Consider the following 55,358-nt stretch of genomic DNA (forward strand, 5'->3'; position numbering starts at 1 on the left):
TTGGACCACTTAAGGCCGTCGTATCGTGGCGACCCCCGGGAAGGTGTGTCATCCCGGTGAGCGCCAGACGACCTTGGGGTCGGGGCGTTCGGTGGAAGCGTTCGGGGGGAGTGCCCCCGTGCGCTTCTTCGCATTAGTCCGAATGCCGGGGATACATAAAAGGCCGTCGAACCGATGGCGCTACGTCATGCGGTTTCATGCCGAGATTACTCATAAGATAATGACAGACTGTCGGCGGTGAACGATGACTCTCGGAGGAACAGGTATCGCGCGACTGGAGGCCGGTCGGTCATCCCACGCGTCGTACGTTCGGTCTGACCGGGTGTCGGTCGCGCAAGCAGACGCTGGTGGCGCTGTTTGAAAGGCGTATCGACTGCTCTACGACCCGTAGTGCTACGCGTGCGTACGCACGCTGAGAATAATGGCGCATGGCGCCGGTCGCGCTATACTCGTCGAGGTGCTCGATAATGGCGCATGGCGCCGGTCGCGCTACTCGTCGAGGTGCTCGATACCCCTCTTTGAGACGTTCCCCTTGGTGATTTTCCCCTCCATCCAGCCGGGCTTGTCCTCGGGGGCACTGCTGTTCCACGCCCACGCGTCGAAGATGTGGACCTTGTCAGTCCCCTTCTCGCGGAGTCGAATCTCGACTGCGTCCGACTTCGCCTCGTCCTCGGACCCGGCGGGGTCGAGTCGTCGGGCCGCCTTGAGCGCCGCTTGCCTCGGCATACTGCCCGAAAACACACTCGTCTCTGTACCGTCCTCCTCTCGGAGCACGAAGTTTCGCTTACCGTCCTCGCGTACCATGATTTTCCACCTCTATGCCAATGAACCACATGGCACATGATAAATATATCGACGAATTTCGACCGACGACGCCGTGTTGCTTATAAACTCGACCGATTTGTCGGGGCGCCAACCCTCACCGGAGTAGCGACGGGTTTCCCTGCGAGACGGTCCGGTTGCGGCGAAAATCACCACTCCACGGGAAGACGGAGACAACACTTATGTATCCCCTGCGGCGAACCAACGGATAGACCCCCAGATGGTCCGGAAAAAGAAGCTCAGTCCGAGTGGCGCCAAAGACGAGAACGGCGAGTACCACAACGTCCACGTCAACCTCCACGAAGACGAACTCGCGGTCGCCGGGATGGAGATCGGTGACGAGGTGTTCGTCCGCGTGCGGGACGGCAAAATCATCATCCAGAAAGCGGACCCAGACCAGGTCGAACACGACTTCTAAGCGCGTGACCCGCATCGTCTCGAACCGACTCACTCCCAGCGGAAGGCCCGACAGACAGCAATGAATCCCTACCGACTCGCCAAGCCGCTCCTGTTTTCGCTCCCACCCGAGACCGCTCACCGGACCATCCACGGACTGCTCGCGGCCGCTCGCGGCACGCCCGTCGAACCGCTCTTGGAGCGGCGCTACCGCGTCGAGGACCCCCGGCTCGCCACGCGCGCGTTCGGCCTCAACTTCCCGAATCCGGTCGGCGTCGCGGCGGGCTTCGACAAGAACGCCGAGATACCGACCGTCCTCTCGGCGCTCGGCTTCGGTCACGTCGAGGTCGGCGGCGTCACCGCGGAGCCCCAGCCCGGAAACCCGAGGCCGCGCATGTTCCGCCTCCCGGAAGACGAGGCGCTCATCAACCGCATGGGCCTCAACAACGAGGGCGCGGACGCGGTCGGAGAGCGCCTCGCCGCCGGACCGCACCCGGACATCCCGGTCGGCGTCAACCTCGCGCTCTCGGAGGTGACGCCCACCGAGGAGGCCCCAGCGGACTACCGCTACACCTACGAGCGCGTCGCCGACGGCGCGGACTACTTCGTCGTCAACGTCTCGTGTCCCAACAGCGAGGGCTTCCGCGACCTGCAGAATCGCGACTCCCTCGAAGCGATTCTCGGGACGCTCGTCGACGCCGGTGCCGACCCGCTTCTCGTGAAACTCTCGCCGGACCTCCCGGACCCCGCCGTGGAGGACGCGCTCGAAGTCGTCGACGACCTCGGGCTCGACGGCGTCATCGCCAGCAACACGACCACCTCGCGGCCCGACACCCTGCGGAACCCGAACCGGGCCGAGCGCGGCGGCCTCTCCGGCAAGCCCATCGAGGCCGAGGCAACGAACATGATTCGCTTCATCGCAGAGCGGACCGACGTGCCCGTCGTGGGCGTCGGCGGCGTCTCGGACGCCGAAAGCGCCTACCGGAAGATTCGCGCCGGGGCCGAGATGGTCCAACTCTACACGGGCATGGTGTACGAGGGGCCGTCCATCGCCCGCGACATCAACCGCGGCCTCCTCGACCTGCTCGACCGCGACGGCTTCGACGACGTGACCGACGCCGTCGGGTCGGGGCTGTAGCGTCGTCCGCGACGACCGCTCACCGCGAGGTGAGAACCGACCGCCCGCGCATCGGTGTCGAACCGAAGACTAATTTTCGAGCCAGTCGCTTGACAAGACGTGCGCCCGCCCTCCACTCGTGACTCCGGCGTGCTCGCGGTCCTCGCCTCGAACGCCGTCGCGCCGGTCGGCGTCCTGTTCCTCGGTTGGGCACCGGCCGCGCTCTTCGGCGTGTTCGTCGCCGAAATCGCCGCCGTGCTGTGCTGGACGCTCGTGAAGATACCCTTCGCGGCCAAGCGCCCCAACAACACCATCGGCGACGGAGACCGGCTGTTCGGCCCGTTGCAGGCCAAGCGAGGGTCGGTTTCGCTCCCCGGTCCCCTCCCGGAGTGCTACCCGCGGAACGTCCCGACGCTCCTCATCGCGGCGTTCCTGCTCGTCCCGCTCGAACTCGCCGTCGCCTTCGTCGCGTTCGGCCTGACCGACCCGGTCGTCACCGACGAAGTCGCCGGGCAAATCCTGCTGGGCGGCGTGGGCGTGTTCGTCGGACGGGGCGTCGAAACGCTCACCGGCTACTTCGCGGCGGGCGGCTACCGCGACCACTCCGCGCGGTCGGTGTTGCTTCCCCCGTTCAAGCTCCTGTTCGCCGTCGGACTGCTGATGTTCGTCTTCGGCCCGTTCGCCGTCGAACTCGAAAACGACGTGTTCCTCGTGGTCCTCGTCGGCCTGAAACTCCTCTACGACCTCCGCGCGCTCCAACTCGAACGGAGCGAAAAGCGGGGCGTCTTCTACCGCCTCTACGGGAGCGAGGAGACCGAGATAGAACCGGTTCCGGTCGAGGAGCCGAAAAGAGCGCCGACCTATCGAACCACGCCCGCCCGCGCGGTCGCCATCACCGATGCGGCCTACCAAAGCCTCCGGTACACGGTCACCAGCGGCGTGCTGTGGTGCTACGGCGTCGCCGCCGCGCTCGTCTTCTTCGGCGCGTGGGCGTTCGCGCTCGCACCGCTCGCCCTCGCCGCCGCGTTCGGGACCCTCCGGGGAGCCTCGCGCTATCTGGCCTCCGGTCCCGTCGAGTTCCGGAGCTACGGTGACGTACTCGTCGTCCACGACGCGCTGTTGGACGAACCCCAAGCCCGCCTCGAACGCGACGCGGTCACCGACGTCAGCGTGTCCGCAGACGCCGTCGACCGTCTGTTCGGCACGGAGACGGTGCGGTTCGAGACCGGCGTGGACACGAGTCCCGACGTGGGACTCACCGTCCCCGACCCCGAGGAGGCTCGCACCGACGATGCGAACGCGAACCACCCGATGACGGTTCCCCACGTCGAAGACGCGGCGGCGGTGCTGGACGCCTTCAAGCGCGAGACAGGGGCCGAAACGGAGACTGCGACCGAAGCCGCGCCCGAACCAGCGGCGTCCGGCAACGGCGACTGACGAGCGGTCAGCTGAGCGACCGACTGCCGAAAGAAAAACGAAACCGAAACCGACCGAACCGCCTCAGTCGGCGTGCTGGACGATGACGATAGCGTCGCCGGCTTCGAGCATGTCGCCGTCGCCGACGTACTCGCGGGACTCCTCGATGGTGAACATCTCGGGGGCGAGTTCGACGCCCGCGACGTGCATCACGCCGTCTTCGACCTCGTAGTCGTCGTCTTCGAGGGCGGCCTCGATGTCCGGGACCTGCGCGCCGTACTCGGGGCCGACGAGCGAGTACTCGAGGTCGACGCCGGTGACGACCGACTCGATTTCGGGCTCCTCGTCGAGCAGTTCGAGCTCCTCGATGTGCATGACGCCGCTCACGTCTTCTTCGAAGCCGTGGATGTCGCCGTACACTTCGACGAGGTCGACGGAGGCGTTCATCGAGAGCTGGTTGTCGCTTTTGTACTTGCGGAGCGCGCCGACGACGGCCATCGCCGTCTCGCCGGCCGCGACGTCGGCGTCGAGGCCGAGCGGTTCGGGCCACGGCTGGTCGTGGACGCTCGCCTCGTCGTACATGTCGCGCCACAGCTCCTCCGTGACGTGCGCGAGGATGGGCGCGAAGCAGGTCAGGAACCGCTTGTGGGCGGTCTGGAGCGTGTAGGCCGCCGAGGGGTCGTCGCCCTCGCGGACGCGCTGTTTGGCGATTTCGAGGTAGTCGTCGCAGAACGTGTGCCAGAAGAAACTCCGCAGGCGGTCGCGCGCCTTCGAGAACTCGCGGTTCTCCAGTTTCTCCGTGACGAACCCGAGCTCGCGGTCGAGCGAGGCCAGAAGCCAGCGGTCGATGGCCTTCAGGTCGTCGTGGTCGAACTCGGCGGGCGCGTCCTCGGTGAGGCTCTCGACGAGCTTCGAGGCGTTCCAGAGCTTCCGCATGAGCTTCTCGCCCGCGACGAGGCCCTTTTCCTGATACGGCAGGTCGTCGCCGACGGCGCTCCCGGCGGCCCAGTAGCGGGCGGCGTCGACCGGGAACTTCTCTAAGACCTCGTCGGGCGAGACGACGTTACCGACGGACTTCGACATCTTCTCGCGGTTCTCGTCGAGGACCATCCCGTTTATCATCACGCTGTCGAACGGGACCTCGCCGGTGTGCTCGTAGCACTTGACGACCGTGTGGAACAGCCAAAAGGAGATGATGTCGTGGCCCTGCGGGCGCATGTCGAACGGGTAGAGTTCGGGCCGGTCGAGTTCCATCGCCTCCGTCTCGGGGTTCCAGTCCCAGCCGCCGTTGATGAGCGGCGTGAGCGACGAGGTCGCCCACGTGTCGAACACGTCGTCCTCGGCGGCGAACTCGTCGTGGCCGCACTCGGGACAGGCGTCGACCGGCGGGTCGTCCGAGAGCGGGTCGACCGGCAGGTCCTCGCGGTCGGCGACGACGACGTGCTCGCAGTCCTCGCAGTACCAGACGGGGAACGGAATCCCCGAGGAGCGCTGTCGGGAGATGGCCCAGTCCCACTGGAGGCCTTCTATCCAGTTTTTGTACCGCGTGAACATCTTCTCGGGGTACCAGTCCATCTGCTCGCCGGCTTCGAGGTACTCCTCGCGCTTGTCGAGCAGTTTGATGTACCACTGGTCTTTGACGAGGAACTCGACGCTCGTGCCGCACCGCTCGTGGACGTTGACCGTGTGCGTGATGGCGCGCTTGTCGAGGAGCGCCCCGGCGTCGTCGAGGTCGGAGACGATGGCCTCCCGCGCCTCGTCGGCGGAGAGCCCGGCGTAGTCGTCGGCCTCCTCGGTCATCGTGCCGGACTCGTCGATGGCGACGCGGAGCGGCAGGTCGTGGGCCTGATACCACTCGATGTCCGTCTGGTCGCCGAAGGTACAGCACATGACGAGACCCGTGCCGGTCTCCAGGTCGACGCGCTCGTCTTCGAGGATGGGAACCCGCTGTCCGAACAGCGGAACCTCCGCTTCCTGCCCGACGAGGTGCTCGTTGTCGTCGTCGTCCGGGTGGACGAAGACGGCGACGCAGGCGGGGAGCAGTTCGGGTCGCGTCGTGGAGATGACGAACGACTCCTCGGACTCGGCCACGCCGAACTCGATGTCGTGGAAGTGCGAGCCCTGCTCGTCGTCTTCGGTCTCGACCTGCGAGATTGCGGTCTCGCACTCGGGACACCAGATGGCGGGGGCGCGCTGGCGGTACTGCCGACCCTTGTCGTAGAGGTCGACGAAAGAGAGCTGGGAGACGCGCTGGACCTCGGGCGAAATCGTCTGGTACGTCTGGTCCCAGTCGATGGAGATGCCGAGGTTCTGCATCTTCTCCGTGAACTCCCCTTCGTACTCCGCGGTGACCTCGCGGCAGAGCTTCTGGAACTCGCGTCGCTCGTAGTCCTGGTGTTTGATTCCGAGTTCGTCCTCGGTCAGGAGCTCCGACGCGATGCCGTTGTCGTCGTAGCCGAACGGGAAGTACACCTCGTCGCCGCGCATCCGGTTGAACCGAGCGACGAAGTCCTGGAGGGTGAAGCCGTAGACGTGGCCCCAGTGGAGGCTCCCGGACACCGTCGGCGGCGGTGAGTCGATAGAGAAGACGGTGTCGGGGTCTACCGCACGCTCCGGGTACGCGTACAGGTCTTCGTCGACCCACCTCTCTTGCCACTTCGCCTCGACGGTTTCCGGATCGTATTCTCCGCTCGGCATTGCGTTGGCGTACCTACAGCCGGGCGGACTGTTAAACGCCTCGGTTAAGTGCCCGAGGGGACGGAATTCGGCCGCGCGAGCCGTGACTACCTACAGCACAGAAAGCGCCGACGCGAGGTCAGAGCGCAGGTCGTCGACGTGCTCGACGCCCACCGACAGCCGCAACAGCGAGTCCGAGATGCCGAGCGCGTCGCGTTCGGTCTGCGAGAGCGGCGAGTGAGTCATCGTCGCCGGGTGCTCGATGAGGCTCTCGACGCCGCCGAGGCTGACCGCCAGCGGGAACTCCCGGAGTTCGCCGAGGAACTCGGCGGTTCCGTCGAGGTCGGTGTCGAGTTCGAACGACAGCACGCCGCCGAAACCCGACTGCTGACGGGCCGCGAGGTCGTGTTGCGGATGGGACTCCAACCCCGGATACAGTACCCGCGTCACGGCCTCGTGGGAGTCGAGGAACTCGGCGATTTCCATCGCGTTGGCCTCGTGCTGGCGCATCCGTAGCGGGAGCGTCTTGATGCCCCGAAGCGTCAGATAGGAGTCGAACGGCGAGAGCATCGACCCCATCCCGACGCGCTGGAGGAAGGTAATCTCCTCCAGTACGTCCTCGCGGTCGGTGACGACCGCGCCGCCGATGGAGTCGGAGTGGCCGTTGAGATACTTCGTGGTGCTGTGGACGACCACGTCGGCCCCGAGCGAAAGCGGGTTCTGGAACTGCGGGCTGAGGAAGGTGTTGTCCACGCCGAAGACCGCGTCGCCCTCGTCGGCGATGGCCGCGATGGCCTCGATGTCGCAGAGGTGCATGAGCGGGTTCGTCGGCGTCTCCATCCAGACGAGCGCGGTCTCCTCGCGCATCGCGGCCGCGGCGTTTTCGGGGTCGGTGGCGTCCACGAACGACACGTCCACGTTCAGCCGGTCGGCGAACAGCCGGTTGAGCATCGTCTTCGTCCCGCCGTAGAGGTCCTCGAACGCGACGATGTGGTCGCCCGGCCGGACCACCGCGGTCATCGTCGCGGCGATGGCCGCCGTGCCGGAGACGAACGCCAGCGCGTGCTCAGCGCCTTCGAGCGCCGCGAGCCGGTGTTCCAGCGCGTTCCGCGTCGGGTTCGACAGCCGCGAGTAGAGGTACTCGCCCGCGTCGGGGTCGAGCGTCTCCAAGTCCGCGTCGGGGTCGATGCTCGGCACCGCGTAGGTCGACGAGAGATGGACCGGAACGACGACGTCCTCGACGCCCGGAGCCGGGGCCTGCCCGCGCTCGCCGTGGGTCACCGCCAGCGTCTCGCGGCGTACATCATAATCATTCATACGATAAATCCGGCGACTCGCGTCCTAAAGGTTTCTATCGCGTTCTGACCAAATGCACGAAAAGAATTACTTGCGTCGTTAAATTACCTCAAGTTATCCGATTTCGGTTCGTAGACCATCAAAAATATCCCCGAGCACCTGTACCAAAGCCGACAGGTCTGGGGCCCACCGTTTTCCGCGACTCGCTCCGCTCGTCACGCAAAAATCTGGACCAAAAACGACCGCCGAAACTCCTACGCCAGCGCCGACAGGTCGAACTCGAACGCCGCGACCGGCAGTTCGAGGTCGTGGTCGACGATGACCTTCGGGTGGAGTTCGCCGACGACGCCGACTTCCTCGCCGTCGATGACGACCGCGGCGGTGCGGCCGTCGATGAACGACGGGTGGTCGGTCGCGGGCGTCTCCAGTTCCGCGTCGAAGTCGCGGCAGAGCGCCGCGAGTCGGGCCTTCGCGTCCTCGTAGGTCGCGTCGTGGCGCGCGAGGACGGCCGCGACGTGGCGGGCCTCGGCGACGCGGGTGTTCTCGTCGTCGTCGCGGTGGGCCACGTGGCCGATTTCCGCGAGGTCCTGCGGGTACGCCCGGTGGGTGTTGTTCTCCAGCACCATCGTCAGCGAGGGAAGCACCCACGTCCGGAGCATGGTGTAGTCCTCGCTGTACGGTTCGGTGATGGAGGCGGGCTCGCCGCCGCCGAGATACTCGGAGCCGACCTCGACACCCATGCGCTCGTAGTTCTCCCCCTCCGAAATCATGTGGAAGTTAAGCAGGTCCTCGAAGCCGAGGCCGACCAGCGAGGTGCGGACGGCGTCTTCGAGTCGGGAGCGCTCGTGGCGCTGGCCGACCGTCCCCACGTCGGGGTAGCGCGGTTCGAGTTCGTTGAAGCCGTAGGCGCGGCCCACGTCGTCGACGAGGTCGAGCGGGTGGAGCACGTCCACGCGGTACGGCGGAATCGAGACCTCGTAGACGGTCTCCTCGCCGAGTTCGGCGTTCGCGTCGAGGCCGGAGCGCTCGAACAGGTCGATGACCTCGTCCAGCTCCAACTCGACGCCGAGGACCGTCTCGATGCGGTCGTGAGAGACGTGTTTCGTCTCGACTTCGAAGTCGGGCTTCGTGACGGTGCCCGTCTCGTACTGGACCTCGACCTCCTCGATGGTCGCCCCGCGGGCGGCCAGCGCGTAGCAGATGATGTTGCACATCCGGTCGATGGTCCACTGGTCGGTGCCGGTGAGTTCGACGAGCAGGTCGCGGGAGTCCGTCGAGACCTCGGTCCGGCGGCCGTTGATGACCGGCGGGAACGAGAACAGGCCGATTTCGTCGTAGATGGCCGGGTAGCGGTCGTACTCGCTCACGAGGTCGGCGTACTTCCGGCCCGTCGCGTGCTGTTCGAGCACCTCGGCGGGCGTGAGTTCGTCGTTGGAGTCGAGCGCGACGAAGGTGTCGCCGTCGGGCTCGATACCCGTGTACGTGATGGAGTTGCCGGAGGCGTTCTCCGAGAGCACGTCGCCTTTCAGCATCGTCAGGTCGTGGATACCGATGGCCCCCTTGGCGCGCTTTCGGCCCATCGTCGCGTGGAGCTTCTCCTGCAACTGGATGAGCGAGTCGAGCGCGGCGTCGTCCAAGTCGACCCCGCGGACGACCGCACCCGTGACGTAGGGGCGCTCGTCTGGCACGTCGTCGTCGACGACGAAGGTCCAGTCGGGGTCGTTCGTGTTCGGCACAGCGACGCCGCGGGCGTCGCCGTACTGGTAGCGAAGCGAGCGGGCGACGCCCTCGACCGACAGGCGGTCGAGGCGGTCGGGACCGAATTCGAGTTGGAACGCCCCGTCGTCGGTGACGCCCTCGAACTCCAGTCCGAGCGCGAACAGGTCGTCTTTGAACTCCTCGTCGGACTTGTCTTCGTGGCCGGTCAGGCGGCGCAGTTCGTCGGGTTGAACGTCGACTACGGGCATTACTTGAGCACCTCCGTCTCGCGGAGCAGGTCGAGGTCACACAGCGTTCCGTGCACGTCGCGGATGTCGTCGAAGCCGTACATGAGCATCAGCAGGCGCTCTAAGGCGAGGCCCCACGCCATCACGTCGCACTCGACGCCGAGGGGGCGGAGCACCTCCTCGCGGAACATCCCCGAATTCCCTATCTCGATGAGTTCGCCCGTCTCGGGGTGTCGGCCGAACAGCTCGAACGACGGCTCAGTGTAGGGGTTGTAGTGCGGCTTGAACTGGATGTCCGTGATGCCGAAGTGAGAGTAGAACTCCTCGAAGGTGCCCATCAGGTCGCGCACCGAGAGGTCCTCGGCCATCACCCAGCCCTCGATCTGGTAGAACTCCAAGAGATGCGTCGGGTCGAGCGTGTCGTTGCGGTACACCTTTTCGACCGAGAAGTACCGTTGCGGCGGCTCTAACTCGCCGACCTCGTGACCGGAGAGATAGCGCATCGACAGCGACGTGGTGTGGCCCCGGAGCGCGATGGCCCGCGCGAAGTCCTCGGACCACGGCGAGTGGTAGCCGTCGCCGTCCTCGCCGACGCCGTTGAGGTGGGCGTCGCGGACGTTGTCGATGAGGTCCTCGGGGATGTCCTCCATCGGCGGCACGTCGAGGGCGAAGCGGTCCCAGTGGGTGCGCGCCGGGTGGTCCTGCGGCATGAACAGACAGTCGTTAATCCAGAAGTCCGCGTCGGCGTGCGGGCCTTCCATCTCGGCGAAGCCCATGCCGGTGAGCACGTCCTTCACGCGGTCGGCGGTCTGCCGGAGGATGTGCTTCTTGCCGCCGCGGGCCTCGGGCGCGTCGGCCTCGACGTTGTACTCGGTGAACTCCACGTCCTCCCACTCGCCGGAGGTGAGCATCTCGGGGGTGAGGCGGTCGACCGTCTCGGCCGCCTCGACGCCCTCCATCAGCGCCGTGACGCCCTCGTCGGTGAGGGTGACCGCGCGGATGGTGCGCTCGTGGCGGACCACGAGGTTCCGCGATTCGAGCTGGTCGAGCACGTCGCCGTCGACGGACTCGCCCGCGTCGAGGGCCGCGAGCGCGGCGGCCTCCTCGTCGGCGTCGGGGTCGGCGTCCGCGTCGGGGGCGAGTTCGCCCGAGTCGATGTGTCCGTAGCCCTTGCGCGCGAAGTTCGACAGCGCGATATCGACCTGTGGGCCGCCGAGGGAGGACGCGCCGATGACCTGTCCCATCGGGACCGCGTCGCCGTCGCCCGCGTCGAGCGCGGCGCGGTAGAGACGGACCTCGGGGAGGCCCTCGTCGGCGTACTCGACGCCCTCGTCTGTCAGTTCGACGGACTCCTCGGTGGTCTCGGCGACCGAGACGAGTCCCTCGTCGCGGAGGTCGAAGACCGCGCCCGTGACCGTCTCGGGCTTCTGGTCCGTCGCCTCCGCGAGCTGTGCAATCGTTCGTTCGTCCGTGGCGCTCGCGGCGTTCAACACCGCGACCTGTGATTCCGGAAGTCGCATCTGGTTCGTTGTGGCGTTAGCCGTCTGGTGGTCGGTTAGCAGTTTCGAAGCCTCGCCGCGCTGGCGGGGCTGACCGGCGGGGTCGGTTTCGTCCGGCGGGCGCGGTGACGCCCGGCCGGAGTCCGCCGACCTCAGGCGGTCAGAAAGAAAAATCCGAACCCGTCGGTGGTCGGTTCGCTCGCTCGCGCCCCGCGTTCGGGCTCGGATGCCATATGCGACCGATTGTGAGTGCCGAGTAAAAGCGTTGCGCGTCCACGCCGAGTCACTCCGAGCGCAGATACGTTCTTGGTACCGGCCGACCGAGAGACGGCGAAGACGAATGCGAGACCTAGACGCGACTCTCTCGGCGATTCGCCTCGGCCACGAGGCGTCGCTCATCGTCAAACCCCCGCACCGCCCGGACGACAGAGACGACGTCGAGGCCGTCCTCGTCCGGGCCGCGCCGCCCTACGAGTTCGACGACGGCGAACTGACCTACCGCGTCGTCGAAGACAGAGGCGAGGGCGAGCGTGCGGGCGACACCGGCTTTCGCGTCCTCGCGTCGCGCGACGTCGCCGACCCCGTCCGCGAACTCGGCGAACTCCGCGCCGTGGTCGATATGAGCGCGTAACGCGGCGTCGGCTTCTCTCGGTCCCTCTCAGGCCACGTTCCGCTCGCGGAGCGTCTCGCCCGATTCGAACCGGTCGAGCGACAGCGCCGACACGTCCACCTCGCAGGCGTCCTCGCCGAGACACAGGTCAGCGACGGCCTCGCCGGTCGCGGGCGCGTGCTGGAAGCCGTGGCCCGAAAAGCCCGCGGCGACGACGAGACCCGGTTCGACCGCGTCCAGAATCGCGTGGTGGTCGGGCGTCACGGCGTACAGCCCGGCCCAGCCGTTTCGAATCCGCGTCTCCGGCCCGAAGTAGGCCGCGGCGTCGTCGGCCCGCTCGGTCGCCTCGACCGCCCACTCGACGTCCATCGACTCGTCGAACCGGTCGGGGTCCACGTCGGGGTCCGATTCCGAGAAGTGCCCGCCGACAACGGCGGTCCCCTCCCGCTCCGGGCGGAAGTACGCCCCCGTGTCGAGGTCGATGGTGAGCGGGGCGTCCGCGGGGAGGTCCCCCTCGGGTTCCACGACGGCTATCTGCCGGCGGCGCGGCGCAAGCGGGAGGTTGACGCCGGCGAGCGAAGCGACCCGGCCGGACCACGCGCCCGCCGCGACGACCACGGCGTCGGCGTCGATGGAACCGTCCGGCGTCTCGGCGCGCCAGCCGCCGGCGTCGGGAGCGGCCACCGCATCGGCCGAACCGTCGTCGAAACCGCCGTCGGAGCCGCCGTCGCCGACGCGAGCGAGGTCGGTCACCGGCGTCTTCGTCCGGATATCGACGCCGGCGGCGCGGGCCGCGTCCGCGTAGCCTTGTACCGCGGAATGCGGGTCGGCGACGCCGTCCGCGGCCGAGAAGGTCGCCGCGACGAACGACTCGGTTCGGAGTTCCGGGAGGTACTCGGCGGCCTCCGCGGGCGAGAGGACGCGACTCGGCGCACCGGCCTCGGTCTGCATGGCGACGTTCTCCCGGAACGCCGCGGCGGTCTCCTCGGTCCGGGCGAGAAAGAGGTAGCCGGAGCGCCGGTAGTCGATATCGACGCCGAAGTCGTCCGCGAACGACTCCCAGACGGGGACGCTGGCGAGCGAGAGTTCGACGTTCACGCGCGTCGAGAACTGCGTTCGGATGCCGCCCGCCGCGCGACCCGTACTGCCGCCGCCGAGCGTCCCCGCCTCGCAGACGGTGACCTCGGCCCCGCGGCCGGCCAGCGCGTGGGCGCAGGCGAGTCCGACGACCCCGCCGCCGACGATGAGGACGTGCATGGTCTCGTCTGATTCGCCACCGACATGAGTGTGTCTGTCACATACTGTCGAGGAACAATATTTTCACGCGGCCGCGGAGAGTAGTCAGGGTATGGTCCGTATTCTCTCCGCCGACGCCGTCGGCGAGTTACTCTCGCTCGCGGAGCTGTTTCCGGTCGTCGAGGAGGCGTTCGTCAAGCAGGGCCGCGGCGAGGTCGAACGCCCCCCGCGGCCGCACTTTCCGGTCGGCATCGACATCGACAGGGTTCGGGACGGGACCGGCGGCGAGGGAGTCGCAGGCTCGGGAGAGGAACCGACAGAGCGGGACGGCCCGCTCGGCACCGGTCTCACCATGCCGGCGTACATCCACGGCCGCGAGGTGTACGCGACGAAGCTCGCCGCCGTCCACCCGGGGAACGCCGCCCGCGGCCTCCCGACGGTGAACGCGCAGGTCGCCCTCACCGACGCGACGACCGGCCTCCCACTCGCGCTCCTCGACGGGACCACGGTCACCAGCGCCCGGACGGGCTGTATCGGCGGCCTCGCCGCGGAGTACCTCGCGGGCGACCCGATTCGGCTCGGCGTCCTCGGCGCGGGCGCGCAGGCCCGCTGGCAGAGCCGCGCTATCGCCGTCGGCTCCGCGGTCGAGTCGGTCGCGGTCTACTCCCCCAGCGAGTCCCGCGAGGCGTGCGCCGCCGACCTCCGCGAGGACGGTCTCCCCGCCGAGGCCGTCTACTCCCCCGAGGCGGCCGTCGCCGGCGCGAACGTCGTCGTCACCGCGACGACCAGCGAGACGCCGGTGTTCGACGGCTCGTGGCTCGCCCCCGGAACGCTCGTCGTCGCCGTCGGTGCCTACACGCCCGAGACGCGGGAACTCGACGCCGAGACGTTCGAGCGGGCCGCGCGGGTGTTCGCCGACGTGCCCGAGGAGGTTGCCGAGATTGGCGACGTGCGCGGGGCCGACCTCGACGAGTCCGACCTGATTCCGCTCTCGGCCGTCTTCGAGGGCGACGCCGGCCGCGACGACGCCGACGAGATTCTGGTCGTCGAGAGCGTCGGTTCGGCGGTGCTCGACGCCGCGACCGCCGAGTACCTCTACGAGAAGTCGATCGCGCGAAGCGTCGGAGAAGAAGTGGGGTTGTGAGCGGTCGTTAGTGTCTCCGCCTCGTTAGTGTTCGGCGGCAACGCCGTGTCGGCTTTCAACCGCCACGAACTCCCGCCTCACTAATGTTCGGCGGCAACGCCGCGTCGCTCCGTCTCTAAGTCGATGTCCAGCGAGTCGAGGACCTCTTCGGCCTCCTCGCGCTTTTCGTGGTGGTCTTCGAGGAACTCGCGCATCATCGTCGCCGCCTGCTCCTTACAGCCGCCGCAGAGGCGCTCGCCGCCGACGCACTCGTCGTAGACCTCCTTGGCGAGTTCGTCGTCGTCGCCCGTCAGCAGGTAGGCGTACAGCTCGTACACCGGACATTTGTCGGCCTCGCCGCCGAGTTCGCGCTGTTCTTCGGCCGTGTCGCGGCCGCCGGTCGTCGCCGACTTCACCTTGTCGTAGCCCTCCTCGGGCGCGTCGAGAAGCGAGATGTGACTCGCCGGAATCGACGACGACATCTTGCCGCCGGTGAGGCCGGTCATGAAGCGGTGGTAGATGGACGACGGCGGGATGAAGCCGTAGCCGCCGTGGTGGGCCTCGACCTCGCGGGCGAGTTCCTCGGCCTCGTCGACCCCCACGTCGAACGCGTCGATGTGCTGGTCGTACCGGCGCTTTTCGCCCTCGATGTCCTCGATGAGCGCCTCGAACGCCTCGTCGGTGGCCTGCCGGGCGAAGAATCGAATCCGCGGGCGGAGCGGTTCCATCCCGGCGTTTTCGAGCTTCTCGACCGCGGACTCGCGGACCGACTCGGCGACGAGCACGCCGGCCGCGTCGAGGTCGGCGTCGGCGAGCCACTCGGCCGCCTCGCCGCACCGCGGCACGTCGGCGTCCTCGGCGTACTCCTCGCGGGCGTCGTGGGCGGCCGCGACGAGCGGGCGCTCGGCGTCCGCGAGTTCGAAGCTCGCGAACGCCTCGGTCACCTTGAAGAATCGCATCCGGGTGGCGAGGTCTCGGGCGAACCGGACGTGGGGGTCCTGGTCGGGGCCGACCGGGATGACCGTCGGCTTGGGGTCGTCCAACTGCGGGTAGAGGATGTCGGCCATCTGCGTGACGACCGACTGCATGTGCGAGACGTTGGTCTCGCCGTCGAAGCCGTAGATGGACTGGAACTCCGAGAAGTTGGCCTTCCCGCCGAGTTCGAACGCGAGCCGCTGGAGGCGGTCGTTGTCCGACTGTCGGTAGAGTTCGCCCGCCTCGGGGTCGAACCCGAGCGCGATGAGCGACAGCAGGTAGTCGCGGCTGTGCTCGTTGATTTCGTCCCACGGGATGCCGCGGGCGGAGTGGGCCTCCATGTCCGCGATGAGGCCGTAGGCGTCGCCACCCTGCCGTTGATGCCAGATTATCTCGTCGAAGACGAGCTTGTGGCCGATGTGGGGGTCGCCCGTCGGCATGAACCCCGAGAGGACGGCGAAGTCGTCGCCGTTTCGCATGGCGTCGAGGACCGGCCGGTAGTCGCGGTGGCCGAAGATGACCCCGCGGCGCATCAGGTAGTGCGGGTTCGGCACCTCGTCGAGCACCTCGTCGAACTCCTCGATGCCGAACTCCTCGAACAGCTTCCGGTAGTCGGAGACGGTCGACGAGCCCCACGGGTCGAGGGCGACGTCATCTGCTCCCTCTGCTGTGCCTCCATCGGTGCGGATGCGCTCCGCGGGTTCGTCGTCTGTCATGGCGTGAGCCGACTGACCGAAAGCCAGTCTATCTCTCCGTTGTCGTCGGTCAGCGCAAAAACCATTCGCTTGCGGACACCGCCGGCGAGGCGCACGTCGAGCGAGAGGTCCCGCGGGACGAACGTGTGGTCGGGCGCGACCACGCGCACGAGGAACTCGGAGTGCGAGAGGTCCGACACCGACTCGAACTCCGTGTAGACGCGGAAGTCCGAGCCGAACTTGAAGCCGCTCTTGGGGACCGTCTTGGCCCCCCGGAGCGCGGCGTAGACCGCGAGCCGACGGTCGAATCGGTCGCCCTCCACGTCGCGGCCGCGGGAGACCACGTCGGCCTCGTCGATGGCGAGCGCGTCGGCGCGGGCGAGATAGGCGGCTTCGAGGAGCGACAGCTGGAGCGGCCCGCTGTCGGCGTTTCTGCCGTACAGGCGCTGGCCGAAGAATCCGCGCTGGTAGAGGCGGTCGACGCCGTCCCAGACGAGCGCGCGGTCCGAGAGGAGTTCGGCGTCGAGGTCGGTCGGGAGGTCCTCGACCGCCGTCCCCTCGGGGGAGTAGCCCTCGGTGTCGAAGTAGGTCAGGTCGCCGTCCTCGTCGACGATGGCGAGCACCACCTCGCCGAGCGACGAGACGGGGATGGACTCGCGCTCGCCGACGACGCGGACGCGGTGTTCGACCTCGCCGTCCCACGGGCCTTTCCCGCGGGGGTAGACGAGGAAATCAGCGCCCGCGGCGTCGTCGACGCCGGGCCAGCCCTCGCGGGCGGGCGAGAGGTAGAACCCGCGGTCGCGGAGGTCTTTGTAGACGACGAAGTCGAGGGTGGTCCCGGTGCGCGCGAGGAGTTCGCGCAGGCCCATCCCGTCCACGCCGTCGATGTCGTCCCGCGAGAGCAGGTGGGCGGCCTCGACGGGCGCGACCTCCAGATCGTCGCCGCCGGTGGGTCTCCCGTAGCCGCGGGAGTCGTGGAACCGCTGTCGAGCGTCGCCCGGGAGGTGGACGACGCCGTCTTCGAGGCGTCCTTGCATACCCGAATCGGGGCGCGGGGACGACAAAGGGTCTGCGATGCCGGCGGCGGGTCGGCGCGCGGGAACGTCGGGGCCGCCGCAACCGTCTGCTCGTCGCGGGGTGCGTCCGTGGATGCGCCCGCTCGGCCGGCCGTGTCGCCAGCGACGGGGCCACGCCCGTCGCCCCTCGTCTCGGCTCATCGGCCCTCGCAGGTCGAGTCGAGACACCGCCGGCCGCGACCCGTCTCGAACGTCGGCAGGCCGCAGTCGCAGTCGTCGACGACGACGCCCGCGGGGATAGAAAACGCCGTCTCACACTCGGGGTAGGCGTCACAGCCGGCGAGCAGACGGCCGCTCCGCCGGATGACTCGGAGCGGCGACCCGCAGTCCGGACACGACCACTCGCCGTCGAAGCGGTCCTTCACGCGGTCGTCCAGCGGGTCGCACCGGCGGTCGATACAGACCTCGAACGACGCGCCGCGCTCGACGCGCATCAGCGGCAGGCCGCAGTCGCCACAGGTCTCGTCGAGGACGGTCGCGCCCGCCGGCAGGCGGTACTCGGTTCCCGAGTCGAGGGCGACGACGGCCCCGTTCGTCCTGACGAGCGGGTCGCCGGTGTCGGGATGTGAGCCGACCGGGACGCCCGCGTCGCTCGCGGGGTACTCGGCGCGGCCGGCCACGTCGTTCGACTCGACGGTGAGCGTCTGGTCGCCGGCGCGGGCCACGAGGCCGAACGACCCCGGCCCGGACTCGACGGTCAGCGAGTCGGCGCGGGTCAGCCACGCGACGGGCTGGTAGCCCCCGGCGTCGTGGACGAGGACGGTTCGGTCGGGCTTGGCCACGACGACGACCCGGCCGCGCTGGGTGCGGTCGCGGGAGCCTTCGAAGCTGACGGTGCAGTCGCCGGCGAAGACGCGTATCGAATCCATGCGGCGGGGTGGTTCCGGGTTCCGATTTGAACCTACGTGCGAGGGTTCTCCGGGCATGCCGCGGAACGAAGCTCTTTGGTCGGCCGCGGCCGAGGGCGAACCATGGACGCGAACGTCGTGCTGTTCGACATGGACGGAGTGTTAGTCGATTCCGAGCAGTACTGGCACGCCTTCGAGGACGAGTGGGTGTTCGCCGACGCCATCGAGTCCGGCGACCCCGACCACGAGGAGATAACGGGGATGAACTTCCGCGAGATATACGACTACCTCGACGCGACGTACGGGACGACCGTCACGAAAGACGAGTTCATCGCGGCGTACCACGAGAACTCAGAGAGCGTCTACGGCGAACACGTGGTCCTGATGGACGGCGCGGAGGAGCTGTTTTCGGACCTCCGCGCGGCGGGCAAGAAGCTGGCAATCGTCTCGTCGGCCCCGCAGGACTGGATTTCGACCGTCCGCGAGCGGTTCGACCTCGACCCCCTCGACCTCGTGCTCTCGGCCGAGGACATCGACAAGGCCGGCAAGCCGGAACCCCACATCTACGAGCACGCCGCCGCCGAGTTCGGCGTCGCCCCCGAGGACTGCGTCGTCGTCGAGGACTCGATAAACGGCATCGAAGCGGCCGTGCGGTCCGGCGCGTACACCATCGCCTACCGCGGCGGGCAGAACGCCGACCTCGACCTCTCGCAGGCGGACGAAATCGTCGACGGGCCGGAAGAGTTGCGGGCGGCGTTGCTCGGCGAGGAGTAAGGGAAACGCGACCGAAAACAGTCAGAACCCGACCGACCCCGCGGTTTCCGCTATTCGACCCGAACCGTCCGCGACTCCCGAATCGGGAGCATCGGCAGGTCGGGGAACGTGACCTCTACGACGAACTCCAGTTCGTCGTCGGTCGCGCCGAAGACGCCGACGGGGACGGTCTCCTCGTCCGAGAGATAGCACGTCTTCGCCGACATCTCCACGTCGTTGACGGTGACGCGGATGCCGACCGAGCCGCCGCCGCCGTCGTTTCGCACCCGGATGTCGTGCATGTCGCTCTCGCCGCGGGCGACCGACTCGGGGAAGTCGCCCCAGTCGATTTCGGGCGCGGGGAGGTCTTTCGCGCTCTCGATGACGCGCTCGGCGACGCCCTGCGAGAGGCCCGCGCGAGTGAGTTCTTTCACGCCGGCGTCGACCACGTCGGCCGGGGTGGAGAGCCCGCCGGTCGCGAGCTTTCGCGCGCGGCCGGGACCGATACCGTCGACGGCCGTGAGCGCCGCGGCGTCGCGACTGACGCCGTTTTCGACGCGGGCCTCGACGCGCCTCGCGAGGTTGGCCGCGCGGGCGTCCGCGAAGGTGTCGAGGAACTCGCGGAGCGCCGAGAGGAGTCGGAGCGCGTTCTGCTTGATGACCCACGCGTCGCTCCGGAGTTCGCTCGGCGTCGAGTTCGCCATGCTGGCGTGGAGGATGGCGAGCACCTTCTTCGGGCCGTCTTCGAGCGTGGTCGAGACGCCCGTCAGCACCGAGTCGACGGCGTCCACCTCGGACTGGCGCGCCGATACCTGCCGGAAGTCGGCCGCGCCCGCGACGGTTTCGAGGACGTTGTCGGCGGTGATGCGGTCCCGTTGCGCGAGGTCGGCGAAGCGGGAGGCGGTCCCGAGTCGGAGGTAGTACTTGGAGGTGAGTCGCCCGAGCGGGGTCGCGTCGATGGAGAGGTCGTCGTCCATCTCGACGAAGCCGCGGGAGACGAGGCGGTCGAGCACGTCGCGGACGCGCTCGCGGAGGTCCTCGAAGTCGTACGCCGCCGGGTTCGACTGCGCCCGCCGGTAGTAGAACGTCGTCTCCAGCCACGACATGACGTCGTCGAGGTCGCGGATGGTCCCCATGGCGATTTCGGCGTTGAGGTGCGAGTCGAGGTCTTCTGCGAGGCGCGACTCGATTTCCTTGCCCTCGCGGAGCAGGCGGCGGTACTTGTTCTGGTCCGAGCGGTCGCAGACGACCCAGCCGTAGCCCACGTCGTCGTAGCCGGGGCGGCCCGCGCGGCCGAGCATCTGGAGGATGTCGAGCGGCGAGATGTCCACCTCGCCTTCGAGCGGGTCGTGGTGTTTCGTGTCGCGGATGACGACACAGCGAGCGGGGAGGTTCACGCCCCACGCGAGCGTCGAGGTCGAAAACAGGAGCTGAATCTTGCCCTCCTTGAACCACTCCTCGACGGCCTCGCGGTCGTCCCGCGAGAGGCCGGCGTGGTGGAAGCCGACGCCGTCCAAGACGCCCTTGGCGAGCGAATCGTTGCTCAGTTCTTTGGCCTCGTTGTGGAAGTCGTAGTCGCCGCGCGCGCCGATGGGCACGTCGCGCTTGGCGAGTTCGTCGCGGGCCTTGGCGGCCGCGCGGACGGCGTCCTGCCGCGAGGAGACGAACACGAGCGACTGGCCGCCGTCGCGGATGTGCGGCTCGGCGAGGTCGAACGCCCGGTACAGCCGGCGGTACTTGTCGGCGAAGGAGTTCTCCCCGTGGGAGTAGGTCTTGACGCCCGCGTGGAGGTCGACCGGGCGGTAGTCGTCGCCGAACTCGAAGGTCGTCTCGTCCGGCGCGTCGAGCCACGCCGCCACGTCGTCGATGTTGGGCATGGTCGCCGACAGCGCGACGATGCGGGGGTCGCAGATGCGGCGCATCCGCGAGACGGTGACTTCGAGGACGCCGCCGCGGGTCTCCGAATCCAGCAGGTGGACCTCGTCGATGACGACGCAGTCCACGTCCTCGATGAACGAGTAGCGCGCGGAGTCGTGTTTCCGGGTCGCGGAGTCGGTCTTCTCGGGCGTCATCACGAGGATGTCGGCGCGGGCGGCCCGCCGGGGGTTCAGGTCGCGCTCGCCGGTGACGACGTACACCGAGTAGCCGAGGTCCTCGAAGCGCTCCCACTCAGTCTCCTTCTCGGTGGTGAGCGCGCGGAGCGGGGCGATGAAAAGCGCCGTCCCCTCGTCGCGGAGGGTCCGACAGATGGCGAGTTCGGCGAGCGCCGTTTTCCCGCTGGCGGTGGGCGCGGAGGCGACGACGTTGTGGTCGGTGTCGAGGATGGCGGGGAGCGCCTCGCGTTGCATCCGGTTGAACTCCTCGAACCCGAAGGCGTCTGCGAACTCGGGGACCGCCTCGGCGACTTTCACTGGGCGCACCTCCGGGTGCGCGCTGGCGTCGGGGACGAGACGAAGACGAGCGTCATACACGAAGCCGAGTCGTCCGTGGGGAAAGGCGTTTCTCCATCCGGCGCGGCGGCTCGCGGGTGTCGAACGAGCGGAAAACGGAGGGGCTGAGGTTGGTGGGTGGTGGGGCGTTCCGGCGGAACGCGGCGGGGTGTTGTGGGTGGAGGGCCGAGGTTGGTGGGTGGTAGGGGGGAGGATTGATTCGGGGACCGAAGCGCCGGGGCGCTTACGCGGCGCCGGCGAGCGCGGCGATGAACGACCAGTTCGTCCCCGCGGTGGCCTCGTGCTTCTTCGATTCGGCTTTGGTCATGTTGCGGCGGTGTTTCCAGTTCATACTCGATAGAAGTCTTTACTCGGATATAAGTTTTTCAGTTATGTGATACATCTAGCACGGTTGTACATGCTGTTTGATGGAAAGTCGTGATATATTCGACCCGAACGTTTCGTTTTCCATGAAGGTAGTGTCTGTTTGAACGATTCTGAACAAGGCGTGATAGCGCGGAACGTGGTTGACGGAGGGGAGACTAACAAGAGACGCGGTTTCGCTCGTCTGAGCGGGCAATACCGTCGGCAACCCGACAGACGGCGGACCAATCCTCACGTTTTTGCCCGTCGCCCCGCAAGAACTGCCTATGCGCACGCGGCGGAAGCCAGACTGGTTGAAGATGCGACCGCCATCGGGCCGGCGTTTCACCGATATCAAATCGACGCTCCGGGACCGGAACCTCAACACCGTCTGCGAGGAGGCGAACTGCCCGAACCTCGGTGAGTGTTGGAGCGGCCGCGACGGCCCCGGCACGGCCACGTTCATGCTCATGGGCGACCGGTGCTCGCGCGGGTGTAACTTCTGCGACGTGACGACCGGCGGGATGGAGCCGCTGGACCCCGACGAGCCGGCGAACGTCGCCGACGCGGTGACCGAAATCGGCCTCGACTACGTCGTGTTGACCTCCGTGGACCGCGACGACCTGCCGGACCAGGGCGCGGCCCACTTCGCCGAGACCATCCGCGAAATCAAGCGCCGCGACCCCGAGGTGCTCGTCGAGGTGCTGATTCCCGACTTCCAGGGCGACCCCGAGCACGTCCGGAAGATAATCGACGCCGGCCCCGACGTCATCGCCCACAACATCGAGACCGTCGAGCGCCTCCAGTGGCCGATTCGGGACCGCCGCGCCGGCTACGAGCAGTCGCTTTCGGTGCTCCAGCAGGTGACAGACGAGTCCGACATTCACACGAAGACCTCCGTCATGCTCGGCCTCGGCGAGCACGCCCACGAGGTCTACCAGACCCTCTCGGACCTCCGCGAGGCCGACGTGGACATCGTCACGTTCGGCCAGTACCTCCAGCCCTCCCGGAGCCACCTCGACGTGTTCGAGTACGTCCACCCCGACGCCTTCGAGACGTGGCGGCGCGTCGCGGAGGACGAACTGGGCTTTCTCTACTGCGCGTCCGGCCCGATGGTCCGGTCGTCGTACAAGGCCGGCGAACTGTTCGTGGACGCGCTCCTCCGCGAGGGGTCGAGCGTCGAGGAGGCGCGGCAGGCCGCCCGCGCGGCCGCCGGACAGTAGGTCGCGGCCGCCGCGACGCACCGACTGCGTCCGCCGTACCGCCCCCGTCCGCGCGACTCAGCCACCCGGGTCCGACATCCGGGTCTGACCCCGCGCCCGCCCCGAAACAGTCCTGCAATGCTGTCGATATTTCCGATTATTTCTCGGCGATGTGTGGGTTCACACTAATGAACGTCAGGAAGAATCGTTTAGAAGCGAAAATGTCCAATTTTACCCCGCGTGAGTTTACATAGCACGACGCGAACCGCAATATTCCGAGCCAAAGTAAATTATATACGAAAACAATATAACGCCGGCGGGTGTCGATTTTGCCATGAACAGGAGGGTTCTCCCGTGAGCGTGCTTCAACGCGACCCGCAGGACCAGGTACGAGTGCTCGACGAGGACGGGACCGTCGTCGGCGAGGTCCCCGACGTCGACGACGAGACGCTCGTCGAGATGTACCGCTACATGCGTCTCGCCCGGCACTTCGACACGCGGGCGGTGAGTCTCCAGCGACAGGGGCGGATGGGGACGTATCCGCCGCTGTCGGGACAGGAGGGCGCACAGATCGGGAGCGCGCTCGCGCTCGACGAACAGGACTGGATGGTTCCGAGCTATCGCGAACACGGCGCGTCGTTGCTCCGGGGCCTCCCGCTGAAGCAGACGCTTCTGTACTGGATGGGCCACGAGAAGGGCAACGAGATGCCCGAGGGCGTGAACCTCTTTCCGCCCGCGGTCCCCATCGCCTCGCAGATTCCGCACGCGACCGGCGCGGCGTGGGCGAAGAAGCTCCGCGGCGAGGACGACACGGCCGTCATCTGTTACTTCGGCGACGGCGCGACCTCCGAGGGCGACTTCCACGAGGGACTGAACTTCGCGGGCGTCTTCGACACCCCGAACGTCTTCTTCTGTAACAACAACCAGTGGGCCATCTCGGTGCCGCGGGAGCGACAGACCGCCGCCGAGACGCTGGCGCAGAAGGCGACCGCCTACGGCATCGACGGCGTGCAGGTCGACGGGATGGACCCGCTCGCGGTCTACTCCGTGACGAAGGCGGCGCTCGACAAGGCGAAGAACCCCGGCGAGGGCGAGGGCCGCCCGACGCTCATCGAGGCGGTCCAGTACCGCTTCGGCGCGCACACGACCGCCGACGACCCCACCGTCTACCGCGACGACGACGAGGTCGAAAAGTGGAAGGCGAAAGACCCGATTCCGCGGCTGGAGTCGTTCCTCCGCGAGACGGGCCGCATCGACGACGAGACCGTCGAGTCCATCGAAGAAGACGTGAAACAGCGGGTCGCCGACGCCATCGAGGCGGCCGAGTCCGACCCGCGTCCGGACCCGAGCGAGATGTTCGATTACGCCTACGCCGAGCGGACCCCGGAGATTCAGGCACAGTACGAGGAGTTCGAGGCGCTCCGCGAGAAGTTCGGCGACGAAGGATTCCTCAGAGAATGAGCAGTCAGAACCTCACCATCGTGCAGGCGGTACGGGACGGTCTCTACACCGAGATGAACCTCGACGACGAGGTGCTCGTCATGGGCGAGGACGTCGGCAAGAACGGCGGCGTCTTCCGGGCCACGGAGGGACTGTGGGACGAGTTCGGCGACGACCGCGTCATCGACACGCCGCTGGCCGAATCGGGCATCGTCGGCACGGCCGTCGGCATGGCCGCGATGGGGCTGAAGCCGGTCCCCGAGATTCAGTTCTCCGGCTTCATGTACCCCGGTTTCGACCAAATCGTGAGCCACATGTCGCGGTTCCGCAACCGCACTCGCGGCCGCTACACGCTCCCGATGGTGCTTCGGGCGCCCTACGGGGGCGGCATCCGCGCCCCCGAGTCGCACTCGGAGTCCAAGGAGATGTTCTACGCGCACGAGGCCGGCCTGAAGGTCGTCATCCCCTCGACGCCGTACGACACGAAGGGACTGCTCATCTCCGCCATCCGCGACCCCGACCCGGTCATCTTCATGGAACCGAAGCTCATCTACCGGGCGTTCCGCGGCGAGGTCCCCGAGGAGGACTACACGGTCCCCATCGGCGAGGCCGCCGTCCGCCGCGAGGGCACGGACGTGTCCGTGTTCACCTTCGGCGCGATGACGCGCCCGACGCTCGAAGCCGTCGAGAACCTCGAAGACGAGGGCATCGACGCCGAGGTCGTGGACATCCGCACCATCTCGCCGCTCGACCGCGAGACCATCGTCGAGTCGTTCAAGAAGACCGGCCGCGCGGTGGTCGTCCACGAGGCCCCGAAGAACGGCGGCCTCGGCGCCGAAATCACGGCGACGATTCAGGAGGAGGCGCTACTCTACCAGGAAGCGCCGGTCAAGCGCGTCGCGGGCTACGACGTGCCGTACCCGCTGTACGCGCTGGAGGACTACTACCTCCCCTCGGTCGCCCGCGTCGAAGAAGGTATTCGTGAGGCGGTGAACTTCTGAACGATGGCGCTCAAGGAATTCAAACTCCCCGACGTCGGCGAAGGCGTCGCGGAAGGCGAACTCGTAACGTGGCACGTCGCGCCGGGCGACGAGGTAACCGAAGACCAGGTGCTCGCGGAGGTCGAGACCGACAAGGCGCTCGTCGACGTGCCCTCGCCGTTCAACGGGACGGTAGAGGAACTCCTCGCCGAGGAGGGCGAGGTCGTCCCCGTCGGCAACGTCATCATCACCATTCAGGAAGATGGCGACGACGACGAGGCCGCGGCAGACGCCGAGGCCGCCGACGCGGACGCCGAAACGCCCGATTCCGAGGCGGCCGAGAGCGGTGCCGACGACGCTGGCGACGACGGGTCCGGTTCCGGCGGGCGCGTGTTCGCCCCGCCGAGCGTCCGACGGCTCGCCCGCGAACTCGGCGTCAGTCTCGAATCCGTCGACGGGAGCGGCCCGAGCGGCCGCGTGACCGAGGGCGACGTTCGCGCCGCCGCGGAAGACGACGGCGAAGGCGACGACGGACCCACCGGCCCGCGGACCGTCCAGACCAACGGGAAATCCGCGACCGCGAAGCGCGACGAGGGAACGTCGGCATCGGCGACCTCGTCCGCCGCGTCGGCCGAGAGCGCCGACCGCGAGCAGACGCTCGCCGCGCCCGCGACCCGCGCGCTGGCCAAGGAGAAGGGCGTCGACATCGACGCCGTGCCCGCGACCGAGATGCGCGACGGCGAGGCGTTCGTCTCGCCCGAGGCCGTCGAGGAGTACGCGCAGGCCCAGCGCGAGGCGCAGGCCGCGGACGCCTCGGCGGTGGCCGCCGAGGCCGACGCCGGAACCGCGACCGCCGAGGCGACGAGCGGGTCGCCGGCGGCCGAGAGCGCCGAGGTCGAACCCGGTGCCGGCGAGCGCGTCCCCTACAAGGGCGTCCGCAAGGCCATCGGCGACCAGATGCAGCGGTCGAAGTACACCGCGCCGCACGTCACCCACCACGACGAGGTGGACGTGACGGAGCTCGTCGAACTGCGCGAACAGCTCAAGCCCGTCGCCGAAGAGCGCGGCTCGCGGCTGACCTATATGCCGTTCGTGATGAAGGCGGTCGTCGCGGCGCTGAAGGACTTCCCGTACCTCAACTCGCAACTCGACGAGGAAAACGAGGAAATCGTCCTGCGCGACGAGTACAACATCGGCGTCGCGGCCGCGACCGACGCCGGCCTGCTCGTCCCCGTCGTCCACGACGCGGACCGCAAGGGCATGCTCGAACTCGCCGACGAGATGAACGAGAAGGTCGAGAAGGCCCGCAACCGCAAAATCGCGCCCGAGGAGATGCGCGGCGGCACCTTCACCATCACCAACATCGGCGGCATCGGCGGCGAGTACGCGACGCCCATCGTCAACTACCCCGAGGTGGCGATTCTCGCGCTCGGAGCCATCAAAGACAAGCCGCGGGTCGTCGACGGTGAGGTCGTGCCGCGAAAGGTCCTCACCCTCTCGCTTTCGTTCGACCACCGCATCGTCGACGGCGCGCAGGGCGCTCGATTCACGAACCGCGTCAAGGAACTGCTCGAAGACCCCAAACTGCTGGTGTTAGAATAATGGTCGTCGGAGACATCGCAACCGGAACCGAACTGCTCGTCATCGGCGCGGGGCCGGGCGGCTACGTCGCCGCCATCCGCGCCGCACAGAACGGCATCGACACGACGCTCGTCGAGAAGGACGCCTACGGGGGCACCTGCCTCAACTACGGCTGTATCCCCTCGAAGGCGCTCATCACGGGCGCGAACCTCGCCCACGAGGCGGGCAACGCCGAGGAGATGGGCATCCACGCCGACCCCGTCGTCGACATGTCGCAACTGCGCGACTGGAAGAACGGCGTCGTGGACCAACTCACAGGCGGCGTCGAGAAGCTCTGTAAGGCCAACGGCGTCAACCTCATCGAGGGGACCGCCCGCTTCAAAGACGAGAACGCGGTCCGTATCGCCCACGGCGGCGAGGGGCAGGGCTCGGAGACCATCGAGTTCGAACACTGCATCATCGCCACCGGCTCGCGCGTCATCCAGATACCCGGCTTCGACTTCGGCGACGAGCCGGTGTGGTCGTCGCGGGACGCCCTCGAAGCCGACACCGTCCCGGAGCGACTGGTCGTCGTCGGCGGCGGCTACATCGGGATGGAGCTGTCCACGACGTTCGCCAAGCTCGGCGCGGACGTGACCGTCGTCGAGATGCTCGACGACATCCTGCCGGGCTACGAGTCCGACGTGGCCCGCGTCGTCCGCAAGCGCGCCGAGGACCTCGGCATCGACATGCACTTCGGCGAGGGAGCAAGCGGCTGGCGCGAGGAGGACGACGGCATCATGGTGACGACCGAGACCGAAGACGGCGAGGAAAACGAGTACCGCGCCGACAAGGTGCTCGTCGCCGTCGGGCGCTCGCCCGTCACCGACACGATGGACATCGAGAGCGCCGGCCTCGAAGCCGACGACCGCGGGTTCCTCTCGGTCGACGAGTGCCGCCGCACCGACGTGGAGCACATCTACGCCGTCGGCGACGTGGTCGAGGACACGCCGATGCTCGCCCACGTCGCCTCGAAGGAGGGCATCGTCGCCGCCGAGCACGTCGCCGGCGAACCCGTCGCCTTCGACAGTCAGGCCGTCCCCGCGGCCGTCTTCACCGACCCCGAAATCGGCACGGTCGGCATGACCGAGGCCGACGCCGAGGAAGCCGGCTTCACGCCCGTCGTCGGGCAGATGCCGTTCCGGGCGTCCGGCCGCGCGCTGACGACGAACCACGCAGACGGCTTCGTCCGCGTCGTCGCCGACGAGGAGTCCGGCTTCGTCCTCGGGGCGCAAATCGTCGGCCCCGAGGCCTCGGAGCTCATCGCCGAACTCGCGTTCGCCATCGAGATGGGCGCGACGCTCGAAGACGTGGCCTCGACCATCCACACCCACCCGACGCTCGCCGAAGCGGTCATGGAGGCCGCCGAGAACGCGCTCGGGCAGGCGATTCACACGCTGAATCGGTAAACGCCGCAGAACAGCCCGGCTTTTTTGTTTTCACCCGTCGTCGAACCACCACAGCGCCAGCATCGTCCCCACGACTGCCACGGCCGCGGGAATCGACTCGTCGACGCCGAGTGTCCGGACGTCGAAGAGGACGACGCCCTCGGACAGGGCGGCGAGCGCGAGGACCACGAAGGCGAAGCCCGCCACCCAGATTTCGGGCGTGTTGACGTCGCTGATTGACATGCGCGGTGCTACGGCCCCGAATATGATAAGTGTTAGCAGACCCCAAGCAGTCTACTCGTCGGCGTCGAGAATCCCGTGGCTCTCGAAGAGCTTTCCGAGTCGGTCCATGGAGGCGACGACGGCGTCGCAGGCCGGGCGGACCGCGTCCTTGGGGACGAAGCCGACCGAGAGGCCGGCGACTTCGAGCATCGGCAGGTCGTTCGCGCCGTCGCCGACCGCGACGGTGCGGTCCATGGGCACGTCGTGTTCGGCGGCGTGATTCTCCAGCGCCGTGTCCTTCGTGCCCTCGATGAGCGACCCCTCCACGTCGCCGGTGAGGCGGCCGCCCTTCACGGGCAGGCGGTTCGAGACGATGTCGTCGACCTCGACGCCCTCCTTTTCGAGCGCGCGCTCGACACCGCGTTCGAACCCGCCGGTGAAGATGGCGACGTGGTGGCCGTAGTCGCGGAGGCGCTGGATGAGGTCGGCCGCGCCGGGGCGGAGTTCGACCTCGCCGTAGGCCTCTTCTGCGAGTTCCTCTTCGAGGCCTTCGAGGAGGCGGGCGCGCGACCGGAGGCTCTCCGCGTAGCTCATCTCGTCGTTCATGGCCCGCTCGGTGATGTCGGCCATCTCGTCGGCCGTGCCGTTCTTCTTGCCGAGGAGGACCGTCATCTCGGAGTCCGAGAGCGTGCCGTCGAAGTCGAAGGCGATGATGCGCATATCTGCCCGTCGTCGCCGCGGGGTTTCAAAGCTTCCGCGTCGGCAGTTATGCGGCGGGGGACGCGCGCTGGCGAGTCGGCCACCGGCGGGAAATGAGGGGTGACCGCGCACAGCTATTTATCCGTCGTCTCCCTGACAAGCACGTATGGACGACCGTCACGACGCCGAACACGAGACGCTCAGCGACGTCGAAGCGGACCTGACCGACGACTTCGGCAACGGGGACGACAGCCCGCTCCGACAGTTCGTCCGAAGCCTGCGCGACCTCGACGACGCCGACGTGCGCGCGGTCGGTCAGTACGACGGCGAGACGTTCGAACTGCTCTACCTCCGCGAGGATATCGACGAGGCACTCGGACCCGAGGAGCGCGGCGAGCGCGTGAAGACGCTCGTGATGAAGGCGCTCGGCGAGCCCATCAACGAGCCCGAACTCGGCGACTACGGGGATTTGAACGCCGTCATCAGGTGGTTCGACGAGGTCGTCGTCGCCATCTATCCGCACGACGAGTGGTCGGGGGCCATCGCGACGTTCGACCGGGCGAACTCGCCCTGGTCGACCTCGCGGTGACGCACCTCTCGTAAGTGCCACTCGTAAGAACGTCCGCGGGGCGGCCGCGACGCCCGCTCAGATTCGAAGCGGCGTCCACGACCGCGGGCCGTCGTCGAGGCCGCGGACCCGGAACTCGGGGTCGCCGTCGGTGTCGCGCGTCTCGACGAAGCCGTCGAACGGCTGTTTGAGGAGCGCGAGTTCGGGCTCGTCGACGAAGCCGGTGTCGAGCGTGAACACGCCCGAAAAGTCCGCCGCCGAGATGCGACCCGTGATGACGTGCAGGAACTGGAACAGCCGCTTGAGGTCGGTGTACATCACGAGCGTCGAGAGGACGTGCAGGCCGACGCGGGCCGACCGGCTCGCCTCGTAGTACTCCCGGAGCGACTCGGTCAGGTGGATGCCGATGCCGGTCAGGTCGCCGGGGCTAGAGACGTACCGGAGGTTCCCCGCGTCGGCGCGGTCGCCGAGGAGGTCGGCGACGCTCGTCGTGTCGATGACCTCGAACTGCTCCGGGGGCGACCCGCTGATGTACGACAGCTCCCGTGCGATGCTCGGCGCGGGCTTTTTCGTCGTCACGACGACCGTCCCCGCGTCGTCGCGCTCGCCGGGCGCGAGCATCGAGAGCATGAGCCGCCGCTTCCGCGTCATCGTCGGGCCGGCGATGAGCACGGAACCGGAATCCGGAAGCGACACCTCGGGCGGTTGCGTCGCCGGCGAAGCGTTCTCGGGACGGGAGACCATCTACCGAATCTATCGGGTTCGGGCAGATAATACTAGTGGGCGAGCACGTCGCTCCCCAAACCGTGCGAGACAGTCTCAATGTCACGATATCGGCCGTTGTGACAACCCTTAACCCGCGCGGGTCTGACCCTACGCGCATGAAGGTACTCGTCACGGACCCGATCGCCGACGCGGGTCTGGACCGGTTACGCGAGGCCGGTTACGAGGTAGAGACCGCGTACGACGTCGAAGGTGACGCGCTACTCGAAGCCGTCTCCGACGCGAACGGACTCATCGTCCGCTCCGGAACGCAGGTGACCGCCGAGGTGTTCGAGGCGGCTCCCGACCTCGTCATCGTCGGACGCGCCGGCATCGGCGTCGACAACATCGACATCGACGCCGCGACCCAACACGGCGTCATCGTCGCCAACGCGCCCGAGGGGAACGTCCGCGCCGCCGCCGAGCACACGGTCGCGATGGGCTTCGCCGCCGCGCGCTCGATTCCGCAGGCCCACGCCCGCCTGAAGAACGGCGAGTGGGCCAAGTCCGACTACCTCGGCAACGAGGTCAACGGCAAGACCCTCGGCGTCGTCGGCCTCGGCCGCGTCGGCCAGGAGGTCGCAAAGAAGTTCTCGTCGCTCGGGATGGACATCGTCGCCTACGACCCCTACATCGGCGAAGAGCGCGCCGACCAGCTCGGTGCCGAACTCGTCGAGTTCGACGCCTGTCTCGCCCGCGCCGACTTCCTCACCGTCCACACGCCGCTGACCCCCGAGACGGAGGGACTCATCTCCACCGACGAGCTCGAAACGATGGGGAGCGGCTACCTCGTCAACTGCGCTCGCGGCGGCGTCGTCGACGAGGCCGCCCTCGCCGAGGCCGTCGACGCCGGCGTCATCGACGGGGCCGCGGTGGACGTGTTCGCCGACGAGCCCGTCTCGCCCGACAACCCGCTTCTCTCCGTCGACGACGTGGTCGTCACGCCGCACCTCGGCGCGTCCACCTCGGCCGCACAGGAGAACGTCGCCGTCTCGACGGCCGACCAAATCGTCGCCGCGTTCCGCGACGAGCCGGTCATCAACGCGCTCAACGCGCCCTCGGTCGACGAGAGCGCCTTCCCGCGCATCCAGCCGTACATCGGTCTCGCCGAGACCGCCGGGAAAATCGCCGCCCAACTGCTCGACGGCCGCCTCGGCGAAGTCGAAGTCACGTACACCGGCGACATCGCGGGCGAGGACATCGAACTCGTCACGGCCTCCGCGCTGAAGGGCGTCTTCGCGCCGCTCGAATGGCAGGTCAACGCCGTCAACGCCCCGCAGGTCGCCAAGGAGCGCGGTATCGAGGTCGTCGAGTCGAAGTCCCGCCAGTCGGACGACTTCCAGAGCCTCGTGACCGTCACCGTCCGCAACGGCGACGAGGAGATGACCGTCTCCGGGACGCTTTTCACCGGCGAGGACCCGCGCATCGTCCGCATCAACGGCTACCGCCTCGACGCCATCCCGTACGGCCAGATGCTCGTCGCCCGCAACTACGACAAGCCGGGCGTCATCGGCTTCATCGGGACCGTCCTCGGCGAGAACGACGTGAACATCGCCGGGATGTTCAACGCCCGCCGCGCGAAGGCCGGCGGCGAGGCACTGACCGTCTACAACCTCGACGACGACGTGCCGGACAGCGTCCGCGAGAAGCTCCTCGCCGACGACCGCATCATCGACGTCGACCTCATCACGCTCTGAGGCGGCCGACCCGCGCCTCTTTCTAAACGAACGCCCGCACCGCCCGCACTACCGTCGGCCGAGCGCCGACGCGACCCGGTCGACCACGCGACCGACGGCGGTCCGCACCGCGTCGGCCGCGCTCGATTCGCTCCCGGAGCGGCGAGACCGGTCGTTCCGCCGGCCCGAGCGGCCGTGGGCCCGCGTTCGACCGCGACCGCGGCTCTCGGCCAACAGCCGTTCGTAGCGGTCGATTATCTGCTGTCGGTCGGCGTCGGCGCTGTCGAGACGGGCGTTGAGCCGGGCGTTCGCGCGGCGGAGCGCCTCGTTCTCGCGCCGGAGGGCGTCTCGGCCCCGCGCGTCGGCGGGAGGCGACGACTGACGACGACCGCGAGGCGGCGCGGACGCGGATGGGGACGCGGACGCGGGTGAAGACGTGGACGCGAGTGAAGACGCGGACGAAGTCGAGGACGCGGCTGGCGACGAGGCCGCGGCCGTGGACGACCCGGTTTCGGTTCCGTCCGGGGGGTACGTTCTCGACCCGGCCCCGTCTCGACTGACGGTTCCGGTCGGCATGCTACTGAGCGACATCGTGTGGCACGACGTACCACAGAATGAAAAGAATGTGTCAGACGCGCACCCGACGCGCGTCATCGCCCGCGGACCGAGGGCTCCGAGCGCCGTCGTGCGCGGCCGTCGGCGACGGGTCGGTACCGGGCCGGACGCCCTACTCGGCGAGGTGTTCGAGGACCGCCTCGGTGTCGTTCGGGACGGGTTCGGGGTCGTCGCCCGCCTCGAACGCCGCGTCGGGGTCCTTCAGGAGGTGACCCGTCGTGAGACAGACGACCTGTTCGTCCGCGTCGACGACGCCCTCGGCGCGGAGCTTTCGGAGGCCGGCGACGGAGGCGGCGGAGGCGGGTTCGACGCCGACGCCCTCGCCCGCGAGGTCGCGCTGTGCCTCGGTGATTTCCTCGTCGGAGACGGCGACGGCCGTGCCGTTCGTCTCGCGGATGCCGGGGAGCGCCTTCGGCGCGTTGACCGGGTTGCCGATGCGGATGGCGGTCGCGCGCGTCTCGACCTCGTCCCAGCGGCGGGTCTCGTCCCAGCCGTTCTCAATGGCCTCGACCATCGGGGCCGCGCCCTCGGCCTGCACGCCGGTCAGTTTCGGCACGTCGTCGGCGTCGAGCGCGCCCGACTGGACGAGTTCGCGGAACGCCTTGTAGAGCGCGGAGGTGTTGCCCGCGTTGCCGACGGGGAGGACGATGCGGTCCGGGTAGGTGCCGTAGTCCTCGTGGAACTCTTCGAGGATTTCGAGGCCGATGGTCTTCTGGCCCTCCAGTCGGAAGGGGTTCAGCGAGTTGAGGAGGTACGCCTCGCCGCGGGCGGCGAGGTCCTGTACGATGTCGAGACAGGAGTCGAAGTTGCCGTCGACTTCGAGGATGCGCGCGTCGTGGAGCGACGCCTGCGCGATTTTCCCGGCGGCGACCTTGCCGGCGGGGAGCAACACGAGCGTCTCCATCCCGCCGCGCGCGCCGTAGGCGGCGAGCGCCGCGGAGGTGTTCCCGGTCGAGGCGCAGGCGAGGCGGCCGACGCCGAGTTCCTTCGCCACGCGGACGCCGACGGTCATGCCGCGGTCCTTGAACGAGCCGGTGGGGTTCATCCCCTCGTGTTTGACGCGGAGGGTCTCGACGCCCACGTCGGCTTCGAGGCGCGGGACCTCGTGGAGCGGCGTCGCGCCCTCGGGGAGCGAGACGCCCTCCTCGAAGGGGAGCGCGGCGTTGTAGCGCCAGACGCCGCGGCCCTCGAAGTCGTCCCACGTCGGCGGGGACGCGTAGCGGACTTCGAGGAGGCCGTCGCAGTCGTCGCAGGTGTACCGAACGTCCTCGAACGGCGCGAACTGCGCGCCGCACGCGATACATTCGAGCCAGGTGCCGTCGTCGGCGACGGATGGCTCCTCGGGGGCGGGTGCCGTGAGTTCGAGGCTCATTGCTCGGGCGGTGGCACCAGAGGGACAAAAGCGGGCGGGTTTGGGCGGCACCTGCCGGGCGACGGACTCGCCGGGAGCGCGGTCGACCGGGGGCCTACGACTCGCCGAACGCGTCGATGCGGGCGTGAACGTCCTCCGCCCACTCGTCGAGGGAGGCGTGCATCATCTCCTTGGCCTCCGGGAGCGGCGTCGCCGTGTACTGGTAGACGTAGCCGCCGGGGTCGAGCAGGCGGCGCTTGCGCTCGGTGAGACCCTTGTCGAGGAGCGTCGTCAGCGAGCGGTTGACGTTGCTCCGGTCGCGGTCGAGCACCTCCGCCAGTTCGGCGACGGTGCTTCCGGGGTTGTCGAGTAGTGCGAGATACGTCCGGCTCTCGTGGCTCTGGATGCCGAAGACGCACGCGAGGACCTGTCCGAAGTTCGGGTCCTCGCTCTCCATCAGTTCGCCCATGTCCGGTGCGTCGGCCATGCACACCTGTTCGCCGTGCGTCGGATTAAACCCTCACCTACAGGCGAGCGGGCGGCCGCCGCGGCCGGGACGCCGCACCGACGCTACTCCGCTTTCGCGTAGCCCATCTTCAGCACGCAGGCTCGCATCCCGTCTTCGTCCTCGTGTTTGTGGAGCGTCGTCGGCGTGTCGCAGTAGAAGACCGTCCCGTCGTGGCGGAGCGTCACCTCGTGGACGCCGCCGAGCAGTTCCGCTCGGACGACGACGCGACGACCCTCCCGGAGCGCGTCGAGGATTTCGTCTGCGGTCAGTTCGCCGGACTCGACTCGAAGCGGCTCGGGCATACCAGAGGCTCGCGGGCGAGCGGTATCAGTATTGTCGGTCGCGGCTGGGGCCGACAGAAGCGAGTGCCGGCGGCGGGCGACGAGGCCGGCGAGGGAAGACCAGCCCCGGCTCAGTTCGTCGTCCAGTTGGACCGGTGTTCCTCGTCCGTCGTCGGCACCTCCACGCCCTCGACGGCCTCCGCGACCTCGGTCTCTTTCGGCGTGTCGATGTGCCAGCGGTCGATTTCGTCCTCGAAGCCCCGCAACGTCTCCGACACCATCGACTTCAGCTCGTCGTCGTTGACGTTCACCTCGAAGACGAACCGCTCGTCGCCGGTGCCGCGGCCGACCCGCTGGATGTTCGCGCTCACGAGTTCGTTGTCGAAGTAGTACGGGGCCAACTGGGTCATCACGTTGCGGTAGACCGTGTCCTCGACCTTCCGGAGCGCCTTCCGGCCGGCGGAGTCGGCCGCGCGAGCGACGTAGTTGATGGAGTCCTGCCATGACTCGACGGCCCCCTCGTTGTCGCCCTCCTCGACCCGCTCGTAGGAGCGAGAGAGCTTCTCTCCCGCCGTCTTGAGGTCGTCGTTGGGGGTCTTGCCCGCCTTCTCGCCTTCGCCCTCGCCGACGCTGGCCTGCTGGGCCGTCTTCTCGTTTACGTCCTCGCCGAGCCGCTCGTGGGACTTCGGCCGCCACTCGTCCCAGTCGTCGAAGGCGGTGCCGTCGACGTCGGCGTCGCGGAGCGCTCGGGTGATTCGCTCCCCGTGTTCGACGACCTCGTCCCAGGTGCCGCGGCGTTTGAACCCGGAGATGCTCTCTTCCATTGTCGTTGACGGGAATACGCGCCAGACGGTATAAACTCTACGAGGGGACAGGTTCGCACACGGGTGAGAACGTCTAGCGCTCCCCGTAGACGAAGCGCTCGGCGGCCGCGTCGAGGCGGGCCGACACCCGGCCGAGCCACGCCGCCGGCGACGCGGCCCGGAGCGCCGACGCGTCGAGCTCGATTCGGTCGTCGCCGAACGGGTCGCGGTCCTCGCTCGCGGCGGCGTCCACGACGGTCGTCATCGAACACCGGCCGCACGCCTCGCGGGGCGAGTCTGCCATGCGCCGCGCTTCGGAACCATCACGAATAAACCTTGGTTTCCGGGCGGGTCGCGACGGGCTTATACGCTCGAACGTGTTGCTCCGTCTCATGGGATATCGCGTCGTGGACGCCACCGCCGTCGAACCCGCCGAGGACCGCCCGTGCGAACTCCGCCGCATCGGCGGGGAGGGGGGCTTAGAGACCGTCGCGCTCAACCGCTTCCGGGCCGCACCCGGCGAGCAGGTGCCGCTTTCCTATCACTACCACACCGAACAGGAAGAGGCGTTCTACGTCCTCTCGGGCACGCTGTTCGTCGAGACGCCGGACGAGACGTTCGAAGTCGGCGCCGACGGCCTGTTCGTCGCCGACCCCGAGAGCCCACACCGGGCGTACAACCCCGAGGACGCGGACGAGGCCGTCGAACTGCTCGCGCTCGGCTCGCCGGCCGTGTCGGGCGACGCCGTGCCCTACGACCCCGACGAGGAATGAGGAGCGTCGAACCCGAGGACGCTGGGGGAGCAGGAGACCCGGACGGGGCGGACGGGGCGAGCGACCCGGACGCATCGACAGCCAGTCCCGCCCTCGACCGCCCCGAGTGGGACGACGAGTACCTCGACCGAGCGGCCGAGCGGCTCATGTACAACTACGACTTGGAGCGGGAGTACGCCGTCCGCGGCGAGCGGTTCGACCTGTTCGGCTCGATGCGGATGGAGAGCCAAAAGCAGTTCCTCCACCGGTCTATCAACTACGCCAACCACCACGCGATGGAGTACATGTTCGCGCGGCGGGTCGAGTCGGCGACGGTCGCCGAACTCGAACGGCTCGTCGAACTGGGCCACGCGCTCGCCGACGAGTGGATAGCACCCGACGAGGAGCACTACGGGACTGACTTCACCTTCGTGCTCGTCGCCGACGCGGTACCGGAGGAAGTCCGGGCGTTCGTGTCCGACTTCGCCGACCGGACGCTCCTGAAGTTCGGCTACTACGGCCACTACGAGGTGAACCTCGCCGTCGTCGCGCCGGCCGACGAGGACGCCGTGGCGAGCCGCAACGCCGACTCGGTCGCCGCGTTCACGCTCTGGAGCGACGGCTCGCCGGCGGTCTCAGACGGGCTGTTAGACCGGCTCCTCGGGAAGTTGCGTCGGTGAGAAAAAACGGAGGTCGGAGGTCGAACGGCGAACGACCGCGCGTCAGTCGTCGCTCGGTCGCGGGCGACCGCCGCTACCGCCGCCGCCCGAACTCCGGGCGTCTCTGATGTTGTCGTAGCCGATTTTCGCCAGTGACAGCGCCAGATAGACGAGCACCAGCGCGAGGACGATTTGGACGACCGCCGACACCATCGCGAAGGTGCCCGCCGAGTCCAGCCAGTCGGGGTTCATGAACTTCGCGTAGATGTTGTCGTGGAACGCGAGCCACAGCAGGCCCAGCGAGGTGATGGTCGTCATGAGCGCCATCGGCAGGCCCGTGCTGAGAAGCTGTTTGGAGTCGTCCCAGTTGGCCAGCCAGACGGTCGCGGTCAGGAGCGCCAGCGCGGCGAGAAGCTGGTTCGCGCCGCCGAACAACTGCCAGAGCGTCAGCCACGAGCCGCTGGTGATGAGGATGTACGCCGGGAGCGACTGCACGAACGCGTTGCCGTAGCGGTTGGTCGCGAACTCCTCGACCGGCGTCTCGGGCGTCCCGACGATTTCCTCCATCATGTAGCGACCGAGGCGAACCGCGGTGTCGGTCGACGTGAGGAGGAAGCTGACCAGCACGAGGGCCATGAACGGCCCGCCGAAGGAGGTCGGGATACCGAAGCTCGACAGGATGACGCCGCCGCCCGCCGCGAACGTCGGCAGGGCGAGGCCGATACCGCCGCCCACGTCGGGCGCGATGATGGCGACCGTCGCCAGCGCGACGGTGGCGAGGAGGCCCTCGCCGAGCATGCCGCCGTAGCCGATGACGCGCGCGTCGGACTCCTTGTTCAACTGCTTCGAGGTCGTGCCCGACGAGACGAGCGAGTGGAACCCGCTGATGGTCCCGCAGGCGATGGTGATGAACAGAAGCGGGAACAGCGGCGCGCCGGAGCGGCCGATAAAGCCGTAGTACGGTTCGAGGTTCGTCACGAGCGGCTGAGACGGGGTCGTGAAGAGCGTGCCCACGACGATGGCGACGAGCGCGCCGCCGACGCCCGCGTACAGCAGGAACGACGAGAGGTAGTCGCGCGGTTGCAGGAGCACCCACACCGGGAGGGCGCTCGCAATCGCCCCGTAGACGAGGATGAGCGGCACCCACGCCGCGGTGTTCCCGTTGAACGAACTCGCGCCGGGGAGCCACGCGCCGGAGCCGGAGAACAGGACGAACGTCTCGGCGGGCGCGCGGGCCGCGGGTTCGAACAGCGCAACCGGGAACTGAATCCCCGCGTAGACGCCGACGAACATCGCGATGACGAACGCGGCGGTCCCCGGCAGGAACGGGAGGTTCAGCTGGTAGAGGTAGACGCCGAACAGCACCGCGAGGACGATGTACACCAGACTCGCCGTGGCCGCCTCGGGATAGGCGTTGAACACGATGGCCACCACGAGGGCGAACACCGCGACGACGAGGACGATGGTGAGAAACGCGAACCACAACAGCATGTTCTTGCCGCGCTCGCCGACGTACTCGCCGATGATGTAGCCGATGGACTTCCCGTCGTGTCGCAGACTGCTCGACAGCGACACGAAGTCGTGGACGCTCCCGAGAAGCGGATTCCCGATTGCAATCCACGCGAGCGCGGGGGCCCAGCCCCACACCACGCCCGCCGTAATCGGCCCGACAATCGGCGCGCCGCCCGCGATGCTCGAATAGTGATGCCCCAGTAACACCGGCTTTTTCGCCGGAACGTATTCTTGACCGTCTTCGTACTTGTGCGCTGGCGTCTCACGACTGTCGTCGAGTTCGACGAACTGCGCGAGATATCGGGAGTAACCGAGATACCCGATCGTAAACAACGCAAATACCGTGACGACCATCCAAATGACTTGTACCATGGTACGCTGCCCCATTGGAAGACACGAAAATGCCTACCTTAACGGTAACGATAGATAGGTATCTATCGTGTTCGAACGACAGGTTCGTTCGGAGGGTACGTCGAAAACTCCCGCCGTACGGCTCGTTGTGACAGCTTACTGAGTATTCGGCGCGGTGTCGATGTCGAGTTCGGACGCGACCTCGCCGAGGAAGTCGCCTTTGACCTCGGAGACCCGCGTCTCGACGGCGGCGACGAGCGGCGGTGAAAAATCCTCGCGGAGGTCGGCGAGTCGCTCGCGCTCTGTCTTGACCCGCTCGCGCAAGAACGTCGCGCCCCGCCCCGACTCGTCGGGGTCGGGTTCGGGCGTGAGGCGGTTGACCGCGAGGCCGCGCACGTCGAGGCCGTAGGAGTCGAGTTGGTCGATGGCGCGCTCCGTCTCGCGGAGCGACAGTTCGTCGGGGTTCACGACGAGGAAGAAGGCGGCGTCGTCCCGAAGCGTCGCCTTGGCGAACGAGAAGTCGTCGCGGCGCTGTTCGAGGCGGGCGATGATGGGGTCGCCGTCCATCATGCGCCGGGGTTCGTTGTTGCCGATGGCGGCGCGTTCGAACAGTTTGACCGACTCCTTTCGCTTGTGAAGGAGCCGCTGAATCCAGCCGTCGAGGTACTCCGGCAGGGAGAGCAGTCGGAGCGTCCCGCCGGTCGGCGAGGTGTCGAAGACGACGCGGTCGTAGTCGTCCGCCGAGCGCATCACGTCGATAAAGCGGTCGAACAGCGCCGACTCGTACGCGCCGGGCGTCTGGTGGGCCATCTCTATCTGCCGGTCTATCTCGTTGACCATCGCGGGGCTGACCTGGTCGCCCATCGCCCGCTTGGTCTCCATGAGATGGTCGCGCACCTCGGTCTCGGGGTCGATCTCCATCGCGTCGAGGTTCGGTTCGTCCGCGACGGCCGCCGGCTCGTCGGTAAAGGACTGGTCGAACACGTCGCTCGTGCTGTGAGCCGGGTCGGTCGAGACGAGGAGCGTCCGGACGCCGTCGCGGGCGCACTTGACCGCGTAGGCGCTGGACATCGTGGTCTTGCCGACGCCGCCTTTGCCGCCGAAGAAGACGAATTTGCGCATGTTAGAAGTGGTACTGGTGACCCTTGCGTTCGAGGAGCGACCCGCGGTCCCACATCCGCCGCTCCCACGCCTCGAACTCGTCTTCGAGGTACGGGAGCAGTTCGGCGGTGTAGTACGAGATGGGCGAGGGGATGCCGAACGCGTCGGGGAAGCACGCGAGCATGAACGCGTCCTCGTCGTCCTCGGCCTGTTTTTCTATCTTCTCGTAGGCGGGGTGCGAAATCATCCCGTGGTAGAGACCGCGGAGCCACTCTTCGACGAGTTCGCGGAAGGATTCGATGCGCGCGGCGAGCGTCATCAGTTTACACACTCACCCGTTTTCGGACAAAAGGGTATCGTTCACGAACGTCCGCGCTGGATACCTGCGATTTCATATGTGCGGACCCGGTAGGCCCGCTCATGAACGCGGGGGAGACGATTCCGGTGACGGTGCTCGGCGGGAGTCTCGGGGCGGGCAAGACGACGCTTCTCAACCACCTGTTGACGAACGCCGGCGACCGCGACATCGCCGTGCTCGTCAACGACATGGGCTCCGTGAACGTCGACGCCGAACTCGTCGCCGAGGAGTCCGACCTCGCGGTCGGCGACGGCGTGACCGAGCTCTCGAACGGCTGTATCTGCTGTGAGCTACAGGACGACCTCGAAACCGCGGTCGTCCGCCTCGCGCGCGAGCGGTCGTTCGACCACCTCGTCGTGGAGGCGTCGGGCGTCTCGGAGCCGGGTCCGGTCGCCCGGCTGTTCGTCACCTCGCGGGCGGCCGCCCGCTACGACGTGGCCGGTCTCGTCACGGTCGTCGACGCCAGACTCTTCGCCGACACCTTCGGCGGCGGCGACCCCGACCGAACCGTCGCCGAGGAGGGAGACGGATCGGTGCGCCCCCTCTCTGACCTCCTCGTCGAGCAGGTCGAGAGCGCCGACCTCGTCGTCCTCAACAAGCGCGACCTCGTCTCCGACGCGGAGCTCGCGGCAGTCCGCGACGCGGTCGAGGCGCTCCGCCCCGGCGCGACCGTGGTGGAGACGACCCACGGCGACGTGGACGTTGACCTGCTCCTGTCTGACCTCCACGACCCCGACGCGCCCGTCGGCTGGCGGGCCGCGTTGGAGAGTGACGCGGACGGAAGCGAGGGCGACCGAGACGGCCACGGCGACCACGAGCAGGACCACGGCCACGACCACGGCGACGCAGACCACGACCACAGCCGCGGCGACACCCCCCACGCCGAGGCGACCTACGGCGTCACCTCGTTCGTCTACCGTCGCCGGGCACCGCTCGACCCCGACGGCGCGGCCGAGGTTCTCGGGGACCTCCCGGATTCGGTCGTCCGCGCCAAGGGCTCGCTGTGGGTCGCCGGGGCCGAGGACGTACACTTCACCTACAGTCAGGCCGGCCCGTCGGCGTACGTCGCCGCCGCCGGCCCGTGGGTCGCCTCGCGCCCCGAGTTCGAACAGGACACCTACCGCCGCAACCACCCCGAACTCGACTGGCACGACGACCACGGCGACCGGCGGACCGAACTGGTGTTCATCGGCCGCGGGATGGACGAAGCCGCGCTCGCGGGCGCGCTCGACACCCACCTGCTCGACCCCGGCGCGTCCGCGGACGCCGGCGGCTACCCGACCGAACCCGGCGCGGAAGTCGCGCTCGCGGAGCCGACCCGGGAGCGCGAGTCGGTCCCGACCGCGGGCGCGGCCTCGGAGAGCGGACGATGAGCGGCGAGTCTGAGCGGGCCGGCGACGACAGGGGCCGCGGAAGCGACGACGAGGAACGGGGAGAGAAGATAGAGTGGGGCGAGGGCGACCCGCGGGTGCTTTTCGCGATGAACCTCGTCCTCTCGACGGCGTTCGCGGCGGTGGTCGTCTACGGCCTGTCGTACCTCGACCTCGCGGCCTTCTCGGTCGTCAACGTCGCGTCGGCGGCGCTGGTGCTCACGGCGATTACGTACCTCGTGACGAACTGAAACCGCCGGATGAGTCACCGACCCATTCTACGCGTGAACTACCCGCAGGGCACCGCTTGCGGCCGATAGCCGCATTTATGTCCTTCGGGAAACCGCCTTCTCAGTAAGATGCCCATCGAAGACCGAGACGACGCGTACCTCATCACGCACGCGCTGGCGAAGGACACGCTCTCGCGCCTCCGGGACGTGGAGACGACGCAGGTCGCCTTCCGGAAAGGCCTCGTCAAACTCGGCCGCATCTGTGGCTACGAGATAATCGACGGCGCGATGGAGACCGAGTACGTCACCATCCAGACCCCGCTGGCCGAGACGACCGGCGAGCGCGTGAAGGGCCTCGACAACGTCGTCATCATCAACGTGCTCCGCGCCGCGACGCCGTTCGTGGAGGGACTGCTCAAGGCGTTCCCGCGGGCGAAACAGGGCGTCATCTCCGCCGGCCGCGACGAGGAGGCGGGGATGGACGACGACGGCGGCTTCCCCATCACCATCGACTACGTGAAGCTCCCCGAAATCACGGAGAAAGACACCGTCATCGTGGCCGACCCGATGCTCGCCACCGGCTCGACGATGTGCTCGGTCCTCGACCACATCCTCGACAACGCCGGCGTCGACCCCGAGAAGCTGTTCGTCCTCTCGGCGGTCTCCGCGCCCGACGGCCTGCTCCGCGTCGACAACGAGTTCCCCGAGGTCGACCTGCTGACGGTCGCCATCGACGACTACCTCGACGACGACGGCTACATCGTCCCCGGACTGGGCGACGCCGGCGACCGCGCGTTCCGCACGACGTAACTCGGTCACGTCCCGTCGCGCCTCGCTTCGACGCGCGGGAGTCGCGGACGGCCGCCTCGGCCGCCGACCCGGATTCGGGTAACGACTAAGTTACCGCCCGCGCACCTCCGACGCATGGACGAACCTCGCGCCACCGGAGGGAGCAGACGATGAGCGACCCGTGCGATGGCTGTGGGCGGGCGGTCGAAGACGCCCTCGCCCGCGCGGTCCAGTTGCAGGTCGACGGCTCGACCGTGGACGACCAGCGGCTCTGTCCGACCTGTTTCGCCGACTGGATAACCAAGTACGAAGACCAGATGTCGCCCAAGCAGTCGTCGGGCGACTCGACGGACTCCGAGATAATCGTCGACTGACGGCACCGATTCGGGGTCGCGTCCCCGACGCCCGACGGCCGGGGGCCGACGAACCGCCGTCCGAACCCCCTCCCTTCGGGTCGAAAACAGGCTTCCGGCGGCCGGTTTTTCGTTCGAGTCGAACGTCCCGAACCGCACCCCCGTAGACTACTGTGAGAGGCTGTTACAAGGGGTGCGGCGGGGTCGACACCCGACTCGCCGAACCCCTTCGTTTCGGGTCGAATCCCCCGAGAACGGGGCGAATTCGAAGGCGAACGCGGAGAGACCGTCGCGTCGAGACCCGACCGAATCGGACCGACAGCCCGAGACTTCGGTTCCCTTTCGACCGACCGGTTCAGGGATGCACCCCGTTATCGAATTACTATTCAAAAACCGGTAATCATCTGGCAGTATCGACGGGAAATTCGGGATATACTGGTCGTTGACATGAACAGCCATAAGTACGTATCGCCTCGAATGGGACTGTATGACTCGGAAGCTTGACCGCCGACAGTTTATCGCCGCGACAGGTGCCGTTGGCCTCGCCGGCCTCGCCGGCTGTTCCGGCGGCGGCGGCGAAGAGACGACGACAACGACCGAATCCGGTGGCGAGGAGACGACCACCGCCGCCGAGGAGACGACGACCGAATCCGGCGGTAACGGTGGCACGGAGACCCGGCTCTCGTGGCACGCCGGCGGGACGGGCGGCACGTACTACCCCCTCTCGAACGAGTTCAAGTCGGTCGTCGAGGCGCAGACCGACTTCACGCTTCAGGTGCAGTCCACCGGCGCGTCCGTCGAGAACGTCGGGAGCCTCGCCCGCGGCGACGCGGACTTCGCGCTGATTCAGAACGACGTGGCCTACTTCGCCCGCAACGGCGAGGGCATCGAGGCGTTCCAGGGCAACGCCGTCGAGAACCTCCGCGGCGTCGCCACGCTCTACCCCGAGACGATTCACCTCGTCACGCTCGCCGACACGGGCATCGAGACGCCGTCGGACCTCTCCGGCGCGACCATCAACACCGGTGACCTCGGCTCCGGGACGCAGGTCAACGCGACCCAGATTCTCGAAGCCCTCGGCATCTCCGACTACAGCGAGCAGAACACCGGCTTCTCGCAGGCCTCCGACCAGCTGAAGAACGGCGACATCGACGCCGCGTTCGTCGTCGGCGGCTGGCCGGTCGGCGCTATCGAGGAGCTCGCCGCGACCGAGGACGTCCGCATCGTCCCCATCGAGGGCGACAACCGGCAGGCCGTCAAGGACGCCGCGCCGTTCTACGCCGACGACGAGGTCCCGTCGGGCACCTACGGTCTGGAGAACCCCGCCCCGACCGTCTCGGTCAAGGCCATGATTGCGACGAACGCCGAACAGCCCGAATCGACCGTCGAAGCGGTCACGAGCGCCATCTTCGAGAACGTCGACGACCTCACCATCAAGACGGACTTCATCTCCAAGGAGAGCGCGCAAGAGGGCATGTCCATCGAGCTTCACCCCGGCGCGCAGGCCTACTTCGGCTAAGCCCGGGCGCTTCGCTTCACTTTCGAACAGCGGATTCCTACCCACCTTTCGATGCTTAATTCGACTCCCACACGTCTCCTCGTCGTAGTCGCGGTGCTGGCGGTCGCCGTCGGCGGGAGCGCCGCCGTCCCGGCCGGACAGGCGCTCGTCGTCGAAGACGCCGAGACCGGCGAGCGACTACAGACGATTCCGGTCGAAGAGAACACGACCGTCGCGCTCGAATACACCCACAGCGTCGAGAAGACGCGCGTCCTCGACGCCTACGCTGTGCAGGACGGCGAGCTCGTCATGACCAGAATGGAGTTCAAGTCCTACGGCGCGGGCCTCCCCGCTCGGGCGAACGTGACGACCGAGAACGGCTCGTTCGTCTTCGACCCCGAGGGGAGCTACGAGGACCTGTACGTCAAACCCGGCCGCATCGCCGGCCACAAGCTACACGTCGGTGAGCAGACCTACGACCTCGTGGCGCTGTCCGACGCGCGCTCGGTCCGCCTGTACGTCACGCACCGCTCCGTCCTCGACGCCGCCCTCCACTGACCAACGATGAACCGAACACACGACGAGGGCCGACCCGACGGCCCCGACGACGAAGACGCCTCCCGGTCCGCACCGGAGTCCGACGCGGCACCGGCCGACCCGCCGGTTCGAACCGACGGCGGCGAGCCGCCCGCGGACGACGACCGCGAGGCCGCGAGCACCGACGAAGAACTATCCGAAGAAGAGGCACAGGAGATGCTGGAGGGCATCGACCGGAAGCGGACGCTCTCGGGCTGGGCGGCGATTCTCACGTCGTTCGTGGCCATCGCGTTTTCCGTCTTCCAGTCGTGGCTGGCCGCCCGCGGCTTCGAGTTCGCCGCGACGCTCCCGCTCGTCGGCGAGGTGTCGCTCGGCGCGCTCCAACTCCTGCAGGTGAACTCGATTCACGTCGCCTTCGCGCTCGTGTTGGCGTTCGTCCTCTTCCCGCCGACGACCGGCCACGGCAGGTTCGCCACGGCGCTCGGTCGCGTGGTCCCGAGCCTCGCGTCGAGCCTCGGCGAGGACCACCCGCTCACCCGCGGTGCCGCGGGGGTCCGCCGGTTCGTCCGGTGGCTCGCGGTCGACCCCGGCCGCGAGCGCGTGACGCCGCTCGACGCGTTCTGCATCGTGCTCGCCGTCGCCACGGCGGCCTACATGGTGTTCGAGTGGGGCGAGATTCAGCAACTCCGCGTGTTCGGCCTCGAAGCCGGTCGGACGGTCGCCGAGTACCTCGGCGCACCGTTCGTCTGGTTGGGCGACGTGCTCGGCCCGCTCGGCTTCCTCGCCGACGCGGTCGTCGCGGTCATCGGCGTGCTCCCCTTCGCGGACGTGTCCTACCCGTTCTTCCTCGGCGCGGTCGGCGTCCTCCTCGTCCTGGAGGCGACCCGCCGCTCTCTCGGGTTCTACCTGATGGTCATCGTCGCCTCGTTCATCGTCTACGCGAAGTTCGGCTACCTCATCTCGCCGTCGACGCCGCTGGTCGGCGTCCTCTCTATCCCCGAGGGGTCGTGGGCGAACATCATCCAGAACCTCTGGTACAACACCGAAAACGGCGTCTTCGGCATTCCGGTCACCGTCTCCGTGCAGTTCATCTACATCTTCATCCTGTTCGGGGCGTTCCTGGAGATGTCCGGGGCTGGCCAGTGGTTCATCGACCTCGCGTACGCCGCGACCGGGACCCGAAAGGGCGGCCCGGCGAAGGCGTCCATCCTCGCGTCCGGCTTCATGGGGACCATCTCCGGCTCCTCCATCGCCAACACGGTGACGACCGGCGCGTTCACCATCCCGCTGATGAAGCGCTCTGGCTACCGCTCGGAGTTCGCCGGGGCCGTCGAGGCCTCCGCCTCCTCCGGCGGGCAGATTCTCCCGCCGGTGATGGGCGCGGCGGCGTTCCTCATGATCGAGTTCATCGGCGTCCCCTTCTCCGACATCATCATCGCGGCGGCCATCCCCGCCGTGGTGTTCTTCTTCGGCGTGTGGGTGATGGTCCACCTCGAAGCGACCCGGGCCGGCATCGGCGGCCTCGACCGCTCCGAGGTCGTCGACCTCGGCAAGCACCTCACCCGCGGGTGGTTCTACCTCATCCCGCTCGTGTTGCTCATGTACTACCTGCTCGTCGAGCGCCTGACGGTCGCGCGCTCGGCGTGGTTCACGCTCATCGCCATCATGGCGCTTCTGTCCGTCGTCGCGGCGTACAGCGAGCGGACCCGCGTCCCCCTCTTGGGCGCTATCGCGGCGGCGTTCGTCGCGCAACTCGGCTCGTACGTCACCACCGGCGTCGGCGTCGTCGACGCGGTCACGGGCGGGAGCGGCGAACCGCTCGGCGCGACCGCCGCGCTCTTCGCCGCGGCCGGCGACCTCGGCATCATCGCCATCTTCGTCAGCCTCGTCGTGATGCTCGTCCGGCCGGCGCTCGACTCGCCGCTTTTGGAGTTCGACGACGCGGTCGACGAGGCGGCCGACAACGTCGCCACCGCGGTCTCGCGGCCGTCGCTGTCGGACCTGAACGTCTTCCGCTACGTGACGTTCATCGGGAAGTCGATGGACTCCGGCGCGCGCACCTCGACCGAGGTCGTCGTCGCCGTCGCCGCCGCGGGCATCATCCCCGGCGTCGTCAGCGCGACCGGCCTCGGCCCGAACCTGACCGCGCTCATCAAGGCGGTCGCAGGCGGCTCTATCGTCCTCTTACTGCTTTTCACCGCCATCGCCTCCATCATCCTCGGGATGGGGATGCCGACGACGGTGACGTACATCATCCTCGTCTCACTGCTCGGCCCCGCCATCGCGCAGTCCTCGGACATCCCACTGCTCGCGGCCCACCTGTTCATCCTCTACTTCGGGGTGATAGCGGACATCACACCGCCGGTGGCGGTCGCGGCGTACGCCGCCTCCGGCATCGCCCGGTCCAATCCGTTCCGGACCGGGACGAAGGCGTTCTCGCTGTCGCTCAACAAGGCAATCGTGCCGTTCGCGTTCGCCCTCACGCCGGGCATCCTGCTCCTCCGCGGGCGCGGTGAGTCCGCCGCAGTCATCACCCTCGCCGACGTGGCCGACATCGGCTACTTCGTCCCCGAGGTGGTCATCCCGGTCGCGGGGGTCTTCGTCGGCGTCATCGGACTCGGCGCGACCGTCATCGGCTACCTCTACAGCCGCGTGTCGCGGACCGAACGCGCCCTGTTCGCCCTCTCGGCGTTCCTCCTCATGGCCCCGATGTTGCTTTTGAACGCCGCGTTCGACTTCGGGGGCTTCCTCGGCCTCGTCGGGGAGGTTCCCAACACGGTTCCCGTCGACCTCGCCATGCGCGCGGTCGGCGGGGCGCTGTTCGGCGCGCTGGCCGTGAAGAACCGCCGCGAGGCGGGCGACAGGGCCGCGCCGACCGTCGCGGAACAGGCCGAACCGACCGACTGACCGCCGACTGGCCGTCGAAAACAGAACTTCGCGGCCGCGCTACTCGATGTCCGCGCGGCCGCTTGTCGCGCTCCGGATGCGGTCGCGGAGGTCCGGGCCGTCCTCGACGGGGACGCGGACCTCGAAGGACACGTCAGCCTCGTAGGCGGCGTCGAACTCGACGCTCGCGCTCTCTAAGAGCCCGCGGACGCTCCCCGAGTCGTCGTACTCGACGGTCGCGGTGAACCGCTCGTGGGGTATCTCCTCGACGACGCCCGCCGCGTCGAGCGCCTCCTTGACGGCCCGGGAGTACGCGCGGGCGAGGCCGCCGACGCCGAGGTTGGTGCCGCCGTAGTAGCGCGTCACGACGGCGGCGACGTTGCGCACGTCCTGCTGAACGAGGACGTTGAGCGCCGGTTTGCCCGACGAGCCGCTCGGCTCGCCGTCGTCGCTCTGGTACTCGCGGAGCATGACGCTCCCCCCGCCGGGGACCGACGACGAGGCCGACCCCGCGGGCACCCGGTAGGCGGGGACGTTGTGGGTGGCGTCGGGGTGGCGCTCCTCGATTTCGGCGACGAACGCCTCCGCCTCCTCGACCGTCTCCGCGGGGGAGACGTAGCCGATGAACTCCGAGCCGTTGACCTCGAAGCGGGCGTCGGCCCGGCCTGCGACGGTTCGATAGGCGTCGGTCATGCCACCGAGTTGGCGTCGCGGCGTGGAAAAGCGTTCGCACCGTGTCGGCGGCGCGCCGACGAGGGAAACAGGCGGTATGGAGTCGCCGGGGGACGGCGGCGGACGGCGAAGGAACGGGGACGCAGACCGAACGGCGACGCGCTACTGACCGCAGGCGTCCGCGTACGAGGTACACCCGTTTTGGATGCAGACGCCGCAGAGGTGGCGCGTCTCGGAAATCGGCTCACCACAGCACATGCAACTGCGCATGGAACCCATGCGAACACCTACCGCAGGAGGTGACAAGAATCTTATTGCCCCGTTGACAGAATATTCGCGGAGCCGACGGGCCGGCTCAGGCGATGGTGATGCGGCGGACGAAATCGAGGTTCGACAGGTCGTTGAGCAGGTCGCCGGGAATCGGCTCGTCGGTGATGATGTAGAGTTTCGGGTCGTCGGTGAACTCGGGGTCTTCGCTTATCGTCTGGCGAATCGAGATGTCCGCGTCGGCGAGTTTCGAGGTGACGGTGGCGACGATGCCGGGCTCGTCGGCGTCGGCGACCTCGACGGTGAGCACGGAGAGGTCGAGGACGGGCGCGAGGTCCATCAGGCTCGGAATCGACGAGATGTTCTGGAAGATTCGCCGAAGCTCCTCGTCGTCGAGGATGGCGTCGGTCGTCGAGTCGACGACCCGCCGGTCGACGTCGGCCTCGCGGGCGATGCCGGTGTTCGGTATCTCGATGCCGCCTGAGACGACCCGTCCCTGGTCGTTGACGGAAAAGCCCCGTTCCAAGAGGAGCCGAATGACAGCCTGCTGGCTCGGACTGCCCTCGAACTTCTCCATAATCTCGTCGAACATTCGTTGGTCGGGGGATTTGCGGGCGGGTACATTAAGTGGTCCGTCACCGGCGACGCCGCGGCGGAGGGGTTCGGAGGCGACCCCGCGAGCAGGCCACCGACCCCGCGACCGGGGAGTGGGTTTAACCGTCGGCGCGGAGACCCGTCGTCCATGCGCGAACTACGCACCTGCGACTTCTGTGGGGCCGACGCCGTCGGCGTGTTCGAGGTACTGCCACCGGCGTTGACGCCGGCCGACGACCAGCGCCGCGTCGTCCTCTGCGAGCACTGCGAAGAGACGCTGAGCGAGGTCATCGCACCGCTTCTCTCCCGACTCGGCGTCGACGCCGACGTGGACGTGGCCGACGACGCGCGGGCCGAGACGGGCGCGTCCGCGGCACCGGAACGGACCGCGAGCGGGTCGGTCGGCGAGGCCGCCTCGGTCGACGTGAACGCGGTCGAGCCCGCGCCGACGCCGCCGGAGCCGGCGAATCACGACTCGCCGGACGAGACCGACGACTCCGACGAAACAGAACAGACCGACGAAACAGAGCCCACCGACGAAACAGAACAGACCGACGAAGCCGACGACGAAGCGGAGCCGATCGACGACGACTCCGCGTCGGCCGCCGCCGAGGAGACGCAATCGACCGCCGGGTCGTCCGGCCGGGGCGGAGAGCCGCCGAAGTTCCGGAAGGTCATCCGCATCCTCCAGAACCGGGAGTTCCCCGTCGAGCGGGCTGAGGTCGAGGCGCTGGCGTCCGGCGCGTACGACCTCGACGACGACGAGGTCGCCGACATCTTCGACTACGCTATCGAACGCGGCCTACTCGTCGACGACTCGGGGACGCTCCGGCGGCCCTGAGCGGTCGAACGTGCGGAGACAGGGGAGAAAAAGCGGGCTACAGTTTCCCTTTCGTGCTCGGCGTGTCGGAGCGCCGCGGGTCAACGCGGGTCGCGTCGTCGAGCGAGCGCGCGAGCGCCTTGAACAGCGCCTCGACCTCGTGGTGGGCGTTGTCGCCCTCGACGCCCGCGTGGAGCGTGAGGCCGGCGTTCACGGCGAGCGACATGGCGAAGTGCTCGGCCATGTGGCTGGTGAACTGGCCGATAGAGGGCTGGGAGAAGTCGCCCGAGAACTCGAAGAAGGGCCGGCCCGACACGTCCACGACGACCGAGGCGACAGCCTCGTCGAGCGGGACCTTCCGGTCGGCGTAGCGGACGATGCCGCGCTTGTCGCCGAGCGCCTCGGTGAACGCCTCGCCGAGGACGATGGCCACGTCCTCGACGGTGTGGTGGTCGTCGATGTGGAGGTCGCCGTCGCACTGGACGGTCAGGTCGAACAAGCCGTGTTTGGCGAAGGCCTCCAGCATGTGGTCGAAGAATCCGATACCGGTGTCGACGACCGCGTCGCCGTCGCCGTCGATTGACAGCGTCACGTCGATGGTCGTCTCGGACGTCTCGCGGGAGACGGCCGCGCGTCGGTCGGCGTCGCTCATGTCGCGTTCGAGGCGGGCCGCGTATATAGGGATTCTCGTCGCCGCGCGGGGCGATTCTCGATTCCGACGCGTCAGACGCTCGTCTGACGGACGTTCATGGTTTTGGACGCGTAGGGTGGGGTATGCATCGAAAGGGAGCGCTGGTGGTGGGGTACACTATCTGCGTCGGGGGGCTCCTGCTTACCGCGCGGTCCGGGGTCGCTGTCGCGCTCGGCGTCGCGCTGGTGACGCTCGCGGTCGCGGCGGCGGTGATCGGCGGGGGCGTCTGAAATGACGGGGAGCGAATCGACGCGGTGGGAGCCGAGCCGTCCGGGGGCGAGCGAATGATGCGTCGCGGAGCGACCGCCAGCCCGAAGCGGGACGTCGTGACGGTCAGCATGCTCGTCCTCGCCGGTCCCTTCCTCGCGACCTCGCGCCCCGTGACCGTGGTAATCGGCGCGCTGTTCGTCGCCGTCGGCGTCTACGGAACCGTCGAGAGCCTCGTTGCCGCCGCGAGCGCGTATCTCGACGCGTAGCGGTCGCGGCGTCTCGGACTGTCTCGGCGCGCCGGCGACGCGGCTACGCCTCCATGGCTTCTTCGAGCGTGAACCGACCCTCGTAGAGCGCGGTCCCGACGACCGTCGCCGCCGCGCCCGCCTCGCGGAGCGCGCGGACGTCGTCGAGCGAGGCGACGCCGCCGGAGGCGACGACCGGGATGTCGACCGCGTCGACGACCGCCGAGGTCGTCTCGAGGTGGACGCCTTCGAGCTGTCCCTCCACGTCGACGTCGGTAAAGAGGATGGCCGCCGCGCCGAGGTCCTCGTACCGGGCGGCCGCCTCTGCGGGGTCGAGACCGGTGCCCTCGGTCCAGCCGGAGACGACGACCTCGCCGTCTTTCGCGTCGAGGCTGACCATCACGCCGTCGGGGTAGTCGGCGGCGAGTTCGGCCACGATGTCGGGGTTCTCGACGGCCGCGGTGCCGAGGATGACGCGGTCGACGCCGCGGTCCAAGAGGTCGCGGGCGTCGTCTGCGGTGCGGATGCCGCCGCCGAGTTGGAGCGGCACGTCGACCGCGTCGAGGACGGCGTCGACCGCCGGGGCGTTCTTCCGCTCGCCCTCGAACGCGCCGTCGAGGTCGACGAGGTGGAGCGTCTCCGCGCCGGCGTCGACCCAGCGGCGGGCGGCCTCGACCGGGTCGCCGTAGGTCTTCTCGGTGCCGCGTTCGCCCTGCACCAGCTGGACGACTTCGCCGTCTTGCATATCGACCGCGGGGACGACTTCGAACTCCGGGAACATACGTCACCGTGGGCGAGCGGCGTGCGTAAACGCACCGGATACGGCGACAGGGTGGCCGGATACAGCGCCCCGAGACCGGAGACGGCGACTCGGATGCGACACCCCGAATACGGCACCCCGGAGTGGGCGACGCCAATCGGGCGACGAACGTAACAAGCGAACCAACAGTTCGGAACGGCTTTGTCGCGCCGGGGTTCACACACACTCAATGAAACTCTTCGGTTCCAGCGGCACCCGCGGCGTGGTGGGTGAGAGCCTCACCCCGGAGTTCGTCCTCCGCGTCGCCAAGGCCGCCGGCACGGTCTGGAACGCGGACCGGGTCGCCATCGCACGGGACACCCGAACGACGGGCGAGATGTTCGTCAACGCCGCCGAGTCCGGGCTGGCGAGCGTCGGCGTCGACGTGGACGACCTCGGCGTCGTCCCCACCCCCGCGGCGGTCCGCTACTGCGAGAACCAGTCCGTTCCGGGCGTCGTCATCACGGCCTCGCACAACCCGCCGGAGTTCAACGGCGTCAAGCTCGTCGGCGACGACGGCGTCGAACTCGCCGTCGAGGAGCTAGAGCGCATCGAAGACCACATCCTCGCCGAGGAGTTCGACGTGGCCGAGTGGGACGGCGTCGGGAGCGTCCGGTCGGTCGGGACCGCGAACGACGACTACCGCGAGGACCTCCTCGCCAACGTCGACCGCGAGAAAATCGCCGCCGCGAACCTCACGGTCGCGCTCGACCCCGGCCACGGCGCCGGGTCGCTCGTCACGCCCGACTTCCTCCGCGAACTCGGCTGTGAGGTCCGCACCGTCAACGCCCAGCCCGACGGCCACTTCCCCGGTCGCCAGTCCGAACCGGTGTCCGAGAACCTCCGCGACCTCGAACGCCTCGTCCGCGCGACCGACGCCGACGTGGGAATCGCCCACGACGGCGACGCCGACCGGGCCGTCTTCGTGAACGAGCGCGGCGAGTGCATCTCCGGCGAGGCGTCGCTTGCCGCCCTCGCGGCCGCCGCCCTCGAACCGGGCGACGCGACCGTCTCCGCGGTGAACGTCTCCCAGCGCCTCGTCGACGTCTGCGAGGAGGTCGGCGCCGACCTCGAACTCACGCCCATCGGCGCGACGAACCTCATCACCCGCGTCCGCGAACTCTGGCGCGAGGGCCGGAACGTCCCCGTCGCCGGCGAGGGCAACGGAGGCGTGTTCTACCCCAACTACCGCCTCGTCCGCGACGGCGCGTACATCGCGGCGAAGTTCCTCGAACTCGTCGCCGAGCGCCCGCCGAGCGAGCTCGTCGCGCCCTACGAGGACTACTACAACGTCCGCATCAACCTCGAATACGACGAGGAAGCCGAGCTGACGGCGATGCTCAACGCCGCCGCCGACTACGCCGAATCGGCCGACGCGACGCCGAACACGACCGACGGCTACCGCCTCGACTACGGCGACGCGTGGGTGCTCGTCCGCCCCTCCGGGACCGAGCCGAAAGTCCGCGTCTACGCCGAGGCTCGCTCCGAGGAGCGCGCGACCGAACTCGCCGAGGACGCCGCCGACGCGCTCCGAAGCGCGGTCGCGACGCTGTAACTCGACCGCAGAACCGACCGGAAAGAACCTCTTTTCACGCGCCGCTCACAGGCTAATCGCCGCGAACAAGAGCGCCAGCGCGCCGAACACCAGAAGCATGAAGCCGCGTTCGAGGTCGTCGCCGTCGAGTTCGTCGTCCGGCGGGTCCTCGCGGGTCGGGTCGAGGACGAACTCCGGGTCGTCCGAGCGGGCGACCCGGCGGGCGGCCGCGGCGCTCTTGAGCAGTCGGCCGCCGAGGGCGAAACAGCCCAGCCCCACGACGATGGCGACCAGCGAAATCGGACTGACGTTCACCATCGCTCCGGGAACTCGGTCATCGGTGTGTCGCCGCGGCGGTCGCGGCGGTGGTCACCCCGGCCGCCCCGCCGGTCGGTGTCGTCATCGGTCGGCTCGCATCGGTCACTCGTCGTCGTAGACCGCGTCGGGGTCGAAGACGCGCTCGCCGACGTGCTCGCCCTCGACGGTGCGGTAGAAACACGACCGGTGACCGGTGTGGCACGCGCCGACGTTCTGGTCGACGAGGTACAGCAGGGTGTCGGCGTCGCAGTCGACGCGGACCTCCCGAATCTCCTGTGTGTGGCCGCTCGAAGCGCCCTTCTCCCAGAGTTCGTCGCGACTCCGCGAGTAGTAGTGCGCCCGGCCCGTCTCGATGGTCCGGTCGAGCGCCTCCGGCGAGACGTACGCCAGCATGAGCACCTCTCCGGAGTCGGCGTCCTGCGCCACGGCGGGGACGAGGCCGTCCTCGCCGAAGTCGACATCGACGGTCATGATTCGGGCCACGCGGTGGCGGGGGTTATCTCTTGTGCGTCGCCGCGGGGAAGGCGCGCCCGCCCGGCGCTCCGCGACGACTCAGACGATGCCGAGCGCGCCGAGGACGCCGAAGAGGACGTCGCCGTAGACGAACGCGACGACGAGGCCGACGAACATCGGGACGAGAAACGGGATGCCCGGCGAGATCCACACCGACTCGCGGGACGTCACGAGGTCCAGTCCGCCGCGGAGTTTCTCCGGCGACGTGCCGTAGGCGGTGCCCTCGATGCTGTCGAGGAACCGGGCCGCGCCCCACGGGTCGTCGAGCGACGCGTCAGGGTCGGCTTCGCGGCCGTCGTCTCCGGGAGCGTCTCCGCCGGCGGCGTCCACGGTCTCGCCGTCGCCGTCGAAATCGGCCGACGTGCCGCCGTCGGTGGCCGCGCGGTGGACCGCGCCGTCGGTCGGGTCGAACGTCTCGTCGATGCTCGCGGGGTCGCGGAGGGCCTCGGGGTCCGCCAGCAGGTCCGCGAACGTGAGGCCGCGCCAGCGGAGATACATCCGGAGCGCGTCGAGGTCGAGGCCGTTCCGCGTGATTCCCTCGGGCGACTCGAACAGGCGGCCGTGGGCCGTCGAGAGCGACGCCACGGAGACGCGGCGGCCGACGAACGAGATGGGGAACTCGAACTCGCCGTCGGCGAGGTTCCGGACGGCGAGGAAAAGCGGGTACGCGAGGCCGACGATGACGGTGTTCGTGAGAATCGTCATCGAGAACACGCCGAGGCGGGTGGCGGCGAGCGGGAACTCCGTCCCGGCGAGGGTGTAACTGGGGAACGTCGGGAGCAGGATAGCGAACACCATGAGCGCCTTCGCGTCCGCGCCGCCGAAGCCGCCGAGCCGCCAGAACAGGTACGAAAGCGGGACGACGAGACAGACGCTCACGCCGACGCGAATCAGATAGAGTCGGTCGA

At 68.2% G+C, this 55,358-nt stretch carries 54 protein-coding genes and 1 pseudogene (1 of these 55 running past the window's edge); 26 read left to right on the forward strand and 29 right to left on the reverse strand.

The features are described 5' to 3' along the window. Positions 1-489 precede the first annotated feature (489 nt). A complete protein-coding gene (locus IEV64_RS04415; protein ID WP_004968662.1) occupies positions 490-804 on the reverse strand; it encodes a non-histone chromosomal MC1 family protein in 315 nt (104 codons plus the stop codon). Between the two features lie 238 nt (positions 805-1,042). Here IEV64_RS04415 and IEV64_RS04420 point away from each other — a divergent pair, with 238 nt between their 5' ends. The 3 genes from IEV64_RS04420 (at position 1,043) to IEV64_RS04430 (ending at position 3,772) form a co-directional block, all read left to right on the forward strand. Then, positions 1,043-1,240 (forward strand): hypothetical protein, encoded by a 198-nt coding sequence (locus tag IEV64_RS04420; protein ID WP_004044784.1) that lies wholly within the window; start codon positions 1,043-1,045, stop codon positions 1,238-1,240. A gap of 60 nt (positions 1,241-1,300) precedes the next feature. Next, complete coding sequence (locus IEV64_RS04425; protein WP_188423269.1) at positions 1,301-2,356, forward strand: quinone-dependent dihydroorotate dehydrogenase; 1,056 nt, start codon at positions 1,301-1,303, stop codon at positions 2,354-2,356. Between the two features lie 99 nt (positions 2,357-2,455). Then, positions 2,456-3,772, forward strand: coding sequence for a DUF6498-containing protein (locus tag IEV64_RS04430; protein ID WP_268237476.1), 1,317 nt, complete (start codon positions 2,456-2,458; stop codon positions 3,770-3,772). 63 nt (positions 3,773-3,835) lie between these two features. Here the strand turns inward: IEV64_RS04430 and IEV64_RS04435 are convergent, their stop codons facing one another. The 4 genes from IEV64_RS04435 to pheS form a co-directional block, all read right to left on the reverse strand. Continuing rightward, positions 3,836-6,448 carry a valine--tRNA ligase gene (locus tag IEV64_RS04435; protein WP_188423270.1) on the reverse strand — a complete coding sequence of 871 codons (2,613 nt, stop codon included), beginning with the start codon at positions 6,446-6,448 and terminating at the stop codon, positions 3,836-3,838. A gap of 90 nt (positions 6,449-6,538) precedes the next feature. Beyond that, positions 6,539-7,744 carry a trans-sulfuration enzyme family protein gene (locus IEV64_RS04440; RefSeq protein WP_188423271.1) on the reverse strand — a complete coding sequence of 402 codons (1,206 nt, stop codon included), beginning with the start codon at positions 7,742-7,744 and terminating at the stop codon, positions 6,539-6,541. A 233-nt stretch (positions 7,745-7,977) separates the two neighbouring features. Next, a complete protein-coding gene (gene pheT / locus IEV64_RS04445; RefSeq protein WP_188423272.1) occupies positions 7,978-9,690 on the reverse strand; it encodes a phenylalanine--tRNA ligase subunit beta in 1,713 nt (570 codons plus the stop codon). After that, complete coding sequence (gene pheS / locus IEV64_RS04450; RefSeq protein ID WP_007274714.1) at positions 9,690-11,189, reverse strand: phenylalanine--tRNA ligase subunit alpha; 1,500 nt, start codon at positions 11,187-11,189, stop codon at positions 9,690-9,692. The genes pheT and pheS overlap by 1 nt, the downstream gene beginning before the upstream one ends. A gap of 319 nt (positions 11,190-11,508) precedes the next feature. On the opposite strand from pheS, the gene IEV64_RS04455 reads away from it, so the two are divergent. Beyond that, positions 11,509-11,799: a hypothetical protein gene (locus IEV64_RS04455; RefSeq protein WP_004968674.1), complete on the forward strand. Its 291-nt coding sequence runs from the start codon at positions 11,509-11,511 to the stop codon at positions 11,797-11,799. 27 nt (positions 11,800-11,826) lie between these two features. On the opposite strand, the gene IEV64_RS04460 is transcribed toward IEV64_RS04455, so the two are convergent. Then, entirely contained in the window at positions 11,827-13,035 is a 1,209-nt protein-coding gene (locus IEV64_RS04460) for an NAD(P)/FAD-dependent oxidoreductase (protein WP_188423273.1), read from the reverse strand. A gap of 91 nt (positions 13,036-13,126) precedes the next feature. On the opposite strand from IEV64_RS04460, the gene IEV64_RS04465 reads away from it, so the two are divergent. Beyond that, positions 13,127-14,158 (forward strand): ornithine cyclodeaminase family protein, encoded by a 1,032-nt coding sequence (locus IEV64_RS04465; RefSeq protein ID WP_188423274.1) that lies wholly within the window; start codon positions 13,127-13,129, stop codon positions 14,156-14,158. A gap of 80 nt (positions 14,159-14,238) precedes the next feature. On the opposite strand, the gene IEV64_RS04470 is transcribed toward IEV64_RS04465, so the two are convergent. The 3 genes from IEV64_RS04470 to IEV64_RS04480 all read right to left on the reverse strand — a co-directional run bounded on the left by IEV64_RS04470 (position 14,239) and on the right by IEV64_RS04480 (position 17,752). Continuing rightward, positions 14,239-15,828: a tryptophan--tRNA ligase gene (locus IEV64_RS04470; RefSeq protein ID WP_188423275.1), complete on the reverse strand. Its 1,590-nt coding sequence runs from the start codon at positions 15,826-15,828 to the stop codon at positions 14,239-14,241. Next, positions 15,825-16,844 (reverse strand): tRNA-intron lyase, encoded by a 1,020-nt coding sequence (endA, locus tag IEV64_RS04475; RefSeq protein ID WP_007274710.1) that lies wholly within the window; start codon positions 16,842-16,844, stop codon positions 15,825-15,827. Before endA ends, IEV64_RS04470 begins: the two co-directional genes overlap by 4 nt. 176 nt (positions 16,845-17,020) lie before the next feature. Further along, the gene (locus IEV64_RS04480) at positions 17,021-17,752 is read right to left on the reverse strand and encodes an Sjogren's syndrome/scleroderma autoantigen 1 family protein (protein WP_188423276.1); all 732 of its coding nucleotides are present in this window, start codon (positions 17,750-17,752) and stop codon (positions 17,021-17,023) included. Between the two features lie 102 nt (positions 17,753-17,854). On the opposite strand from IEV64_RS04480, the gene IEV64_RS04485 reads away from it, so the two are divergent. Continuing rightward, entirely contained in the window at positions 17,855-18,505 is a 651-nt protein-coding gene (locus IEV64_RS04485; protein ID WP_007274708.1) for an HAD family hydrolase, read from the forward strand. 50 nt (positions 18,506-18,555) lie between these two features. Here IEV64_RS04485 and IEV64_RS04490 read toward each other — a convergent pair whose 3' ends face one another. Then, the gene (locus IEV64_RS04490; protein WP_188423277.1) at positions 18,556-20,895 is read right to left on the reverse strand and encodes a DEAD/DEAH box helicase; all 2,340 of its coding nucleotides are present in this window, start codon (positions 20,893-20,895) and stop codon (positions 18,556-18,558) included. A gap of 668 nt (positions 20,896-21,563) precedes the next feature. On the opposite strand from IEV64_RS04490, the gene lipA reads away from it, so the two are divergent. The 5 genes from lipA (at position 21,564) to lpdA (ending at position 27,927) form a co-directional block, all read left to right on the forward strand. Continuing rightward, positions 21,564-22,499: a lipoyl synthase gene (gene lipA, locus IEV64_RS04495; RefSeq protein ID WP_049896178.1), complete on the forward strand. Its 936-nt coding sequence runs from the start codon at positions 21,564-21,566 to the stop codon at positions 22,497-22,499. Between the two features lie 333 nt (positions 22,500-22,832). Beyond that, positions 22,833-23,939: a pyruvate dehydrogenase (acetyl-transferring) E1 component subunit alpha gene (pdhA, locus tag IEV64_RS04500; RefSeq protein WP_007274705.1), complete on the forward strand. Its 1,107-nt coding sequence runs from the start codon at positions 22,833-22,835 to the stop codon at positions 23,937-23,939. Further along, positions 23,936-24,919, forward strand: coding sequence for an alpha-ketoacid dehydrogenase subunit beta (locus IEV64_RS04505; protein ID WP_004968684.1), 984 nt, complete (start codon positions 23,936-23,938; stop codon positions 24,917-24,919). Before pdhA ends, IEV64_RS04505 begins: the two co-directional genes overlap by 4 nt. A 3-nt stretch (positions 24,920-24,922) precedes the next feature. Next, complete coding sequence (locus tag IEV64_RS04510; RefSeq protein ID WP_188423278.1) at positions 24,923-26,500, forward strand: 2-oxo acid dehydrogenase subunit E2; 1,578 nt, start codon at positions 24,923-24,925, stop codon at positions 26,498-26,500. Further along, the gene (gene lpdA / locus IEV64_RS04515; protein WP_188423279.1) at positions 26,500-27,927 is read left to right on the forward strand and encodes a dihydrolipoyl dehydrogenase; all 1,428 of its coding nucleotides are present in this window, start codon (positions 26,500-26,502) and stop codon (positions 27,925-27,927) included. Before IEV64_RS04510 ends, lpdA begins: the two co-directional genes overlap by 1 nt. Positions 27,928-27,957: 30 nt before the next feature. Here lpdA and IEV64_RS04520 read toward each other — a convergent pair whose 3' ends face one another. Then, a complete protein-coding gene (locus IEV64_RS04520; protein ID WP_004968686.1) occupies positions 27,958-28,149 on the reverse strand; it encodes a hypothetical protein in 192 nt (63 codons plus the stop codon). A gap of 51 nt (positions 28,150-28,200) precedes the next feature. Next, positions 28,201-28,848 carry a phosphoserine phosphatase SerB gene (serB, locus tag IEV64_RS04525; RefSeq protein ID WP_008090876.1) on the reverse strand — a complete coding sequence of 216 codons (648 nt, stop codon included), beginning with the start codon at positions 28,846-28,848 and terminating at the stop codon, positions 28,201-28,203. Positions 28,849-28,993: 145 nt separating this feature from the next. On the opposite strand from serB, the pseudogene IEV64_RS04530 reads away from it, so the two are divergent. Beyond that, positions 28,994-29,430: pseudogene (locus IEV64_RS04530) on the forward strand (DUF7522 family protein). 43 nt (positions 29,431-29,473) lie between these two features. Here IEV64_RS04530 and IEV64_RS04535 read toward each other — a convergent pair. Next, complete coding sequence (locus tag IEV64_RS04535; protein WP_188423280.1) at positions 29,474-30,139, reverse strand: DUF7504 family protein; 666 nt, start codon at positions 30,137-30,139, stop codon at positions 29,474-29,476. A 137-nt stretch (positions 30,140-30,276) separates the two neighbouring features. On the opposite strand from IEV64_RS04535, the gene serA reads away from it, so the two are divergent. After that, positions 30,277-31,854 carry a phosphoglycerate dehydrogenase gene (serA, locus tag IEV64_RS04540; protein WP_188423281.1) on the forward strand — a complete coding sequence of 526 codons (1,578 nt, stop codon included), beginning with the start codon at positions 30,277-30,279 and terminating at the stop codon, positions 31,852-31,854. 48 nt (positions 31,855-31,902) lie between these two features. On the opposite strand, the gene IEV64_RS04545 is transcribed toward serA, so the two are convergent. The 6 genes from IEV64_RS04545 to IEV64_RS04570 all read right to left on the reverse strand — a co-directional run bounded on the left by IEV64_RS04545 (position 31,903) and on the right by IEV64_RS04570 (position 35,695). Further along, the gene (locus IEV64_RS04545) at positions 31,903-32,424 is read right to left on the reverse strand and encodes a hypothetical protein (protein ID WP_188423282.1); all 522 of its coding nucleotides are present in this window, start codon (positions 32,422-32,424) and stop codon (positions 31,903-31,905) included. 136 nt (positions 32,425-32,560) lie between these two features. Beyond that, entirely contained in the window at positions 32,561-33,820 is a 1,260-nt protein-coding gene (gene thrC / locus IEV64_RS04550; RefSeq protein WP_188423283.1) for a threonine synthase, read from the reverse strand. A 94-nt stretch (positions 33,821-33,914) separates the two neighbouring features. Beyond that, positions 33,915-34,286, reverse strand: a complete 372-nt coding sequence (locus tag IEV64_RS04555) for a helix-turn-helix domain-containing protein (RefSeq protein ID WP_188423284.1) — start codon at positions 34,284-34,286, stop codon at positions 33,915-33,917. An 83-nt stretch (positions 34,287-34,369) separates the two neighbouring features. Beyond that, positions 34,370-34,609 (reverse strand): DUF8001 family protein, encoded by a 240-nt coding sequence (locus tag IEV64_RS04560; protein WP_089777075.1) that lies wholly within the window; start codon positions 34,607-34,609, stop codon positions 34,370-34,372. Positions 34,610-34,719: 110 nt separating this feature from the next. After that, entirely contained in the window at positions 34,720-35,412 is a 693-nt protein-coding gene (locus IEV64_RS04565; protein ID WP_007274694.1) for a DUF5828 family protein, read from the reverse strand. Positions 35,413-35,485: 73 nt separating this feature from the next. After that, a complete protein-coding gene (locus IEV64_RS04570; RefSeq protein WP_007274693.1) occupies positions 35,486-35,695 on the reverse strand; it encodes a DUF8007 family protein in 210 nt (69 codons plus the stop codon). 88 nt (positions 35,696-35,783) lie between these two features. Between IEV64_RS04570 and IEV64_RS04575 the strand changes: the two genes are divergently transcribed. Both IEV64_RS04575 and IEV64_RS04580 read left to right on the forward strand, forming a co-directional pair. Then, positions 35,784-36,164: a cupin domain-containing protein gene (locus IEV64_RS04575; RefSeq protein ID WP_004968698.1), complete on the forward strand. Its 381-nt coding sequence runs from the start codon at positions 35,784-35,786 to the stop codon at positions 36,162-36,164. Beyond that, positions 36,161-36,823: a DUF8052 family protein gene (locus IEV64_RS04580; RefSeq protein WP_188423285.1), complete on the forward strand. Its 663-nt coding sequence runs from the start codon at positions 36,161-36,163 to the stop codon at positions 36,821-36,823. The genes IEV64_RS04575 and IEV64_RS04580 overlap by 4 nt, the downstream gene beginning before the upstream one ends. Before the next feature lie 42 nt (positions 36,824-36,865). Here IEV64_RS04580 and IEV64_RS04585 read toward each other — a convergent pair whose 3' ends face one another. From IEV64_RS04585 to IEV64_RS04595, 3 genes are all read right to left on the reverse strand, one after another. After that, positions 36,866-38,686, reverse strand: coding sequence for a carbon starvation CstA family protein (locus IEV64_RS04585; protein WP_188423286.1), 1,821 nt, complete (start codon positions 38,684-38,686; stop codon positions 36,866-36,868). Positions 38,687-38,821: 135 nt separating this feature from the next. Then, a complete protein-coding gene (locus IEV64_RS04590) occupies positions 38,822-39,787 on the reverse strand; it encodes an ArsA family ATPase (protein WP_188423287.1) in 966 nt (321 codons plus the stop codon). A gap of 1 nt (position 39,788) precedes the next feature. Continuing rightward, positions 39,789-40,085 (reverse strand): DUF7990 family protein, encoded by a 297-nt coding sequence (locus tag IEV64_RS04595; RefSeq protein ID WP_004968702.1) that lies wholly within the window; start codon positions 40,083-40,085, stop codon positions 39,789-39,791. A 101-nt stretch (positions 40,086-40,186) separates the two neighbouring features. On the opposite strand from IEV64_RS04595, the gene IEV64_RS04600 reads away from it, so the two are divergent. The 7 genes from IEV64_RS04600 to IEV64_RS04630 all read left to right on the forward strand — a co-directional run bounded on the left by IEV64_RS04600 (position 40,187) and on the right by IEV64_RS04630 (position 47,808). Continuing rightward, positions 40,187-41,497 carry a CobW family GTP-binding protein gene (locus IEV64_RS04600; protein WP_188423288.1) on the forward strand — a complete coding sequence of 437 codons (1,311 nt, stop codon included), beginning with the start codon at positions 40,187-40,189 and terminating at the stop codon, positions 41,495-41,497. Beyond that, positions 41,494-41,745, forward strand: a complete 252-nt coding sequence (locus IEV64_RS04605) for a DUF8107 family protein (protein ID WP_188423289.1) — start codon at positions 41,494-41,496, stop codon at positions 41,743-41,745. Before IEV64_RS04600 ends, IEV64_RS04605 begins: the two co-directional genes overlap by 4 nt. Before the next feature lie 108 nt (positions 41,746-41,853). Next, positions 41,854-42,534, forward strand: a complete 681-nt coding sequence (gene upp, locus IEV64_RS04610; RefSeq protein WP_089777084.1) for a uracil phosphoribosyltransferase — start codon at positions 41,854-41,856, stop codon at positions 42,532-42,534. Between the two features lie 149 nt (positions 42,535-42,683). Continuing rightward, positions 42,684-42,887, forward strand: coding sequence for a DUF7569 family protein (locus tag IEV64_RS04615; protein ID WP_049920507.1), 204 nt, complete (start codon positions 42,684-42,686; stop codon positions 42,885-42,887). 466 nt (positions 42,888-43,353) lie between these two features. Further along, positions 43,354-44,385: a TAXI family TRAP transporter solute-binding subunit gene (locus IEV64_RS04620; protein ID WP_188423290.1), complete on the forward strand. Its 1,032-nt coding sequence runs from the start codon at positions 43,354-43,356 to the stop codon at positions 44,383-44,385. A gap of 51 nt (positions 44,386-44,436) precedes the next feature. Beyond that, entirely contained in the window at positions 44,437-44,922 is a 486-nt protein-coding gene (locus IEV64_RS04625) for a DUF1850 domain-containing protein (RefSeq protein ID WP_188423291.1), read from the forward strand. A 6-nt stretch (positions 44,923-44,928) separates the two neighbouring features. Then, positions 44,929-47,808, forward strand: coding sequence for a TRAP transporter permease (locus IEV64_RS04630; protein ID WP_188423292.1), 2,880 nt, complete (start codon positions 44,929-44,931; stop codon positions 47,806-47,808). 39 nt (positions 47,809-47,847) lie between these two features. Here the strand turns inward: IEV64_RS04630 and IEV64_RS04635 are convergent, their stop codons facing one another. Together IEV64_RS04635 and trpY are read right to left on the reverse strand one after the other, a co-directional pair. Next, positions 47,848-48,480, reverse strand: coding sequence for an IMPACT family protein (locus tag IEV64_RS04635; protein WP_188423293.1), 633 nt, complete (start codon positions 48,478-48,480; stop codon positions 47,848-47,850). A 334-nt stretch (positions 48,481-48,814) separates the two neighbouring features. Beyond that, positions 48,815-49,318, reverse strand: a complete 504-nt coding sequence (trpY, locus tag IEV64_RS04640; RefSeq protein ID WP_007274682.1) for a TrpY family transcription regulator — start codon at positions 49,316-49,318, stop codon at positions 48,815-48,817. 150 nt (positions 49,319-49,468) lie between these two features. Here trpY and IEV64_RS04645 point away from each other — a divergent pair, with 150 nt between their 5' ends. Then, positions 49,469-50,161 carry a hypothetical protein gene (locus tag IEV64_RS04645; RefSeq protein WP_007274681.1) on the forward strand — a complete coding sequence of 231 codons (693 nt, stop codon included), beginning with the start codon at positions 49,469-49,471 and terminating at the stop codon, positions 50,159-50,161. Between the two features lie 37 nt (positions 50,162-50,198). On the opposite strand, the gene hisB is transcribed toward IEV64_RS04645, so the two are convergent. Continuing rightward, the gene (gene hisB, locus IEV64_RS04650) at positions 50,199-50,792 is read right to left on the reverse strand and encodes an imidazoleglycerol-phosphate dehydratase HisB (protein WP_188423294.1); all 594 of its coding nucleotides are present in this window, start codon (positions 50,790-50,792) and stop codon (positions 50,199-50,201) included. A 122-nt stretch (positions 50,793-50,914) separates the two neighbouring features. Here hisB and IEV64_RS19810 point away from each other — a divergent pair, with 122 nt between their 5' ends. Both IEV64_RS19810 and IEV64_RS04660 read left to right on the forward strand, forming a co-directional pair. Further along, positions 50,915-51,061: a hypothetical protein gene (locus IEV64_RS19810; RefSeq protein ID WP_229722502.1), complete on the forward strand. Its 147-nt coding sequence runs from the start codon at positions 50,915-50,917 to the stop codon at positions 51,059-51,061. A gap of 57 nt (positions 51,062-51,118) precedes the next feature. Beyond that, complete coding sequence (locus tag IEV64_RS04660; protein WP_049920511.1) at positions 51,119-51,307, forward strand: hypothetical protein; 189 nt, start codon at positions 51,119-51,121, stop codon at positions 51,305-51,307. A 43-nt stretch (positions 51,308-51,350) separates the two neighbouring features. On the opposite strand, the gene hisA is transcribed toward IEV64_RS04660, so the two are convergent. Then, the gene (gene hisA / locus IEV64_RS04665; RefSeq protein WP_188423295.1) at positions 51,351-52,067 is read right to left on the reverse strand and encodes a 1-(5-phosphoribosyl)-5-[(5-phosphoribosylamino)methylideneamino]imidazole-4-carboxamide isomerase; all 717 of its coding nucleotides are present in this window, start codon (positions 52,065-52,067) and stop codon (positions 51,351-51,353) included. 208 nt (positions 52,068-52,275) lie between these two features. On the opposite strand from hisA, the gene glmM reads away from it, so the two are divergent. Continuing rightward, on the forward strand, positions 52,276-53,640 hold the full coding sequence (gene glmM, locus IEV64_RS04670; RefSeq protein ID WP_007274678.1) for a phosphoglucosamine mutase: 1,365 nt from the start codon (positions 52,276-52,278) through the stop codon (positions 53,638-53,640). Positions 53,641-53,685: 45 nt separating this feature from the next. Here glmM and IEV64_RS04675 read toward each other — a convergent pair whose 3' ends face one another. From IEV64_RS04675 to IEV64_RS04685, 3 genes are all read right to left on the reverse strand, one after another. Beyond that, entirely contained in the window at positions 53,686-53,937 is a 252-nt protein-coding gene (locus IEV64_RS04675) for a hypothetical protein (protein WP_004065948.1), read from the reverse strand. Positions 53,938-54,039: 102 nt separating this feature from the next. Then, the gene (gene hisI / locus IEV64_RS04680; protein WP_004065947.1) at positions 54,040-54,408 is read right to left on the reverse strand and encodes a phosphoribosyl-AMP cyclohydrolase; all 369 of its coding nucleotides are present in this window, start codon (positions 54,406-54,408) and stop codon (positions 54,040-54,042) included. A gap of 81 nt (positions 54,409-54,489) precedes the next feature. After that, positions 54,490-55,358 carry the 3' portion of an A24 family peptidase gene (locus IEV64_RS04685; protein ID WP_007274677.1) on the reverse strand. 184 nt of this gene lie beyond the right edge of the window, so 869 of the gene's 1,053 nt are visible here — the last part of the coding sequence; its start codon lies beyond the right edge, outside the window; its stop codon occupies positions 54,490-54,492.

The sequence above is a fragment of the Haloferax sulfurifontis genome (assembly GCF_014635105.1).
In the GTDB taxonomy this organism is placed as follows: Archaea; Halobacteriota; Halobacteria; order Halobacteriales; family Haloferacaceae; genus Haloferax; species Haloferax denitrificans.

Excerpts from the sequence above, each read along its gene's own strand:
- IEV64_RS04415 (WP_004968662.1), bottom strand. The coding sequence starts at position 804 with ATGGTACGCGAGGACGGTAAGCGAAACTTCGTGCTCCGAGAGGAGGAC.
- IEV64_RS04420 (WP_004044784.1), top strand. The coding sequence starts at position 1,043 with ATGGTCCGGAAAAAGAAGCTCAGTCCGAGTGGCGCCAAAGACGAGAAC.
- IEV64_RS04425 (WP_188423269.1), top strand. The coding sequence starts at position 1,301 with ATGAATCCCTACCGACTCGCCAAGCCGCTCCTGTTTTCGCTCCCACCC.
- IEV64_RS04435 (WP_188423270.1), bottom strand. The coding sequence starts at position 6,448 with ATGCCGAGCGGAGAATACGATCCGGAAACCGTCGAGGCGAAGTGGCAA.
- IEV64_RS04440 (WP_188423271.1), bottom strand. The coding sequence starts at position 7,744 with ATGAATGATTATGATGTACGCCGCGAGACGCTGGCGGTGACCCACGGC.
- pheT (WP_188423272.1), bottom strand. The coding sequence starts at position 9,690 with ATGCCCGTAGTCGACGTTCAACCCGACGAACTGCGCCGCCTGACCGGC.
- pheS (WP_007274714.1), bottom strand. The coding sequence starts at position 11,189 with ATGCGACTTCCGGAATCACAGGTCGCGGTGTTGAACGCCGCGAGCGCC.
- IEV64_RS04455 (WP_004968674.1), top strand. The coding sequence starts at position 11,509 with ATGCGAGACCTAGACGCGACTCTCTCGGCGATTCGCCTCGGCCACGAG.
- IEV64_RS04460 (WP_188423273.1), bottom strand. The coding sequence starts at position 13,035 with ATGCACGTCCTCATCGTCGGCGGCGGGGTCGTCGGACTCGCCTGCGCC.
- IEV64_RS04465 (WP_188423274.1), top strand. The coding sequence starts at position 13,127 with ATGGTCCGTATTCTCTCCGCCGACGCCGTCGGCGAGTTACTCTCGCTC.
- IEV64_RS04470 (WP_188423275.1), bottom strand. The coding sequence starts at position 15,828 with ATGACAGACGACGAACCCGCGGAGCGCATCCGCACCGATGGAGGCACA.
- endA (WP_007274710.1), bottom strand. The coding sequence starts at position 16,844 with ATGCAAGGACGCCTCGAAGACGGCGTCGTCCACCTCCCGGGCGACGCT.
- IEV64_RS04480 (WP_188423276.1), bottom strand. The coding sequence starts at position 17,752 with ATGGATTCGATACGCGTCTTCGCCGGCGACTGCACCGTCAGCTTCGAA.
- IEV64_RS04485 (WP_007274708.1), top strand. The coding sequence starts at position 17,855 with ATGGACGCGAACGTCGTGCTGTTCGACATGGACGGAGTGTTAGTCGAT.
- lipA (WP_049896178.1), top strand. The coding sequence starts at position 21,564 with ATGCGCACGCGGCGGAAGCCAGACTGGTTGAAGATGCGACCGCCATCG.
- IEV64_RS04505 (WP_004968684.1), top strand. The coding sequence starts at position 23,936 with ATGAGCAGTCAGAACCTCACCATCGTGCAGGCGGTACGGGACGGTCTC.
- IEV64_RS04510 (WP_188423278.1), top strand. The coding sequence starts at position 24,923 with ATGGCGCTCAAGGAATTCAAACTCCCCGACGTCGGCGAAGGCGTCGCG.
- lpdA (WP_188423279.1), top strand. The coding sequence starts at position 26,500 with ATGGTCGTCGGAGACATCGCAACCGGAACCGAACTGCTCGTCATCGGC.
- IEV64_RS04520 (WP_004968686.1), bottom strand. The coding sequence starts at position 28,149 with ATGTCAATCAGCGACGTCAACACGCCCGAAATCTGGGTGGCGGGCTTC.
- serB (WP_008090876.1), bottom strand. The coding sequence starts at position 28,848 with ATGCGCATCATCGCCTTCGACTTCGACGGCACGCTCTCGGACTCCGAG.
- IEV64_RS04535 (WP_188423280.1), bottom strand. The coding sequence starts at position 30,139 with ATGGTCTCCCGTCCCGAGAACGCTTCGCCGGCGACGCAACCGCCCGAG.
- serA (WP_188423281.1), top strand. The coding sequence starts at position 30,277 with ATGAAGGTACTCGTCACGGACCCGATCGCCGACGCGGGTCTGGACCGG.
- IEV64_RS04545 (WP_188423282.1), bottom strand. The coding sequence starts at position 32,424 with ATGTCGCTCAGTAGCATGCCGACCGGAACCGTCAGTCGAGACGGGGCC.
- thrC (WP_188423283.1), bottom strand. The coding sequence starts at position 33,820 with ATGAGCCTCGAACTCACGGCACCCGCCCCCGAGGAGCCATCCGTCGCC.
- IEV64_RS04555 (WP_188423284.1), bottom strand. The coding sequence starts at position 34,286 with ATGGCCGACGCACCGGACATGGGCGAACTGATGGAGAGCGAGGACCCG.
- IEV64_RS04560 (WP_089777075.1), bottom strand. The coding sequence starts at position 34,609 with ATGCCCGAGCCGCTTCGAGTCGAGTCCGGCGAACTGACCGCAGACGAA.
- IEV64_RS04565 (WP_007274694.1), bottom strand. The coding sequence starts at position 35,412 with ATGGAAGAGAGCATCTCCGGGTTCAAACGCCGCGGCACCTGGGACGAG.
- IEV64_RS04570 (WP_007274693.1), bottom strand. The coding sequence starts at position 35,695 with ATGGCAGACTCGCCCCGCGAGGCGTGCGGCCGGTGTTCGATGACGACC.
- IEV64_RS04575 (WP_004968698.1), top strand. The coding sequence starts at position 35,784 with ATGGGATATCGCGTCGTGGACGCCACCGCCGTCGAACCCGCCGAGGAC.
- IEV64_RS04580 (WP_188423285.1), top strand. The coding sequence starts at position 36,161 with ATGAGGAGCGTCGAACCCGAGGACGCTGGGGGAGCAGGAGACCCGGAC.
- IEV64_RS04585 (WP_188423286.1), bottom strand. The coding sequence starts at position 38,686 with ATGGTACAAGTCATTTGGATGGTCGTCACGGTATTTGCGTTGTTTACG.
- IEV64_RS04590 (WP_188423287.1), bottom strand. The coding sequence starts at position 39,787 with ATGCGCAAATTCGTCTTCTTCGGCGGCAAAGGCGGCGTCGGCAAGACC.
- IEV64_RS04595 (WP_004968702.1), bottom strand. The coding sequence starts at position 40,085 with ATGACGCTCGCCGCGCGCATCGAATCCTTCCGCGAACTCGTCGAAGAG.
- IEV64_RS04600 (WP_188423288.1), top strand. The coding sequence starts at position 40,187 with ATGAACGCGGGGGAGACGATTCCGGTGACGGTGCTCGGCGGGAGTCTC.
- IEV64_RS04605 (WP_188423289.1), top strand. The coding sequence starts at position 41,494 with ATGAGCGGCGAGTCTGAGCGGGCCGGCGACGACAGGGGCCGCGGAAGC.
- upp (WP_089777084.1), top strand. The coding sequence starts at position 41,854 with ATGCCCATCGAAGACCGAGACGACGCGTACCTCATCACGCACGCGCTG.
- IEV64_RS04615 (WP_049920507.1), top strand. The coding sequence starts at position 42,684 with ATGAGCGACCCGTGCGATGGCTGTGGGCGGGCGGTCGAAGACGCCCTC.
- IEV64_RS04620 (WP_188423290.1), top strand. The coding sequence starts at position 43,354 with ATGACTCGGAAGCTTGACCGCCGACAGTTTATCGCCGCGACAGGTGCC.
- IEV64_RS04625 (WP_188423291.1), top strand. The coding sequence starts at position 44,437 with ATGCTTAATTCGACTCCCACACGTCTCCTCGTCGTAGTCGCGGTGCTG.
- IEV64_RS04630 (WP_188423292.1), top strand. The coding sequence starts at position 44,929 with ATGAACCGAACACACGACGAGGGCCGACCCGACGGCCCCGACGACGAA.
- IEV64_RS04635 (WP_188423293.1), bottom strand. The coding sequence starts at position 48,480 with ATGACCGACGCCTATCGAACCGTCGCAGGCCGGGCCGACGCCCGCTTC.
- trpY (WP_007274682.1), bottom strand. The coding sequence starts at position 49,318 with ATGTTCGACGAGATTATGGAGAAGTTCGAGGGCAGTCCGAGCCAGCAG.
- IEV64_RS04645 (WP_007274681.1), top strand. The coding sequence starts at position 49,469 with ATGCGCGAACTACGCACCTGCGACTTCTGTGGGGCCGACGCCGTCGGC.
- hisB (WP_188423294.1), bottom strand. The coding sequence starts at position 50,792 with ATGAGCGACGCCGACCGACGCGCGGCCGTCTCCCGCGAGACGTCCGAG.
- IEV64_RS19810 (WP_229722502.1), top strand. The coding sequence starts at position 50,915 with ATGCATCGAAAGGGAGCGCTGGTGGTGGGGTACACTATCTGCGTCGGG.
- IEV64_RS04660 (WP_049920511.1), top strand. The coding sequence starts at position 51,119 with ATGCGTCGCGGAGCGACCGCCAGCCCGAAGCGGGACGTCGTGACGGTC.
- hisA (WP_188423295.1), bottom strand. The coding sequence starts at position 52,067 with ATGTTCCCGGAGTTCGAAGTCGTCCCCGCGGTCGATATGCAAGACGGC.
- glmM (WP_007274678.1), top strand. The coding sequence starts at position 52,276 with ATGAAACTCTTCGGTTCCAGCGGCACCCGCGGCGTGGTGGGTGAGAGC.
- IEV64_RS04675 (WP_004065948.1), bottom strand. The coding sequence starts at position 53,937 with ATGGTGAACGTCAGTCCGATTTCGCTGGTCGCCATCGTCGTGGGGCTG.
- hisI (WP_004065947.1), bottom strand. The coding sequence starts at position 54,408 with ATGACCGTCGATGTCGACTTCGGCGAGGACGGCCTCGTCCCCGCCGTG.